Here is a 56,774-nt window from a genome sequence, read left to right as displayed (position 1 = left end):
CGTCGCGCCGAGATCGACGCCCGCATAGTAGTCCATGCTGTCCTAATGGACGGCCGCGCCCGTACTTAACTACACAGATCGTACTCGGCAACGAGTAGTGATTCCGATAGGTCGGAACGGCGGCGAGGAGGGTGACGAACGGGGCTGCGGACGGCCGCCTATTATTCCATGACGTCCAGATCGCGGAAGTAGGTGACCGGACAGGGCGCCTGCAGGATGATCTCCTGGGAGACCGAGCCCAGCACGGCCTTCTCGGCGGGCGAGCGCCGGCGGCCGCCGACGACCATCCGGTCGGCGTCGACGTCGATGGCCATGTCGACGACCTTGGTGGCGACCTCGCCGAGTTCGCCGCGGATCTCGGTCTCGACGCCGGCCTCGGAGAACATCTCCTCCAAGTCGCTGACTGGCGGGCGGCGACGGGCGACCTCGTCGGGATCGACGTCCTCGACGCGGGCGTCGAAGCCGAGGTCCTCGCGGAACTCCTCGTACTCCTCGGCCGTGAAGGCGTGTCCGATCACGACGGTCGCGTCGAGGGGGTCGGCGATTTCGAGGACGGTCTCGGCCAACTCCTCGGCGCGGACGGTATCCATCGGCCCGACAGCAAGCAGTATCGTATCGATCGCCATACCAGCCAGTGATAGTGCCACCCGCTTAAGTATTCGCGTCATCGCAGTATTACGGCAACCGCCGGCCGCGTCGGCCGCAACTGGTCGCCACGGCTCCCGCTCGAGAGCCCAACTGCTGGCGATCGGTCGCCGACGTCCCGCGGGCGATCAGTCGTCGAAGTCGTCGCTCCGGACGAACGTCACCGGACACGGGGCCGAGAGCATGACCTCCTGGGCCGTCGAGCCGAACACCGCCTTCCCGGTCGGCGAGCGCCGGCGGCCGCCGACGACGACGCGGTCGGCGTCGACGCTGGTCGCGAGGTCGACGATCGCCGGGCCGTGTTCGCCGACCGCGCCCCTGATCTCGTAGTCGACGTCGTACTCGTCGAGTTTCGCCTGCACGTCGCGGATCGTCGAGTGGCGTCCCGCGACGTCGTCGGGGTCGACTTCGTCGAGGTCCCGATCGAACTCGAGTCGGGTGAGTACGTCGTCGTACTCGCTCCTGGTGAAGACGTGTGCGAGCACGACGGTCGCGTCGGCGGGTGTCGCCACCTCGAGAACAGTTTCGGCGAGTTTCGCGCTCCGATCGGCGTCGCCGGGTCCGACCGCGAGCAAGACGGTTTTGAGCTCCATACTGGCGACTAACCCCCTCGAGCACCGTAAATCCTCGTTTGGATTCGGGCCCTGGACGTCTCGTCCGGCTTCGATCCCTGAAACCCTCGTCTGGCTCCAGTGCTTACCCTCGTCTGGCTCCGGTTCCGGGCGTTTTTTCCACACTGTCGTCGATGAGGACGGCACCGATGGAGGGACCGGATCTCTCGGACCGGACGGTACTCGTGACGGGCAGCGCGCGCGGCGTCGGTCGCGAACTCCTGCTCGCGACGGCCGACTGCGGCGCGCGGACGGCCGTCCACTACCACACGAGCGCCGACGCGGCCCGCGAGGTGGCTGACCAGGCCGAGTCGCGCGGCGCCGCGGACGCGATGACGGTGCAGGCCGACGTCACCGACCCCGAGAGCGTCGACGGGCTCTTTTCGGCCGTCGAGTCGGAACTCGGGAGCGTCGACGTCCTCGTGAACAACGTCGGCGACTTCGCGCCCGCCCACTGGGCCGACCTCGAGTTCGACGCCTGGAATCGCGTCCTCGAGACCAACCTGAACGGCACCTACCTCTGTTCGAAGCGCGCACTGCCCGCGATGTGCGAGGGCGAGTACGGCCGGATCGTGAATATCGGCTACGCCTCGAGCGAGAAGGGGCTCGTCAGCCCGAAGAACTTCCCCTACTTCGTGGCGAAGGCCGGCGTCCTGATGTTTACCAGAATGCTCGCGAACGACACGCAGGACGATCCCGTCACCGTCAACGCGATCTCGCCGTACGTCGTCGAGAACTCCGACGAGTTCCCCGAGGAACTCCCCCGCGGCCGGGCCGCGAGCTTCGAGGACCTCATCCAGCCGCTGTACTTCTTCCTCGACCCCGAAACGGAGTACGTCAGCGGCGAGAACGTGGAGGTCGACGGCGGCTGGTTGCCCGAGACGGTTTGAATTGCCGTGATAACGTTCGCGAACGGCGTGTTGGCGAGGTGTTTTTAAAACGCGCGGTGTGATACGATGCGTCGAACGCTATGACTCGCGAACCAGACGAACGCGGTCCACCCTCCAGAGCGGAGATCGAAAACCGAATTCAACGGGTCGGCCGGTACTCACGCGCAGTCCGCGCGGGATTGGTGATCATTCTGAGCGCATTTCTGTTAGCCGTCGGTGTCGTCCTTCCCGCGAACCTCGACAGTCCGTCGCAGGCGATCGAGTCGATACTCATGCCGCTCACGTTCGTCGGACTGGGAACCATCCTGTACGGGATCGGAATGCACCTGCATCTGATGCACTTGAATCTCGTCCGCCAGTTACAGCCCGACCCCACGGACGACCGGTCGTCGCCACCCGATCCGGAGGACTGATTTCGACCCCGATGCTGTACTCGGTCCGCTCGGTTCGCACCGCCGTTTCGAACCGAGCGACGGTCTCGAGCGGTCACGAGACGGAGATCCCACGGGAATCGCGAGTACAATTATGGGCGTGCCCGTACTCGGGCGACACATGCGAGTCGCAGTCGCCGGCACGTTCGGCCCGCTACACGACGGTCATCGGAACCTGTTCGAGCACGCCCTCCGGTTCGGCGAGGACGGCGTCGTCGTCGCCCTGACCAGCGACGAGTTGGCGGTCGAGACGCGCCACGAGCCCCGCGAGATCCCGTCGTTCGACGATCGCGTCGCGGCGGTGACCGACGCCGTCGCCGAGATCGATCGGTGGGACCGCGAGGTCGAGATCCGGGAGCTCGCGGGCGAGTACGACATCGCCGAGGACGACCCCTCGATCGACGCGCTGGTCGTCTCGCCCGAGACCGCGCCCGAACTCGAGGCGATCAACGACCGCCGGCGCGACCGCGATCTCGAGCCCATCTCGGGGATCGTCGCCCCCTACGTCCTCGCCGACGACGGCGAGCGCATCTCCTCGACCCGGATCGTGAAGGGGGAGATCGACGACCGCGGGACCGTCCTCGAGTAAGCCGGACGCCCCGCGCGATCGGCCCCAGTCCGCGCCACGGTTCCGACTCGCCGGTCCTCCGTCCCAGTCTGACTTACCCGTCTTGCGCTCAGTCTGGCTCACCCGTCCCGCGTCACGGTCCCGATTCCTCGAGCGACTGCTCGCGCCAGGTCGTCCAGTCGTAGAGGCGCTCGAGTTCGCCGCCCTGCTGGCGGATGGCGACGGCGGTGTCGAAGAGGAAGGCGGCGACCAGCGTCGTGCCGACGATCCAGGCCGCGTCGGCGAGCGCGCCGTAGCCGGCGAGATAGCCCGTCACCAGATCGACGAAGACGACGGCGACGACGCAGACGATCGCCGGCAGCAGGTGTCGCGTCAGCGCGGCCAGCGTCGTTCCCTCGTGGACGCGGACGGTCTGGACGCCGTAGAGCACGGCCCACGCGGAGGTGAGGATCCAGCCGACGGCGATCACCGGCCGGGTCCAGTCGCTCTCGAGGAGGAAGGTGCCCCACCAGGCGCCGACGAAGATCGCGATGACGGCGACGTCGGCCCACGCGGGCAGCAGTTGCGACCGGCCGTCGCCCGGCCCCTCGGCGTGGTACATCGCCCGGATCCCCAGGGCCAGAAAGAGGATAAAGAACAGCACCGCCCCCTCGGCGAACAGCGAGAGCGGGTCGGACTCGAGCACCAGCGCGCCGGTGCCGGCGACGGCGTAGACGACCGCGGCGCCGAGGCCGACGAACAGGTACCACTGGGCTGCGCTGACGTCGGCCACGAGGACGTCGCGGACGTAGATCGAGGTGTAGTACAGCAGGACCACGGCCGCGACGCCGATCGCGAGGGACGCGAACAGCCGGCCGATCGCGACCGTCGTTTCGGGATCGCTGGCGTCGAACGTGATCGACGGTACCGGAACGAACATCATCGGCTGCGTGTTGATCGGCCGACTCGTAAAAGCCCACCCTCCGTTACCGCCGGACGGGAACGCGAGCGGGTCGCGAACGCGACGGTCGATGGCGCCCTCGAGTCGGGACTGATCGGGCGGTCGTGGTCACTCGCGGGAACGGGAGTCGTCAGGGAAGAAGCGGAGGGCTCGAGGGCGGTCGGGGTGGTCCCGTTCCGATTCACGCGTCCTCGTCGTAGAGGTCGCGGGTGGGTTCGCCCTGGACGTCGATCACGGCGAGGGCGCCGCGTCGCGCGGCGCGGGTGAGCGCGTGGTCGACGATTTTGACGGGGCCGGGGACGGGGAACTCCATCTCGCCGACGGTCGTCGTCCCGGGGGCGACGGGGGCGGTCTCGACGTTGCGATCGGGGTCGCTGACGAGGTCGCCGTCGCGGTAGTAGCGGCTGAAGACGTTACCGATGGGGTGGAGCGAGCTCAGCAGGTTGGGGCCGCCGTTGGCGAAGTACACGCGGGCGGTCTCGCCGGTTTTGGCCTGCATGGCGCCGTCTTCGGTGAAGCCGTAGGCCTGGCCGTTGAAGACGACGTAGGTGGGCCGTTCGGCCAGCATCGCGTCGAAGTCGAAGGTGTGGTGGCCTTCCGCGCCGACTTGGCCGTCGGTGTAGATCTCGTGTTGGCCGAGGTAGTACTCGTTGTCGACCTCGGGGAGGCCCTCTTCGGGTTCGACGAGGATCGTGCCGAACATGCCGGCGCTGATGTGGTAGTCCATGTCCGGGATCGCGCAGTGGTAGACGAACGCGCCGGCGTAGTCGGCGGTGAAGCTGATTCGGGCGGCGTCGTCGCCGGGCCCGATCGTCGTCGCTTCGGCGCCGCCGCCGGGGCCGTAGACCGCGTGGAAGTCCATGTTGTGGCTCGCGAAGTTCTCCGCTTCGGGGACCTCGAAGGTGAGGTTGACGCGGTCGCCGCGGCGCACGCGGACCATCGGACCGGGAACCTGCCCCTCGAAGGTCATGTAGGTGAACGTGACGCCGGGTTCGATCTCGGCGGTCACGTCCTGGGCCCGGATCGTGATATCGTGTTCGCGGGGCTCGGTCCAGTCGACCGGCGCGGGGATGTCGGTCGGATCGCGGGCGATCCGGTCGACGTCGACAGCCTTCGCCGCCGGCAGTCCCTGCTCGGCGGCGTCCGTTTCGTTCGCCGCACTGTCCGCCTGGGGCGCGTCGCCGCCGAGACAGCCGGCGACCGCAACGGCGCCGGCCGCACCGATCGTCTGCATGAACCGCCGTCGGTTGGCTGTAGTTAGGGTCATTGTCCTTCTCCATCTGAGTGTACGGGTGGACAAACGGTCAACCCCCTCGACGATTCCTGACCAGTAGTAATCTGAGCGACACGTCCCCCGATATCGTGGGTGTTTAAATACTCCCGAACAATGATCGGCTTCAAATCCACGGCTCGCGGCCGCTCGCTGCGGTTCGCGGTCGACCGCCAGAACGAACACGACGACGACCGAAGGAGTACGCCATGGACCCGCGCGACCTCCGCGAAACGATGCCCGCCCTCGAGTCCAGTACCTACCTGAACTGGGGTGCAGGCGGTCCCAGCCCCCGCCGCGTCGTCGAGGCGGCCGAATCGAGCCTCGAGTACCACGAGTACGAGGCGCCGACCGCCGAGGGCCAGTACCCCGCGGCGTTCGAGGCCTACGACGAGGCGCGAGCGGCCGTCGCCGGCCTGCTCGGCGCCACACCCGAGGAGATCGCACTGACCGAGAGCACGACCGACGGGATCAACCGGGTCGCGGGCGCACTCGAGTGGGACGACGACGACGTCGTCGTCAGGACGGATCTCGAGCACTCCGCGGGGATCCTCCCCTGGCAACGCCTCGAGCGCGAGCGCGGGATCGACGTGCGCGTCCTCGAGACGGAGGACGGCCGGCTGGATCTGGAGGCCGTGAAGGCGGCGGCGAGCGACGCGACGCTCTTCTGCGTGAGTTCGCTCACGTGGACCCACGGCACTCGGCTCCCGATCGCCGAGATCGTCGACATCGCTCACGAGGCCGGCGCGCTCGTCCTCGTCGACGCGGTGCAGGCTCCGGGTCAGGTCCCGGTCGACGTCCGCGAGTGGGGGGCCGACTTCGTGGTCGCCGCGGGCCACAAGTGGCTGCTCGGCCCCTTCGGCTCCGGGTTCCTCTACGCTCGCGAGGGTCTCGAGCGCGAGCGGGACCTCGTCCCCGCCGCGATCGGCTATCGGAGCGTCGTCGACGAGAACGCCGACGAGTACCGGTACGCGCCGGGCGCGCGGCGGTTCGAGGTCGCGACCGCCAGTCCCGCACCCCACGCGGGGCTGACCGAGGCCATCGCGTGTCTCGAGGAAATCGGCATCGAGGCGATCGAAGCGCGGATCGAGACGCTCACGAATCGGCTCAAAGACGGCATCGCGGACGAGCGCCTACTGAGTCCGCGGGCCTTCGAGTCCGGGTTAGTCACGATCGACGTCGACGATCCGGAGGGAACCGTCGAACGCCTCTCCGAGGAGGGGATCGTCGTCAGGTCGCTCCCCGAACCCGAGGCGATCCGGGCGTCCGTCCACGCGTTCAACACCCGCGAGGACGTCGATCGGTTGCTCGAGGCCCTCGAGACCGCGGCCCCGTGACTTCGGTCGCTCCCGGCCGCCGGGAACGGCGCTGTGGGTGTAAGTTCTTGCGGGACGTCGATAGCGTATGTTCGAACGGATCCTCGTGCCGACCGACGGGAGCGGCCCGGCGAACGCGGCCCTCGAGTTCGCCGGCGAAATCGCGGCCAGGGAGCGGCTCACCGTTCACGTCCTGCACGTGATCGATCCGGACGCGGATCCGGACGAGGCCGGCGACCTGCTCGCCGACGGCCGCGAGTGGGCCGGCGACACCGACGCGCCCGTAATCGACGAGATACAGACCGGCGAGCCCCGGGACGCGATCCTCGAGTACGCCGCGGAGTACGGGGTCGACGCGATCGTGATGGGGACCCGCGGGCGACGCGGCGTCGGGCGACTCCTGCTGGGCAGCGTGACCGAATCGGTCGTCCGCGACGCCGACGTCCCAGTTCTCGTCGTGCGGGGCGCGTCCGAGGTCAGGCGCCGCTATCCGTTCGAGACCATTCTGGTGCCGAGCGACGGCAGCGACCACGCCGAGGTCGCCCTCGAGCGCGCGCTGGCGATCGCCCGAGACCTCGACGCGACCGTTCACGTCCTCTCGGTCGTCGACGTGACGCCGGCGGGGATCGACGACCGAACCGATCTCCGACTCGAGCGACTCGAGGACTCCGCGCATCGGGTCGTCGACGAGGCCGTCGCGGCGGCCGAGGAGTCGGGGGTCGACGCGGTGAGCGCGGTCCAGTACGGGTCGACGGACCAGCGGATCCGGGCCTACGTGGACGACGTCGGCGCCGATCTGGTCGTGATGGGGACCCACGGGCGCAGCGGACTCGAGCGGCTGCTGCTGGGCAGCGCGACGGAACGAGTGTTGCGGACGGCGACGACCCCCGTGCTGACGGTTCGCGCGTCGACCGACGACTGAGCGGACCCGGGAGACTCCGGGGTCACTTGGTATCGGCTGTCCCGCTGGTCACTCGCTCTCTTCCGACTCCGAATCCGTGGCCGCCTCGAGCATCGTTCCCCGCTCCTCGAAGTACAGGGGGGCGTCGCGCTCGGCTTCGAACTCGACCACGCGGGACAGGGCCGCCTCGCCGTCGTCGACGTCGGCGTCCAGTTCCTCGGCGAGATCCGTGTAGGCCCCGGCCAGCTTCTGAAAGATCTCCATTCGGGTCTGTTTGGCCTCGAGGAGCTGTTGTTTCTCCTTGACGTCGCGCTCTACGTCCTCGAAGGCCTCGATGTCGATATCGGCGCCGGCGGGGCCGCCGGGCGTCGAGGGCGCTTCGGTCCCCTCCGTCGCCGCCGCGTGATCCTCGAGCTGGCTGCGGAGTTCGGCCATGTCCTCGTCGATCTCGGAGAGCAGGTCGTCGGCTTCCGCGCGCATCGTCTCGACGCGCCCCGAGAGCAGCCCCGCCTGCGTGTGGCAGTAGTCGACGAAGTCCTCGACCACCAGTTCGGGGTCGGTGTCGTCGCTCATGCCAGTCCGTTGGGGCTTGGAGGCGAAGTCACTTTGGACTGGCACGCGCGACGGCCGCGCGGATCTGAAATGCTAGCAGACACCACGCTACCCCGCTTTCAGACCCGTTAAGTCCTTCCGGCCACTGACTCTATCACAGTGAATCGAGCAGTGAGTCGCGAACATATGCAGACACCAGTCACCACCGAGCCATGAGTAAGGACTACATCGAGGTGCGGGGTGCGGAGGAACACAACCTCAAGGACCTCGACGTCACGATTCCCCGCGAGGAGTTCACCGTCGTCACCGGGCTCTCGGGGTCGGGCAAGTCCTCGCTGGCGTTCGAAACGATCTACGCCGAAGGGCAACGGCGGTACATCGAGAGCCTCTCGGCGTACGCCCGGAACTTCCTCGGGCAGATGGACAAGCCGCAGGTCGAGACCGTCGAGGGCCTCTCCCCGGCGATCTCGATCGACCAGAAGAACGCCGCGAACAACCCCCGATCGACGGTGGGGACCGTCACGGAGCTCCACGACTATCTGCGTCTCCTCTACGCCCGCGTCGGCACGCCCCACTGTCCCGAGTGCGGTCGGGAGGTCGGCGAGCAGTCGGCACAGAACATGGTCGAGCGCATCCTCGAGCTCCCCGAGGGGACGAAGGTCAAGCTGGCGGCGCCGGTCGTCCGCGACCAGAAGGGGGCATTCGAGGACCTCTTCGACGAACTCGTCTCGGAGGGGTACGCCCGCGTCGAGGTCGACGGCGAGGAACACGACCTCACGCTCGACAGGCCCGACCTGGACGAGAACTTCGACCACACGATCGACGTGGTCGTCGACCGCGTGAAGGTCGACACCGAGGCGCGCCCGCGGATCATCGACAGCGTCGAGACGGCGCTCGACGAAGCGGAGGGCGTCCTGAAGGTCATCCTGCCGGACGCGCCGCAGGACGTCGCGAGCGACCTGGGCGAGGCGGCCCGCCGGACGGGGGCCCTGGGCGACGAGACCGAGGAGGACGACCGCTTCGTCGTCGAGTTCTCGAAGGACCTCGCCTGCACCCACTGCGGGATCGACGTCCCCGAGATCGAGACCCGCTCGTTCTCCTTCAACTCGCCCCACGGCGCCTGTCCCGAGTGCGAGGGGCTGGGCGAGACCAAGGAGGTCGACGAGGACCTCGTCGTGCAGGACGAGTCAAAGCCGCTCAAACACGTCTTCGAGGCCTGGAGCTACAACCGCTCGTACTACCAGACCCGCCTCGACGCCGTCGCGGAGGACTTCGACGTCTCGCTGACGACGCCCTTCGAGGAACTCGACGACGACGTTCAACGGCAGTTCCTGTACGGAACCGACGAGGAGGTGCTGTTCAAGCGACGCACGAAGAACGGCACCCGCCGCAAACGCAAGCGCTTCGAGGGCGTCATCCCGAACTTAGAGCGCCGGTACCTCGAGACCGACTCGGACTCGACCCGAGAGCACATCGAGGACTACATGTCGGCGACGGAGTGTCCGGCCTGCGACGGCACCCGACTGAAGGCCGCGAGTCGGGCCGTCCTCGTCGACGGCACCGCGATCACCGAGATCAACGCGATGAGCATCGGCGACGCGCTCGAGCACTTCGAGTCGCTCGAGGCGAACTTCACCGAGCGCGAGAAGGTGATCGCCGAGGAGATCTTAAAGGAGATCCGCGCGCGACTGGGCTTCATGTGCGAGGTCGGCCTCGAGTACCTCACGCTCGACCGGGAGGCCGCGACGCTGTCGGGCGGGGAGAGCCAGCGCATTCGCCTCGCCACGCAAATCGGTTCCGGCCTCGTCGGCGTCCTCTACGTCCTCGACGAGCCATCGATCGGGCTCCACCAGCGCGACAACGATCGCCTGCTCGACACCCTCGAGGAACTGCGCGACCTCGGGAACACCCTCATCGTCGTCGAGCACGACGAGGAGACGATGCGCCGGGCGGACCAGGTCATCGATATGGGGCCCGGCCCCGGCAAGCGCGGCGGCGAGGTCGTCGCCAACGGGCCCGTCGAGGAGGTCAAGGCGACCGAAGGCTCCGTGACCGGCGATTACCTCTCCGGTCGAAAGCAGATTCCGGTGCCCGACGAGCGACGCGACCCCGACGGGGCGCTGACGATCCGCGGCGCCCGCCAGCACAACCTCGACGACGTCGACGTCGACATCCCGCTGGGCAACTTCACGGCGATCACGGGCGTCTCGGGCTCGGGCAAGTCGACGCTGATGCACGAGGTGCTCTACAAGGGCCTCGCGCGCGAGATGAACGACAACACGAGCGTGATTCCGGGCGACCACGACGCTCTCGAGGGCCTCGAGGAGATCGAGACCGTGCGCCTGATCGACCAGTCGCCGATCGGTCGGACTCCCCGATCCAATCCGGCGACGTACACCAACGTCTTCGACTACATCCGCGAACTGTTCGCCTCGACGAAGCTGGCGAAACAGCGCGGCTACGAGAAGGGGCGCTTCTCGTTCAACGTCAAGGGCGGCCGCTGCGAGGAGTGTGGCGGGCAGGGCACCGTCAAGATCGAGATGAACTTCCTGAGCGACGTCTACGTCCCCTGCGAGGAGTGCGACGGCGCTCGCTACAACGACGCCACGCTGGACGTCACCTACAAGGGCAAGACCATCGCCGACGTCCTCGACATGGAGGTCGAAGAGGCCTACGAGTTCTTCGAGTCCTCGAGTCAGCTCCGGCGGCGGCTCCAGTTGCTGAAGGACGTCGGGTTGGGCTACATGACGCTCGGCCAGCCCTCGACGACGCTCTCCGGCGGGGAGGCCCAGCGGATCAAACTCGCCGAGGAACTCGGCAAGAAGGACACGGGCGAGACGCTCTACCTGCTCGACGAGCCCACCACCGGGTTGCACAGCGAGGACGAGCGCAAACTCATCGACGTGCTCCACCGGCTGACCGACAACGGCAACACCATCGTCGTCATCGAACACGAACTCGATCTCGTGAAGAACGCCGACCACGTCATCGATCTCGGCCCCGAGGGCGGCGAGAACGGCGGCGAAGTCGTCGCCACCGGGACGCCCGAGGACGTAGCTCGCCTCGAGGACTCCCACACCGGTCGCTACCTGCGTGACCTGCTTCCGAAGGTGGACCTCGAGGGACCCCGCGGCGAGCGCGTCGAACCCGTGTCGGCGCCGCTGGACGACGACTGATACCGCCGCTGCCGCTTCGGGTTCCGTTCTCTCCCGCTTCCGGTTCCGATTCCGCTCTCGGTTCCGATCCCGATCGCCGCGTTTCCAGTACTCGCGATCGGCAGCGACGCGACTCGAGTACGCGGCCGGCGGGCCGAACGGGTATCGACGGCTCGCGTTTCGCCGCCGATCCGAACGGTTAACGATGGCCGCGGCTGAATCGACGCCCGATGAACACCCGAAAGGCCGTCGTCCGCCGCGGACTCGCGGGCGGCGGTGTCGCGACGCTCCTGCTGGCCGTCGCCTTCGTCGCCGCGCTCGGCGTCCCGACGACGCCCTCGAGGCTCGCGATCGTCGCGTGGCTGGTCGCCGTCGGCGGCGGCATGCTCGCCGCCGGCCGCCGAGAGCGCGTTTCGGTCGGCTCGACGACCCTCGAGTGGCCCCGCGTCGCCGCGATCGCGATCGCGACGCTGGCGGTCGGCTGGGGCGGTATCAGCGCCGCGAGCCTCCGTGCGGGCGACGGCATCACGGGTCTCGGCCCGCTCGAGGCCGTCCTCACCGTCGCCATGGTCGGCTACTTCGCGTGGTTCGCCCGCGAGTGCTGGCTCGGCGGCGCCCTGATCGACGCGGAGACGTTCGCCGTCGAATGATCGCTCGAGCGATCGGTACTCGTCCGCGGACTGTCGGCTGTCGGGATGAGTTCGAGTTATCGTCCGGAAACCTGTTCGAAACAATTTAACCGATCAAGGGCCTGCCACGCCCTTTTAGCCGCGGCAGTGGTACGATGTCACGTGACTCGAGACGTCCGCCGGGCGACGACCGACGACGTCTGGGCGATCCAGCAGACGGCCCGCGAGAGCTGGCACGCCGTCTACGACGACGTGCTGGGACCGGCGACGGTCGACGACGTCGTCGACGACTGGTACGCGCTGGGCGACCTCGAGTCGACGATCGGTGACGCTCGCGGCCGCGACGACGTCGCGTTTCTCGTCGCCGAGCCGACCGCCGGCGGCGACGGTCGGGACCGAACTGACGGCGGCCGGGACCCGACCGCGGCGGTACCCGTCGGGTTCGCACACGCCGTTCCGTGGCCGGAGAACACGTCCGTCGCGTACCTGGCCGGCCTCTACGTCAGGCCCGGTCGATGGGGCGAGGGAACCGGAACCGCCCTGCTCGAGTCCCTCGAGGCGTCACTCGACGGCCCCTTCGGCCGCGTCCGCTCGGCCGTACTTGCGGCCAACGACGTCGGAGTCTCGTTCGCCGAGTCGGCCGGCTTCGAACGGATCGGGACGCGAGAGACGGGTCTGGCCGAAGGTCTCGAGGAGCGCGTCTACGAGAAGGGGCTCTGAGCGCGACGCGGCTCCGGTGGATTTTCGTTCGATAGTTCACACGTCGTCCTATGGAGTGGAGCGTTCGTCCGGCCGCGCCGGACGCGGCACCGACCGTTCGCGAGATCGCCCGCGAGAGCTGGCACGCCGCCTACGACGAGTTCCTGAGCCCGGAGACGGTCGACGAGGTCACCGACGAGTGGTACGCGATCGACGCCCTCGAGGACTCGATCGCGGCGGCGCTCGAGCGGAGCGATCGAACGTTCCTCCTCGCCGTTCCGAACGCGGCCGGCGAAACGAACGCGATGGACGCCGACGAATCCAGTGCGACGGGCGGGGACGACGGAGCGAGTGCGATGGGTGCGGACGACGCGGCGAGCGCAACGGACGTCGCCGGGTTCGCTCACGCGGGCGTGCCGAAAGACGCCGACGCCGCCACGCTGTTCCGGCTCTACGTTCGGACGGACCTGTGGGGCGAGGGAGCCGGCACCGCCCTGCTCGAGCGCGTCGAAACCGACCTCCGGCCGGTCTGCGACCGGCTGCGGCTGACCGCCTTCGCGGCCAACGCGGTCGGCGTCTCGTTCTACGAATCCGCCGGGTTCGAGCGCCTCGAGACGCGAGCGTCAGATCTGGGTGACGGGCTCGAGGAACGCGTCTACGAGAAGGGACTCTGACCGATTCGCGTCGGGACCGCGATCCGATCGGTTCACTAACCGAACCGTTACGGGGGTTCGGACGGTCTGTGGTAGCATGCCGACCGGACAGACGTTCGACGCCGACGGCGTTCGGATCGCGTACGACGATATCGACCCCGAGGAGGCCCCCGACGCGCCGTCGATCGTCCTCGTTCACGGGTTCGCCTCGAGTCGCGCAAATAACTGGCGCGACCTCGGCTGGGACGAGACGCTGCTCGAGGCGGGGCGGCGCGTGATCGCCTTCGATTGTCGGGGCCACGGCGAGAGCGGGAAACCCCACGACCCGGCGGCCTACGAGACCGACGTGATGGCGGCGGACGTGGTCCGCCTGCTGGATCACCTCGAGATCGAGCGGGCCGACTTCCTGGGCTACTCGATGGGCGGTCGAATCGGCACGGAGGCGCTGTACCGCCACCCGGAGCGGTTCAACGCCGCCGTGTTGGCCGGTATCGGCGCGGCGACGCTCGAGCCGAGCGACGCCGGCGACCGGATCGCCGACGGACTCCTGGCCGACGATCCGGCGGACGTGACGGATCCCCTCGGCGAGCGGTTTCGAACCTTCGCCGAACTGAACGACAACGACCTCGAGGCGCTGGCGGCCTGCGCTCGAACGCGAACGGCGCCCGCCGGTTGGGAAGAGATCGCGCAGGTCGAGCACCCGGTGTTGATCGTGGCCGGCGAACACGACGACATCACCGGCGATCCGCGGGAACTCGCGGACGGCTTCCCCGACGGCGAGGCCGTCGTCGTCGACGACGCCGACCACCTGACGACGGTTCCCGACGAGCAGTTTACGGACGTCGTGCTCGAGTTTCTCGAACGAGAGGGAGTGTAGATCGAACTCGGTACCGTTTGCACACTCACGTAACGGCTGTACGGGCCCGTCTGTACAGCGGGGGTTGACGACTCGAGTACGCTGCTCTCGTGGCAACGGGGAATCGCCACGCCCTCCCCAACCGATTCGCTCGCTCCTTTCAGTCGCTCACTCATCCCTCGCACGGAGTTCTCGTCCGCCCTCACTCTCGTTCGGACGGACGAAAGCGCGCGCCACCGCACGTGGTTCGATCGAGTAGCGGGAAAATAGGTCGAATACCGACTGCTACAGCGTCTTCTCCGCTTCGTCCTCGTCTACGATTTCGATTCCACGGTTGTTGACCGCCATCGGATCGAGACCGACCTCCTGGAGGAAGTTCTTGTACTCGCGCTCGCACTGCTCGGCGTCCTTCTGCTTGTCGCTGGCGCGGTCGCAGAGTTCGATCAGGTTCTCGGGGACGTCGTTCTGGTAGACGATCCAGTGGTTGATCAGGTCCGAGAGCCGGCGGATGGGGCTGGTGAAGTGGCCGTAGATCTCGAAGTTCAGCGCGTGGTGGCCGCCGAACGGGTCGTTCATGTACTTCGCGCGGGGCATCACCTTCATCACGGCCCACTGGATCTTGTCGAGTTGCCGGCCGGGCGCGTCCTCGAGCGTCGCGTTGACGGCCTTCCGGGGGTCGTCCCAGGTGTCACCGGGGATCGAGACGCCGTCCAGATCCTGGATCTCCCGGAGGGCCTCGGACCACTCGTCGGGGCTGGGCTGGGGGTGGACGCGGTACATCGCCTCGACGCCGCGATTCCACATGAGTTCGTGCGTGACGGCCTTGTTGGCCTTCAGCATGCACTCCTCGATGATGGTGTGGGCGCGGTCGCGGGCGGGGTTGAGGACCAGCGACCCGTCCTCCTTGCGCTGCTCGTGCATGCGGTTCGCGACCTCGTAGACCAGTTTGTTCTCCTCGTGGAGGTCAGCATCGGGGTCCTCGAGGCGGTTCTCCGCCTGCGAGTAGGTCAGCCGTTCGTCGGACTCGATGACCGACTTGTAGATGTCGATGGTCTCGTAGCCCAGGTTCTCCTTGTCGAGGTGCATCTCGACGGTGTGGGCCAGTCGATCCTCGTTGGGAACCAGTGAACAGACCGTCTCGGCCAGCACCGGCGGGAGCATGTGGATGGTGTAGCCCGGCAGGTAGACCGTGTTCCCGCGCTCGACGGCCTCGTCCCACATCGCCGTGTCGGGATTGACGTAGTGGGTGACGTCGGCGATGTGGACCCAGAGGACGTACTCGTCCTCGCGCTCCTCGATCGAGAGCGCGTCGTCGAAGTCCTGGGCGTCGATCGGGTCCGTCGTCCACGTCGTCAGATCGCGCAGGTCCGTTCGCTCGTCGATCTCCTCCTCGATCTCGGCCATCACGCCCTCGGTTCGGGCCTCGGCCTCCTCGAGGACGGCGGTCGGAAACTCGTCGCGGATCTCGAACTTCTCGAAGAGGTCCTCGCGCTTGTTCTCGAGGTGGCGTGCGAGGTCTTCCGAGATCTCGACGGGGCCCTGGCCTTCGGCCGTCCCGGCGTCGGCCTGTGCGTCGTTACTCATAGGGAGGGGTACGGACGAAAGAGTGAAAGTCGTGTCGGGACGGGACCGGGAATCAGGACTCCTCCTCGAGCGTCCCGTATCGCTCCTCGACGGTCTGTAGATAGCCCGCGAGGAAGGCCTCCCGGTCGACGTCGCCGGCCTCGAGTTCGACGAGGAGGGCCTCGAGTTCGTCCCGCGGGTGGTGACAGAGGTCGCCGTGGCAGGATTTGCAGAGGTACTCGAAGGCCTTGTCCTCGCGGTTCCAGCGATCGCCGTGTTTGTCGTACTCGCGGGCCGTCGATCGGGTGATCCGATCGCCACACGCGAGACACGTCACCGTCTCAGCGCGGTTCCGGGAGGGCCACATGCGTACGACGACGCCGTGCTAGCACTTAGCGATTACCACACTCGTCGTTCCGGCCGACTCTCAGGCCGTCCGATCGGTCGCCGGAACGGGCCTTTTATCTCCGGACCACCCGTTGGCCCGGGTATGCAGGTCAAGTCTCGACACCACCTCCGGAGCGACGCCGTCTCGGACGTCGAAGCCGCGCTCGAGGACCAGCTCGGCGTGTCGCCGGCGGGCGACGCCTACGAACGCGTGGAGTTCGAGGAGACCGACTGGGAGGTCGTCCTCATCGACGGCGAACCGCAGGTCGCGTACTTCGACGACGAGCCGTTCGTGACGGTCAGAGGGGCCAACGCCTACGAACCCGAGAAGCGGCTGGTGACCGTCGACGCCGGCGCGGTCTCGTTCGTCAGCGACGGCGCGGACGTGATGCGGCCCGGGATCACCGAGGCGACCGCGGACATCTCGCCGGACGACCTGGTGGTCATCGCCGAGGAGTCCCACGGGAAGGTGCTGGCCGTCGGCCGCGCCCGCGTCGACGGCGACGACATGACCGGAAGCGAGGGGAAAGTCGTCGACTCGCTGCACCACGTCGGCGACGATCTCTACGAGTTCTCTGGATAAGTCGTCGCGACCGGCCTCGTTTTACAGACGGTATCGCCGCGATCGAACGACAGATCGGTACTCCGTGTCTCGCCGCTCGAGCCGTCAGGCTTCCGAACGGTGGCGCGCGCTGTCGACCGGCCGAGAGGATTCGAGGGCGGTCGACGATCTCGTGCGAGGGATGAGTGAGCGACCGTTGGGAGCGAACGAATCGGTTGGGGAGGGTGTGGCAATTCCGTGCTGCCACGGTGTGCAGGGTTCTCCTTTCCATTACGATCTCGCTCGAGGACGGCGTTCAATCCGGCTCCGAATTCTCTGTGAAGTCAGCGTCTCTCGTGAAGTGTCGATTTCCCGATCGTTTACCGATCTGCCCGATACCGCTCCCGCACCACTTGCTGTCGTGGCAGCGGGGATTTCCACGACCTCCCCAACCGATTCGCTCACTCACTGTCGTTCGAAAGACGCTTCGCGTCTTCCACGCAGTCGCTCGTGTTCCTCGCGACGACCTCGCGCAGTGTCATACGATCGACCCTCGCTTCGCTCGGGTCGATCGATAGCGCGCGCCACAGCACAACCGACGCCGCGGCGCTGGCGCACTGCGATTCGAGTTCGCGCGTCCGGAACCCGTCTCGCTCGAGCGGCTACTCGTCGAGGTCCTCGAGCGAGTCGTCCTCGAAGGCATCTCCGTAGCGCGCGAGCGTGTCGACGTACCCTCGCCTCGCGAGGGCGTACGTCTCCCGCAGGTCGTCGACGGGGGTCTCGGTCGCGTCGACGCGGAGGTCGTTGTACGGCGGCACGACGTCGCGGTGTTCGGTCGTCGCGACCGCGACCGCAGCGCTCTGGATCGGGAGCTCCTCGCGCTTGTCGCCGCCCTCGAGGTAACCCGCGGCGAGGGCGTCGATCAGGCGCTTCGCGAGCGGGTCGGTTTCGGCCTCGTCGGTGACGCTCTCCGGGCCCGTCCACGGGTCGGTCGTCTCGTGGACGGCGTTTTCCGCGTAGTTCGCGGCGGTCGCCTCGAGGACGGCCTCGCCGGTCAGCATGTTGCCGGCGACGGTGAAGTGCTCGCGCTCCTCGTGGCCGAACCAGTCGACGCACTCCGCGCCGGAGAAGGCGAAGGTTCCCTCGCGGCCGACGCCGTGGAGCTGTCGCTGCGGCGCGGCGTCGTCGGCGTTGAGCAGCGCCTCGAGCGCGTCGTCGACCGCGAGGCCGTCCTCGAGGTACGCGAGGCCGCGCTCGCCGAGGTCGACGTTGACGAGGCTCTGGGTCGCGACGGCGCCGTCCTCGCCGACGAACGGGCAGAGGGTACCGACGCCGGGCAGGCGGGTCGTGACGGCGACCCCGAAGCGGTGGTGAGAGTCGCCCTCAGTCGTCTCGTAGGCTTCGCGAACGCAGATGCTGAAGGTCACGGGTTCTCCGTCGTGCTTCGAGACCAAAAATACGGGGACGGTGATCGGTACAACGGGAACATACCGATCAGTGCGCGGGCGCGTCACCGCGACCGTCGCCCGTGTCGGCACTGGTACGAATCGGGACGGACGATCACTGCGTCCTGACAGTGCGTCTGACGTAAGAACTATACTGGCGGCCCCGGTGGGTTACGCCAATGGGACTCATGAGCAAAATCCTCGGTGGGGGGCAATCCCGCACGGCCGAGGACTACGTCGAACTGGATCTCGACGATACCTCCGCGGACTCGGCCGAGGCGGCCATGCAGGTGCACATCGCCGAGATCAGCGACCAGACCGACGCGATCGACATCAAAGACGCCGTCTACGACGGCGACATCGTCATCGCGGACATCACCCGCCTGCGAACCGCGGACAGCACCGTCGAGCACATCGTCGACGAACTCCGCCAGGTCGCCCAGGAGGTCGACGGCGACATCGTCCGGAAGGGCGACGACCAGATGATCATCACGCCGACCGGCGTCCACATCAGCCGCGAAAAACTCGGGCAGCGGGCCTGACCGAACTGCGACCGTTCTTCTTCGATTCGCCGACCGTCGGGGTCGGCGGTTCTCGTCTCCTCCGAACGCGAACGCATTCGGCGCACGCGCCGGCGTTCCTCGTAGAATCCAGCGCCAGCGACGATTCGTGTCGAGCAGTCCGGAGGCGTTCGGTGTTTCCACTCGCCGGGAATTCCGGTGGCGGGTTATTACGATCGGGATGTAACGCACTTGCATGACCGGGTTTCGAGCAACAGTCGTCGTTCAGGATCCCGCGAACTGCCCGATCGCCGACGCGTCGACGGCGACGGACGAGCCGATCACCTCCGTCACGCGTTCGCGCGCCTCGAGCGACGGGACGGTCGTCGAGGAGTTCGGCGTCGCCGCCGGATCCGCCGAGGCGGCCGACGCCGGCACGGCGACCGAGCTAACGCCCGTCCAGGCCAACGAGCGGGAGGCCGTCTACCGGTTCGAGCGCGAGGCCGACGCCGACTGCGCGTGCGAGGTCGTCGAACTGACCGGGACGCCGGTCTCCTCCGTCAGCGCGGAGGACGGCGCCCTGCAACTGACCTTCCGGACGCTCGAGCTGAGCGAGATCGCCGAGATCGTCGACGATCTCCGGGAGTGGTTCGACGGCGTCCTCGTCGAGGAACTGACCCAGGACCACGACGAGGAGACGACGGATCCGATCCTCGTCGATCGGGACGTGTTGACGGCGCGACAGCGGGAGATCCTCGAGACGGCCCACGAGATGGGCTACTTCGAGTATCCCAAGGGGGCGAACGCGACCGACGTCGCCGAGGAACTCGACATCGCCCGGTCGACGTTTACCGAGCATCTCGCCGCGGCGCAGACGAAGCTCCTGAACGCGTTACTCGAAAAATAGTGGAAACTAATTCGGTAATAGATAATTCGGTACACGTTCGTCTACTTCGAAACCCGTCTTCCGCGTTCAGTTGTTCGTGTGCCCGGAACGAAACGGCGACTTCGCACGCGTTCGGCCGTGACGGCGAACAAACGACAATACTTTTCCAGTGGGATGCGAAACTCCCACTATGGCTGACGATCTCAAGAAAGGGCTGGAGGGAGTCCTTGTCGCAGAGTCCGGACTCAGTACGATCGACGGTGACGAAGGTCGGCTGATCTATCGAGGGTACCCGATCGAGGATCTCGCTCGCGGCGCGAGCTACGAGGAGGTCGTCTACCTGCTCTGGCACGGGGAGCTACCGACCGCGGACGAACTCGAGGCGTTTATCGCCTCGATCAACGAGGAGCGCGAGGTCTCCGAGGACGTCCTCGACACCATGGAACGGCTCGCCGCAGCCGACGAGCAGCCGATGGCCGCACTCCGGACTGCGGTCTCGATGTTCTCGGCGACCGAACCCGAGGACGAGGCCGAACCCGAGGACCTCGAGGCGACGCTGCGGAAGGGACGCCGGATCACCGCCAAGATCCCGACCGCGCTGGCGGCCTTCGAGCGCTACCGACTCGGCGAGGAGCCGGTCGACCCCCACCCTGACCTGGGGCTCGCGGCCAATTTCCTCTACATGATGACCGACGAGGAGCCCAGCGACGTCCACGCCGAGACGTTCGATCAGGCGCTCATCCTGCACGCGGATCACGGCCTGAACGCCTCGACCTTCACGTCGATGGTGATCGGCTCGACGATGGCCGACATCTACAGCGCCGTCACCGGCGGCGTCAGCGCCCTCTCGGGGCCGCTCCACGGCGGCGCGAACCAGGACGTCATGGAGGTCCTCTTCGAGATCGACGAGAGCGACCTCGACCACCGCGAGTGGGTCAAGCAGGCCAACGAGGAGGGGCGGCGCATCCCCGGCTTCGGCCACCGCGTCTACAACGTCAAGGACCCGCGGGCGAAGATCCTGCAGGAACGCAGCAAGGAACTCGCCGAGGAGGGCGACGACAAGTGGTACAACTACACCACGACGATCGAGCAGTACCTCACCGAGGAGCAGGGGCTCGGCGAGAAGGGGATCGCCCCGAACGTCGACTTCTACTCCGGCTCGGTCTACTATCAGCTCGGCATCCCGATCGACATGTACACGCCCATCTTCGCGATGAGCCGCGCCGGCGGCTGGATCGCCCACGTCCTCGAGTACCAGGAGGACAACCGACTCATCCGGCCGCTCTCGCGGTACACCGGCCCCGAGGATCAGGAGTTCGTCCCGCTCGAAGAGCGGTAACGCGCGGTTCGATCGCTTCGATTTTTACTGGCGTCACAGCCGACAGCGGCGCCGCGACGCGGGTCTCGCCTCGAGTGGACGGCGCGTGAGAAAAACGATCGACTCGAGAATCGCGCTGCGACGCTACTCGACTACTCGACCGTCAGTTCAGTTCTCGAACCACCAGCGAGACGCCGATCAGCGACGCCAGCAGGACCGCGAGGTTGAACGCGGCGCCCATCAGCGGCTGGTACTTGGGAGCGACCCAGAGGTCGATCGCGGCGGTCACGCTCCCGTAGAACTGGATCAGGGCGAAGACGGCCAGTATCGAGCAGATCCCGAGCGCGGCCCACGCGAGGTACCGTCGCACCGTCTCCGACTGCGGGTCGAGGCCGCCGCCGGAATCGGTCGTCGTGCCGGCCGTAGCCGACGGATCCGTACCGTCGGTCGCCGAATCGGGGTCGGCAGCCGCTGACTCGGATTCGTCGGTCGCCGGATCGGACACCGCGTCCGTCGTCTCCGGGTCGTCGATCGGTCGTTCGGTCTCCGCGTCGGTCTGCGCCGTGGTCGGTGTCTCAGTCATGTGTTCCTCCGTGCGAGTGCGATGGTTGCGAGCAGTGCGACGGCGGCCGCGGCGACGCCGAAGCCCGGAGTCCCGTCCTCGGACGAGTCCTCATCGGCTCCGTCGTCGGTGCGAGCGCCATCGTCCGCCGCGGACTCGCGGTCGGCGCCGTCAGCGCCGGAGAAGTCGCCCACCTCGAGGCCGCCCTCGTCGCTCGTCTCCTCGAGCGACAGCGCGCCCGGGCCGAGGTTGGCGACCGCGCGGTCGGTCGCGACGATCGTCCCGTCGCGCCAGAGGACCGCGTCGAGGTAGTAGTCGTACTCCTGAGGGACCTCGAGGTCGACGGACGGCGAGGCGGTCGTCCCGGGTTCGAGCGTCGACAGGTCGGCGGTCGCAGTGTCGGCGACGATGTTCGACTCGGATTGGCGGGCCTTCACCTCGAGTTCGAGCCCGGATTCCGGTTCGTCGCCGGTGTTCGTAAGGTAGGTCGAGACGTCGAGGGTCGCCCGGTCGTCGGTCGTCGACGCGACCGAGTACTCGATCGCGGGGACGTCCGCGAGGGGGCCGCTCCCGAACCGGTGGAACTCGACGTCGGTATCGGCGTAGGCGGGCGTCAGCGCGTCGACGCCGTCGATAGTCTGCCTGGCCGACTCGATTCGGCTCCCGTCCCGGTAGACGAACGTCTCGATCTCGTAGCTGCTCTCTCGAGGGACCGCGACCGTACTCGAGACGACGCGTTCGGACTCGTCCTCGAGGGTCTCGACCGGTCGCTCGGTGGTGTCCTCGACGAGACCGGTCTTCGTGTCCGTCACCCGGTGGACGACGGTCACGTTCTCGACGGGGGCGCCCCGGTGCTCGAGGTGGGTGTCGACGGCCAGCGAGGCGGTGCCGCCGGTGATCTCGTCCGCGCTGATCGTGATCTCGGTCAGCGACACCTCGCCACCGGATTCGACGGCGGCGTCCGTCTCCGGCTCGTCGGGACTGGACACCGCGCCGGTGAGCGCGAGGGTCGACAGCGCCCCGACCACGACCACCAGCGCGGCGATGGCCAGGACGTACTCTCGATTCATATCAATTCGATTTGATCAGTTGTATAAGTGCTTTGTGTGCTGAGACGTTACCGCGATCGTGTATGGGCTCCCGCGTCGAGAGTCGGAACGGCACTGGCAAGACGGAGGGGCTCGAACGATGACGCGTGCTGGTTTTCGTCTACGGGACGCTGACCGACCCGGACCAGGTCGCCGCGCTGCTCGAGAGCGGTCCCGGCGAGTACGCGTTCGCCGGCCCGGCGACGCTCGAGGGACTCCACCGCGTCGAGGGTGAGTACCCGACGCTCGCGCCCGGCGGCAGCGTCGAGGGTCGACTGCTCGCGGTCGACGACGCCGCGCTCGAGCGACTCGATCGGTACGAGGGGGTCGATCGCGGCCTGTACGTCCGGGTGGCCGTCCCGCGGGTCGACGGCGCGTCGGTTCAGACCTACGTCGGTGACCCGGCCCGACTCGGGGCGGAGGTCAGTCGGGGGTGGCCGGATGCGGGGTCGTTTCGCAACGCCGTCCGCGACTATATTGTGGGTCACTCTGTCACGGTACGAACTCTCGAATGACGGTCGGCAGACGACCGTCAGACACCCCACTATCGGCGTCACGTCTTGCGGTTTCACTTTCGCTTCCCACCCATGAGATTTATATGCAACGCGTTCCCTTCTCCACTCGCACGTCACACGCCGTGCATTCCCTGTATTCCCTGTCGTGTTGCCCACCGGGCAGCACGTTCCGGTCGGGGTCGCCGCGAGGGCTGGAACGACCGGCCCGCCCGGCCCCCGACACTCTTACAACAACCGCCGAGTAGTCGGGCGTATGCTCGAACTCGAAGCTATTCGCGAGGCGCGCGAGCGTGTCCGGGAGACTTCCCGACACACGCCGCTCGAGCACTCGCACACCTACTCGTCGATGACCGGCGCGGACGTCCGCCTGAAACTGGAGAACTTCCAGCGCACGGGCGCGTTCAAGATCCGCGGCGCGACGAACCGGATCGCGACGCTCTCCGAGGAGCAGAAGGACGCGGGCGTCGTCACCGCTAGTGCGGGCAACCACGCGCAGGGCGTCGCGCTCGCGGCTACCCGGTCGGGCGTCGACTCGAAGATCGTCATGCCCGAGCACGCGCCGATCTCGAAGGTCAAGGCCACGAAGAACTACGGCGCCGAGGTCGTCCTCTCGGGCCGGGACTACGACGCGGCCGCCGAGCGCGCCCACGAGATCGAACGCGAGGAGGGCCGGACCTACGTCCACGCCTTCGACGACGAGTACGTCATGGCCGGCCAGGGAACGATCGGCCTCGAGATCCTCGAGGACTGCCCCGAGGTCGAGACCGTCGTCGTCCCGATCGGTGGCGGGGGCCTCATCAGCGGCATCGCGACCGCGATCAAGGAGCAGAAACCCGACGTCCGCGTCATCGGCGTCCAGGCCGCGGGCGCCTCGAGCGCCGCCGCCTCGCTCGAGAAGGGCGAACGCGTCTCGATCGACGAGGTCGACACCATCGCGGACGGCATCGCCACCCGCAGCATCGGCGAAGAGACCTTTCCGTATATCAAAGAGTACGTCGACGAGATCGTCACCGTCTCCGACCCCGAGATCGCCGTCGCGCTGGTTTACCTGCTCGAGCGCTCGAAGACCCTCGTGGAGGGCGCCGGCGCCGTCCCCCTCGCGGCCGTGCTCTTCGAGACGTTCGACTACGACGACGGCGAGGTCATCGTCCCCGCGCTCTGCGGGGGCAACATCGACCTCAACACCCTCACCAACGTCATCGTCCGCGGCCTCGTCGAGACCGGGCGCTACCTGAAGATCAGGACCGTGTTGAAGGATCGTCCGGGTGCGCTCGAAGACCTCCTCGACATCTTCACCGCCCACCGCGCGAACATCTACGCCATCCACCACGATCGGACCTCCCGCGAGGTCGAGATGAGCGACACCGAGGTCGAGATCGAACTCGAGATGCGCGGCCCCGACCACGTCGACGCCTTCCTCGCGGACCTCCGGGATGCGGGGTACGCGGTCGAGGTGCTGGCCTGACCCGCGGCGGGCGACCGCCGCTCGCGGTCCATCGACCGACCCGGCCCGCATCCCGTTCGAGTCGACTCACATCGGGTTGATCGAGTGCTTCTTCGGCGGCCACGACTCCTCGTGCTCGGGGCCGCTGCGCTCGAGCGCCCGTCGAATCCGATCGCGCGTCTCCCGCGGGTCGATCACGCCGTCGATTCCGACCGCCTCGGCGGCCCGGACGGGGCCCGTGCGATCGATGAACTCGTCGATCAGTTCCTGCCGCTTGGCCTCGGGGTCCTCGGCGTTCTCGTAGACGCGGCTGTAGGCGACGTCGACGGCGCCCTCGATCCCCATGGCGGCGATCTCGGCGGTCGGCCACGCGACGGCGAGATCGTTCTCGAGCGAACGGCCGCCGCCCATGGCGACGTAGCCGTAGCCGTACCCCCGGCGGAGGACGACGCTGCAGGTGGGCACCGTCGCCCGGTTGAGTTCGTACGGAAGCTTCGCCGAGTGGCGGGCGACGCCGTCGCGCTCGGAGTCGGGGCCCGGCAGGATGCCGGGGACGTCGGCCAGCAGGACGATCGGCAGGCCGAACGCGTCGCAGACGCTCGCGAAGTGCGAGGCCTTGTCCGAGGCCGCAGTATCGATCGTTCCGGCCTTGACTCGCGGATTGTTCGCGACGACGCTGACGGGTCGACCGTCGATCCGCGCGAGGCCGGTGACGATGTTCTGTGCGTAGGTCGGCCGTATCTCGAAGAACGACTCGCGATCGACGACGCCGTCGACGATCGTATAGATATCGTACCCTTTCTTCGGGTCAGCCGGCATCTCCTCGAGCAGTCGCTCTCGCATCTCGTCGGTCGGCGGCGTCGGGTCGTCCTCGACGGGCGGGTCTGCCTGCGCGTTCCGCGGGAGGTAAGAGAGGTACCGCCGGATCGCGTCGAGGCAGGCCTCGTCGTCCGCGCAGGCGAGCGAGGCCACTCCCGTCTCGGCGGTCTGGAAGTCGGCGCCGCCGAGTTCCTGCTTCGAGAGGTCGGTCCCGAGCGCCGCGTTCACGAGCGAGGGGCCGGCGACCCCCATCGTTCCCGTTCCCCGAACGATCGGGACGAAGTCCGACATCGCCGCCCAGTTGGTCGACGCGGCGAAGCCGGGGCCCATCATCGCCGAGACGGTCGGCACCCAGCCCGAGAGTTTCGTCTGCAGCGTCGTCAGGCCGCCGTCGCCCTGCGCGGTCGGGCGAGCATCGAGTCCCTCCTGAATGCGGTGGCCGCCGCCGTCGTGGAGCAGGATGACGGGGTAGCCCTGCTCTAAGCCCAGTCGCATCACCCGCCGGAGCTTCGAGCCACCGGTGTGGCCGATCGAGCCGCCCTTGACGGTGAAGTCTGTGGCCGCGACGGCGATCGGGCGACCGTCGATCTCGCCGATCCCCGAGATAATGCCGTCTGCGGGAGCGTCCTCGCGCCCCCAGTCGGCCGTCTCGGGCGTGGTCGGCGCCGGCGCCGCGAGCGTCCCGATCTCGTCGAAGCTGTCGGAGTCACAGAGGTAGTCGACTCGTTCGCGGGCGGTCAGCTTCCCGTGCTCGTGTTGGCTCGCGATGTCGTCCTCGCGGCCCGCGTCCGAGACGGCCGCCTTCTCGGACTCGACGTACTCGATCAGGTCCTCGACGGCGGCGTCGTGCCTATCGGTCATCGGGACCCCTCTCGAGGCTCGTGATGGAACCGGAGCGTCTCGCCTTGCCGTGTCATGTCACGCCAGTACAGAGGATCGGAAAATAAAACCCGTCATCGAGTCCGGGTCGCGGCGGACCCGCTCGTCACTCGCTCGCGACGACCTCGCCGAGTCGCTCCCGATCGAGTTTCCCGAGGTCCGTAACGGGCAGTTCCTCAAGCACGACGACCGCCCGCGGCCGCTTGTAGGCTGCGAGCTGGTCTTCGGCCCACTCGAGCACGTCGTCCGGCGTCAGCGACTCGTCTGCGAGGGTGACGGCGGCGACGACCTCCTCGCCCTTCCGGTCGTGGTCGCGGCCGCCGACGGCGGCGTTCGCGATGCCGGGATGGGACTTCAGCACCGTTTCGACTTCCGCGGGAGCGATGGAGAAGCCGCTGGACTTGATCATGTACTTGCGCCGGCCGAGGAAGTAGAGGCAGCCGTCCTCGGTCATTCGCCCGATGTCGCCCGTGAGCACGTAGCCGTCGTACATCGCTTCTTCCGTCTCCTCGGGTTTGTTCAGGTAGCCCTCGAACAGCGAGGGGGTTTTCACGCTGATCTCGCCCGTCTCGCCGCGGGGTACCTCCTCGTGGCTCTCCCAGTCTCTGATCACGATGTCGGTCTCGTAGACCGGTTTCCCGACGAACCCCTCCTCGACGATCCCGAGTTCGTCGGTGAACGTGTCTCGAGTGTGGGTCTCGGTCAGCCCGTAGGACGCCTCGGACATCTCCGCGCCGGTCGCCGCCTCCCAGCGCTCGCAGAGTTCCTCGGTCAGCGCCTGCCCGAAACTCGTCACCGGCATCGACTCGAGCGAGTCGACCTCGCGGTCGCCCTCCTCGAGCAGCGGGAGGACCTCCCGGACCATCGGGGTGGTGATCCAGCCGTTGGTGGGGTCGTGGGCCTCGAGCGCCTCGAGGTAGGCCTCGGCCTCGTAGCGCGTCAGGAGGATCGTCGTGCTCCCCTGGATCATCGGCGAGTCGACGGCGTTGAGCTTGCCGGCGACGTGGAAGACCGGCATCACCGCGAGGTGGCGCGTCTCCGCGTCCTGCTCGATCAGCGTCGACGAGGTCGACGCGGCGAACAGCACGTTCGCGTAGCTGTGTTTGCAGCCCTTCGGCAGCCCCGTGGTTCCCGAGGTGTACTGCAGCAGGCAGATATCGTCCATCGCGACCTCGACGTCCGGCGGATCCGCGGCCGTCTCGGCGAGAATCGTGTCGAGGTAGCGCTCCGTCTCCGTCTCGGCCCGGCGCTCCGTCTCGAGGGCGGCCTCCATGTCGGGATGGATCGCGGGCACCGGTTCGTCGGGCAGATAGGTGTCGAATCGGGCGTAGACGACCTCCTCGAGGGGCGTCTCCTCGCGGACGCTCTCGAGCAGGCCGGCGTGGGTGTCGTGCGCGACGGCGATTCGCGCGTCGCCGTCCTCGAGCTGGTACGACAGACGGTGTTCCTTCGCCATCGGACTGCACGGACTCACCCGCATTCTCAGCCGCTGGGCGCCGTAGTAAGCGATCACGTACTGCGGGCAGTTCTGGAGAGCGAGCAGGAGGGTGTCTCCGTGGCCGTATCCCCGCTCGTCGAGCCAGGTCGCGAACGACTCGATCGCGCGCTCGAGGTCGCCGTAGGTGAGTTCGGCCCCGTAGTAGTCGATCGCGACCCGATCCGGCGCCTCGCGGGCGTAGTGGGCGACGTACTCGTGGAGCGGCCGTTGCCCCAGCGGGAACGCGGGCTCCGGCGGAACTCCCTCCGGGAACTCGTCGTGCTCGGTGGTAACCATGGCCACGATAACCGGCGGCGAACACATAGTAATTGTGCCGCGTCCGCTCGGACGAATTCGATGCGTCTCGAGGAGGGTCGGCTCTCGGCGGCGAGTATCGGCTCTCGGAGGAGAGGGTCGGCTCTCGAGCGCTAGAGTTCGCCGCGGAGTCGGATCTCGTCGCCGACCCAGTCGAGCATGTCCTCCGTGACGACGTAGTCCTCCTCGTCCTCGCCCTCGACGCCGATCGAGGCGAGCACGCTCTCCGCGATCGACGGGTTCGGATCGACGTGGGCGCGCCCGCCGTCGACTTTCGCGACGATGCCGAGTTCCTTCCCTTCCGCGTCGACCACCGTCTTGCCGACCTCGTCGTCGGTCAGTGTCGCTGTCATATCGCCCGATAGCACGACGAGCCGGTTAACTGTCGGCCCGTCCCGTGCCTGCCGGGGACGGGGCTTCGGTCGCCGCCCGACCGCGGGCGAGTCCCGGACACGATGGCTGCAAGCGCGGCCCCGGACTATTTGACCACGGACGACGAGAGTACGACCGACGGTCCGTTCTTGCACCAATGACCCACACCATCGAGATCAGCGACGACATGAAGGATCGACTCGACAACCACTGCGAGGAGGGCGAATCCTACGAGGAGTTCCTCGAGGAACTGCTCACGATCTACGAGACGGAGGGCGCGTTTCTGCAGGAAGGCTACTCCGAGTGACCGCGGCCGCATGGCACTCGAGTCCCCCTCCGTCCTCGCCAATTTTGAAACGGACGACGGAACGGCCAGTGAGCACGCCCTCTCGAGACGCGCGGACCGTCGAGCGCGTCGGGGCAGAAACCGGGACGCGGTTCGCCGACGTGCTGCGGCCGGTCGACCGCCGGGGCCCGGGCCGTTCCGGCCGGGCTCGCTCGAGTGAGAATCGTCGATACCTGTCGTCAGTCGTCGTGAGTCACCGTATCGTCGTGGCTCTGCTCCTCCTGGAGGTGTTCGATGGCGTGGAGTTCGACGACCGGGAAGACCTTGGTGACCGTGAGGAAGAACAGCGTCACCATCCCGATCGTTCCGGTGATCGACGAGAGTTCGATGAGGCTCGGGAAGTACTCGCCGGGGGTCGCCGCGTAGATGTCGAATGTGGGGTGGAGCAGCCCCTCGGCGACGAAGAGGATCTTCTCCATCAGCGTCCCGGAGAGCACCGCGAGTCCGGCGACGACGGCCCGCTTCTTGGTGAACAGCGTCGGACGGATCGTCTGCGCGAAGATGAACGCGAGCGTGGAGAAGACCAGCCCCATCGAGAGGATGTAGACGGGGTGGTGAATTCGGGCCTCGGCCGCGTGGGTCACGTCGACGGGCGCCACGAACAGTCCGGTGGTGAGCTGTTGCAGCTGCAGCCAGAGGAAGAGCAGGCAGAAGAAGCCGAGCCACAGTAACAGGCCCCGAAAGACGTCGTCGGTGATGATGTGATCCCAGTCGTAGGCCCAGCGGAAGGCGTAGGAGAGGAGGATCACGCCGCTGATCGCCGAAGTGAGCGCGATGGTGAGGAACTGCGGCCCCTGGACCGCGCCGAACCACGTCGGCATCGAGGGGATCAGGGCGAACAGCCACGGAATGACGCCGCCGTGGAGCAGGAGCGGCGCCATGATGATGATGGCCAGCGCGAGCCACCAGACCATCCGCTGGACGATGGCGTCCTCCCGTTCGCTGTACCCGATCGTCATGAACCGGTAGAGCGGATCGAACGTATCCGGCAGGTCGTCCCGGAGTCGGCTCACGTCGTAGCGAAGCGTCAGGGCGAGATAGGTCGCGGTCAGCACGAAGTAGGCCGTGATGACGGTCACGTCCCACACCAGCGGCGATCCGTGGATCGTGATGTGATAGTGGGTGATGATGCTGGTGACCATGCGGTCGGGCCGTCCGAGGTGGACGATGATGTAGAAGCCGGCCGCCGAGAGGCCGGCGATCGTCAGCAGTTCCGCGAGGCGAGCGACCGGCATGTACCGATCCATTCCGAGCAACCGGACGGCGGCCGAGAGGATGATCCCGCCGTGGGCGATGCCGACCCACCAGATGAACGCGCCGATGTAGACGCCCCAGGTGACCCCGCCGCCGCTCCCCCAGTCCGACAGCCCGGTCACGACCATCCCCTCGTACAGCTGGTACCCCCACCCGATGAGGAAGATAAGGAACGCCAACCCCGCGACGGCGCTCAGCACGAAGTACTTCGACGACGTGTTCTGTATCGGCCGCAGGATGTCGGCCTTTCGTGGTCTCTTTGTGCTCATCGTGCTAGAGTTTCACAACCGTATTCTCCCCACCCCCGTTATAGCATCCGTTGGCTGTGCAAGCACGACCGTCGCGGAAACGAGCGCCGCCTCTCGAGGCGAACGAACCGCGGATCGCCGTCCCTCGACGCGAACGAACCGCGTCGGGTTCGCCGTCGCTCGCCTCGAGTCCCGATCCGGTGCTCATCGACTCGCTCCGTCTCCCCGACCGCTCGGGGTCCAATCCCGGCTTGTCCGCCAACGAGTCCCCGACGTCGGGCGGGAAACGCCGGACTGATCGTCCGTACTCCCCGGATAACGAACGGGGCCGAGCGGGTACGGACGCTATCGCGTTTCGAACACTCCACCAGCGGCGACCGTCACGCCGTCGCCGCTCGAGATGACGGGGACGCTCGCCTGCACGCTCGCGGGGGGCCGCTCGGACGAATCGGGTTTCGACGGATCGATCGCACATCGAGTCGGCGGCGCCCGCGCGAGCGACGGGTGCGACGGAATCACTCAAGTGGTCCCCGTTCCAACAGATTCACATGACGCTGCTCGTCGCCCTCGACGACTCGGATCCGGGCTGGGCCGCCCTCGAGTTCGCGCTCGCGGAGCGGCCCGAGTCGGGGATCGTCGTCGCCCACGTCGTGGATCCCAACCGAAGCGGGTACGGCGAGGTCGCTCACCTCGGCGCGGACGGGGTTCAGGAACGCCACCGGGAGCAGGCGGCCGACCTGTTCGAGACGGCCCGCGAGCGCGCGGCCGAGCACGACTGCGAGGTCGAGACGGCGTTGCTGGTCGGGGAACCGGCGAATGCCGTCGTCGACCACGCCGCCGACCGCGTGATCGACCGGATCGTCGTCGGCAGTCACGGCCGGACGGGCGTCTCGCGGGTCCTGCTCGGGAGCGTCGCGGAGCGGATCGCCCGCCGCTCGCCGGTTCCCGTAACGATCGTCCGCTGAGGCCACTCGCCGACGGACGAGGCCGCCTCGAGTCGAATCGCCCGCCCGATCGAATCGATGCGTCAACGCCGACAGTATCTCTTCACTGTCGTTCGCTCGAGAACGGAAACTCAACCGCGACTGAATAAACTAATGAGGCTCCGAAATAGTCACGCCAGTATGAACAACCGCTACGATGTGGTCATCGCCGGCGCCGGCCCGGCCGGCGGCCAGTGTACACGCGATCTCGCCGCGCGGGGCTACGACGTCGTGGTCCTCGAGACCGAGTCGGAAGACGAGTTCCCGCGCCAGAGTAACAAGTCCACCGCGGGGACGTTCCCGTCGATGATGGCCTCGTTCGGGATTCCGGACGACGTCGTCATGCAGTACACCGACAAGGTCGTCCTCGAGTCGCCACACGACCACTACGTCCGCGAGCAGGCCGGGGCGGTCCTCGAGTTCGCCGATTTCAAGCGGTTCCTCGTCGCCGACAGCCGCGAGGAGGGCGCGGAGTACCGCTTCGACGCGCGCGTCACCGCCCCGATCATGGAGAACGGACAGATCGCCGGCGTCAGGTACAACGGCGACGAGGAGGTCTACGGCGACATTGTCATCGACGCGACGGGACCGTCCGCGCCGCTGGCGAAGAAACTCGACGTCGTCGATCTCAAACGCGAGAACCACGCGATCGGGATCGAGTACGAGTTCGAGGGGATCGACATCGACCGCCCCGGGTTCGCCGACCTCCGCGACGCGATGATGCTCCGACTCGACCACGATATCGCCCCCGGCGGCTACTCGTGGATCTTCCACACGGGCGAGGACACCGCCAAGGTCGGTCTCTGTTACATCCAGAACGGCAGCCACAAGCAGTACGCGCGCGACGATTTCGGGATCGACGACTACCTCGAGCACTGGCTCGAGACGGACCCGCGATTCGCCGACGCGACGGCCCTCGAGGGGAAACAACACCGGGGCTCGGCGCACATCCAGTTGCCCGAGCGGATGCACACCGACCGGTTCATGGCCATCGGCGACACCGTCCCGACGGTCGACCCGCTCTGGGGCGAAGGGATCAACAAGTGCATGCAGTCCGGTCGCATGGCCGCCGCCGCGGTCGATAGCTGTCTCAAACACGACATCGAGCCGACCGCGGAGAACCTCGAGGTGTACGACACCCTCTGGCACCGCGACGTCGCGCCCAACCAGCGCAAGCGACTGCTGATGACCCAGCTGCTCTACCTCGCGCCGAACGATCGCTACGACCAGTTCATGCGCGACCTTCAGCGCCTCGACGACGACACGCTGGCGAAGGCCAACCGCGGCGACGTCCGCTCCATTCTGCGACTGTTCGAACTCGACGACCTGCCGATGCTCGCCGAGTTCGCGAAACAACGCCTCGGTTTCGACGACCTGCTGTAGCGTTCGTCCGCGCCGTCGTCGTTCATTCGAGCCGAACTGTTAATGTTACTCGCTTCCGAGAGGTGCCGTATGTCGACTCCCCCGCCAGATCACACCGTCGACGGCCCGCGCCTCTCGAGGCGGACTGCGCTCGCCGGCGGCGCCGCCCTCGTTTCCGCGATGGCCGGCTGTACCGGCCACGGCAACGGCCACAGCGACGACGGCCGCGTACTCGCGGCCGACGCGCCGGCCGACGCGACCGTGCTCGCACACCTCGAGACGGAATCGATCGCGGCCGCGGACGACCCGGACCGGGTGCTCGAGGGTCTCGCGGCCGTCGAACCGATCGCTGCGGCCGCCGCGACGCTCGCAGCCCGAACCGGACTGGACCCGCTCGACGCGATCGAGACGCTCTCGTTCGCAGTTCCCGGGAGCGACGGGGCCGCCACCGCCGTCGTCGCCGAGGGCGATTGGACGACCGACGCGGCCGTCGCCTCGCTCGAGGAGGCGACCGGCCTCGAATACGAGGCGGAGTCGTTCGAGGACGAGTCGGTCCTGTATCGCCCGACCGACGCGCCGGCCGCGGACGCGGCGGATTCGACCGAATCGACCACACCGGACCCGAACGAGTCGGATGAACGGACCAGCGAGCCGGCCGGCTCGACGACCGCCCCCGTCGTTCTCGGCTCCCTCACCGACGGTCGGTTCGTCGCCGGCGACGGGGCGGCGGTCGAGGCCGCGCTCGCCGTCCGGCACGGGGGCGCCGGCCCCGTCGACGGCCGACTTCGCGACGCCCACGACGACGCCCGCGGCGCGCAGTTGACCGTCGCGTCGCTGCCGTCCGGATCGTTCCTCCCGGAGTCGGTGCAGTCGCACCCGCTGGTGAACGGCGACCCCTTCGAGGCGATCGAAGCGGTCGGACGGAGCTACGCCGCGACCGACCAGGGGACCGCGCTCGACGCCGCGCTGCACGTCAGCGACGAGGACGCCGCCGCGGAACTGGAGTCGGTCCTCGAGGGGCTGCTCCCGCTGCTCACCGATCCGGAAATCGTCACGAACCTCGAGGGCGTCGATCTCGAGGCGAGCGATCTCGACGGACTCGAGCCCGGCGACATCGACCTCGGGCGGGACGGCGCGGTCGTCAGGTTGCAGTACGAGGGCAGCGTCGACGTGTTCGCCCTCCTCGACGAGGTGTGAGGGGACGTGGATCTGCTCGCACTGCTGCGAAAGGAGACGATCACCGTCCGACGGAACCTGGGCCTGATCGTCGTCCTGCTACTCTTGTTGCCCGGCGGGCTGGTCGTCGGCACCGCGGTCTTCGAGCAGACGATTCCGCGCGACGTGCCGGTCGGCATCGTCCCCGAGGCGAACGCGACCGACACCGACGTCGCCGTCGCCGAGGCCGGACTGGCCGGGTTCGCGACGCCGATCGAGTACGAGTCGTCGGCCGAGGCCCGCGAGGCCCTCCAGCGCGAGGAGATCTATCTGATCGTACGGGTACCGACCGACGTGATGAACCCGGAGACCGACGCGAACCTGACCGTCGTCTCCGATCACGCCTTCGTCCCCTTCGAGGAACCGGTCGAGCAGAGCATCGGCGTCGCCGAATCCCAACTCGACGCGAGCGTCGCGGCGGACGTGAGCGTCGCCCACGACCGCGTCGGCGAGCCGCGAACCCTCTCCGAGTTCCTCGTGCCGACCGGCGTCTTCGCGTTCGTGACGCTCTACGGGCTGGTCTACCTGCCCTATCAGGTGCGCTCCGAACGGCTCGTGCTCGATCGGCTGCAGACGGAGTCGAGCCTCGAGACGGTCGTCGCGAGCAAACTCTGTTTCTACGGGGCCGTCCTCGCCGTTCCGGCGGTAGTCATCGCCGCGACGGCGGCGTGGCTCGGCTACGACGTGGCCGTCCTCGCTCCCGCGACGCTGCTCGTACTGGGGCTCACCTTCTGCTATCTGGCGGCGATCGGGCTGGCCGTCTGCTTCGCGCTCGGTCTCCGGCAGACGGCGCTGTTCGTCAATCTCGGGCTGTCGCTGGCCGTCCTCGGCCTCTCGAGTATCGTCTACCCGGTCGGCTTCTTCTCGACGACCCAGCAGACGATCGCCCGGGCGCTGCCGACCCACTACTCGGCGATCACGCTCCGGAGCACGATGTTGCGCGACGCTCCGGCCGCGCTGTACGCCGACTACCTGCTGTGGCTCGCCGCGACGGCGCTGGCGTCGCTCGTCGCCCTGCAACTGGCGCTGGTCGTCTACCGACGGAGGCGATAACGATGACTGATACCGATCCGACAACGAAGACTGGTACCGATCCGACTCACGGCGAAACGCGCGCCGCGACCGATTCCGAAACCCACGACGCCACTGCCGAACTCGCGCTCGTCGACGTGACGAAACGCTACGGTGAGACGACCGCCCTCGAGGACATCTCCCTCGCGTTCCGTCCGGGGGAGTTCCACGGACTGATCGGCCCGAACGGGTCGGGGAAGACGACGCTGTTCGCGCTGCTGGCCGGACTCGTCCGGCCCTCGAGCGGCCGGATCGAGCGCTCGACGGCGACCGTCGGCTACAGCTTTCAGGAACCGCGCTTCTACCCGTCGCTGACCGTCCGCGAGAACCTCGAAGTCTTCCGGGGGTTCGTCGACGACCCGCCGCCGGCGTCGTGGCTCGAGACGTTGCTCGAGGAACTGCGCCTCGCGCCCGCCGCGGACCGGCGCGCGGACCAACTCTCGGGCGGGTTCCGCAAGAAACTCGACCTGGGGATCGCGCTGATCAAGCGCCCCCAGTACCTCCTGCTCGACGAACCGCTGGCCGACGTCGATGACTACTCGCGGCGGCGAATCGGGCGCTTCCTCGACGACTACCGGGAGAACGATCGGACGGTCGTCGTCTCGACGCACAACGTCGCGGCCTTCGCCGACTCGCTGGACCGCCTCTCCGTCGTCGTCGACGGCCGCCTCCGGTTCGACGGGGCGCCCGGCGACGACGTCGTCGGCCAGTACCGGTCGTTGCTGGAGTGACGGCGCCTCGAGCGGAGACGCCGCCAGGCGGTGCCCGTATCGTATTCGAGCGACGGCACGGGCTCCGGTGGCGATTTACGTGCACGGGCTAATATCGGGACGACGATGGCGCTCCTCGAGAACCTCGTGCTGGTGTTCGTCGCCGGCCTCGTGACGGCGCTGGCGACGGGCCTCGGCGCCGTCCCCTTCTTCTTCTTCGAGACGATCAGCGACCGACGGAACGTCGTCCTCTGGGGACTGGCCTCGGGGATCATGATCTCCGCGTCGACGTTCGGCCTCGTCGAGGAGGGGCTGGCCGAGGGGACGCCGTTCGAAATCGCCGTGGGGATGGCCGCCGGCGTCGCGCTCGTGGTCGTCGCCCACGACGTGCTGATGGACGCCGAGATCGATCCCCGCGCGTACGAGGAGGCCGACTTCAAGAAACTCGTGCTCATTCTCGGCGTGTTGACCGTCCACAGCTTTCCCGAGGGCGTGGCGATCGGGGTCTCCTTCGCCGACCTCGGCCTCGAGGGCGGCATCGCCGTCCTCGGCTTCACGGTGCCGGTGCTCGCGATCTTCATGACGATCGCCATCTCGATTCACAACGTCCCCGAGGGGACCGCCATCTCGATCCCCCTGACCTCGATGGGCGTCGCCAACTGGAAACTCGTCTGGTGGGCGGTCTTCTCGAGTCTCCCCCAGCCGATCGGGGCCGTCCTCGCGTTCGGCTTCGTCCGCTACGCCCGCGAGTTCCTCCCCTACGGTTTCGGCTTCGCGGCCGGCGCGATGATCTACCTCGTCCTCACGGAGTTCATCCCGGAGGCGCTCGACGTCGGCCGCGACCTCCCGCGGGGCGGGAAACCGGAACTGGTCGCCGGCCTCGTCGTCGGCGTCGCCGTGATGGTTCCGCTGGCGTTCGTCTGAGTCGCGCCTCCCACCGAGCAGGACGCAACCTCGGACGGGAATCTATCCGACGGACGATCCTCCACAGTGGCGCGCGCTGAGCCGTGGTGAACGGCTAGTGAACCACGGCACGAAGCCGTGCGAGGGATGAGCGAGTGACCGAAGGGAACGAGCGAATCGGTTGGGGAGGGTGTGGAAATCAGTGTTGCCAGCGCGAGTAGTGTACGTTCCGTTCGACTAGTGGTAGATGTCGGTTACGAGTAGCTCTCTGCCAGAGGGGGACGTGGGTTCGATTCGGACGGAGAGAGGGAGTATGTTGCTTCCACTGGAGACAGGGATCGCCACGCCCTCCCCAGCCGACTCACTCGGTCGCTGCGCTCCCCGTTCGCTCTTCCGAGGCCCTCGCTCCGTTCAGGCCTCGCGTCCCTCATCGCGGCCCAGCGCGCGCCACCGTATGCCAGCCGCCAAGTCGGATGCTGGCGCAACTCGAGCGACCGCTTCGCCCGTTTTATGCCCACGGGCCTCGAGTCGACCACTATGAAACGGATCATCGAAACCGACGACGCGCCGGCCGCGGTCGGCGCGTACAGTCAGGCGACCAGCAACGGCTCGCTGCTGTTCACTGCGGGACAGATCCCCCTGACGGCCGACGGCGACCCGCTCGACGACGAGTCCATCGCGGCCCAGACCGAACAGGCCCTCTACAACCTCGACGCGGTCCTCGACGAGGCCGGCGCGACCTCCGCGGACGTGCTCAAGGTGACCGTCTACCTCGAGGACATCGACGACTTCGACGAGATGAACGAGACCTACGCCGACTACTTCGACCACGAACCGCCGGCCCGCAGCGCCGTCGAGGTCGCCGCGCTGCCGAAGGGCGTCGGCGTCGAAATCGAGGCCGTCGCCTCCCTCGAGTGATGGCGCCGCCGATGCCGTCGGCGGTCGACGCCCACCCGCGCGTCGTCTCGGCCCTGCTGTGGGGCGCCGTCGGCTGTCTGGCCTTCCTGGCGCTCGTCCAGGGCTACGCCCTGCTCCGGGACCCGCTGCTGTCGATCGGGCGAGCGGTCGTCGTCGCCCTGCTCGTGGGATCGGTTACGGCGGGGTCGGCCTACGCCCTCGAGCACCGCGTCGCCGTCTGGGCGGCGCGCCGCGCGGGGCCTGAAACCGAGTCACACGGCGGCGACGGTAAAAGTAAGAGTTAAACGACGGTCCCCGTTAGGTTGACCCGAGCCAGGATGGCCGAACGGTAAGGCGCACGCCTGGAAAGCGTGTTCCCTTTGGGATTCAGGGTTCAAATCCCTGTCCTGGCGTTTTCATGATTTTGCTTGCTACGAGCGACGCGTAGCGGCGCGAGTAATCCAAAATCATGAAACGGTATCACAGGATTTGAATCAGAGAGGTCGCGCACAGCGAGCGGAGCGAGCGAGCACGTCCGACCGTGGTTCAAATCCCTGTCCTGGCGTTTTCTTCGAAAAACAACACTTTTAGACGAATGTATTGGATATACGTTGGGTGTACGTGGGGACACTGCGCGCTCGAGAGCAACCAGTTTCCGCCGCGAAAAATGATGAGCGGTACCGCGAAATCGTGGAGGCGAGACGGGTTACCGCGTCACTTCGGCTGGCGAGTCGGTCGTCAGCCAGCAGCCGGGGTCCTCCGGATCGCGAAGTTCGAGTTTGCCACTTTGACACACCACCATTTCGTATCGATCCGTCATCGCGACCCCGTCGTGACCTGCAGGGGGATCGGATATCGTAACGTGGCACTTACCGACCGATTCGGCGGCAGTATGGACTCCATACCGCCCCGATCGGGGACCGTCCGACGGCGAACGATCGTCGATTTGTCGGGCCGCCTCGAGCGCCCTATCGGCGGTAGTCGTCAGTCGAGCGCCTCCCGCGCTCGAGGCCCGCGAGGGAACGACGAACCGGACAACGGCGCGAACGACGAACCGGACAACGATTTATCCCAAGCGCCCGTCCGTCCGGTATGTGCGGTCGCTACACGCTGCTGGTCGAGCAGGCGGCGCTCGAGGAGCGGTTCGACGCCCGATTTCCTGACCAGAACGGCTTCGAACCGCGGTACAACGCGGCACCGGGACAGCGCCTGCCGGTGATCACCAACGAGGAACCGGACGCGATCCGACGCCTCGAGTGGGGGCTGGTGCCGTCGTGGGCCGACGACGAGAGCGGCGGGCTCATCAACGCGCGGGCGGAGACGGTCGCCGAGAAGCCGACGTTCCGGGCGGCCTACGAGCGACGCCGATGTCTCGTCCCGGCCGACGGCTTCTACGAGTGGGTCGAGACCGAGAACGGTACACAGCCCTACCGGGTCACCTTCGCGGACGATCGGGTGTTCGCGATGGCGGGGCTGTGGGAGCGCTGGGAGCCCGACGACGCGACGACCCAGGCCGGTCTCGACGCCTTCGGCGGCGGTGTCGAGGACGAGGGCGACGACGGCCCGCTCGAGACCTTCTCTATCGTTACGACCGAGCCGAACGACCTCGTCGCGGACCTCCACCACCGCATGGCGGTCGTCCTCGAGCCCGGCACCGAGGGGGAGTGGCTGACGGCCGACGATCCGAGCGACCTCCTCGAGCCCCACCCCGCCGACGAGATGCGCGCGTATCCGGTCTCCCGGGCGGTCAACGATCCGTCGGTCGACGAGCCGGCGCTGGTCGAGCCGCTGGAGCAGTCCTGACTCGCTTTGGCTTCCGTTCGTCGACGATCGCCGATCGGTGCCCGTCACGTTCCAACGGGTATTTGTTTTAGGTTCACCTAATTCGCTCACATGGAGCTGACCAGACGGGACGCGGTCGCCGCGCTGGGGGCGCTCGGCGTCGGCGGGACGCTGTCGGGCTGTGTGGCCCCGCCCGGGGCCGAACCGCTCGACGTCGATCGGATCCGCGAGGTGTTGGTCGCAGCCGCCGAAGTCGTCTACCCGAGCGAGGTCACCGGCACGGCGACGTTCGTCGAGTCGTTTCTCGAGGGCCGACTCGAGGACCCGACGCACGCGGCTGGGCTGGACGAGGCCGTCGCGGATCTGGACGAGCACGCGGCGGTGTGGTTCGACGAGTCGTTCGCGGCGCTGTCGATCGAGGACCGGGATCGCGCCCTGCGGGGTATCGGCGCGGCCGACGCCGACGAAAATCCCGACGGGACGACCGCCGAACGGGTCCGCTACTACGTGGTGAACGACCTGCTGCTGGCGCTGTACGCCTCGCCGGCGGGCGGCGAACTGGTCGGCATCGAGAACCCGCAGGGCCACGCGGGCGGCCTCGACAGCTACCAGCGGGGGCCGGGAGCGTGAGCTGGGATCGGCCGCCCGCGCAGTCGGCGGGGTCGAGGACCGATGGGGACGCCGAACGCAGCGCTGATGCGGACGTCGATCGAACGCCCGTCGCGGACGCCGACGTCTGCGTGATCGGCGCCGGGCCCGCGGGCGGAATCGTGGCGGATCGACTCGCCGACGCCGGTCTCGAAGTCGTCGTCCTCGAGGCCGGCCCCCGATTCGATCCGTCGGACCGCCACGCGCGACAGGAACGGGCGATCAGACCGGCCTACGACCGGCCGGCCGTCTGGGACGGCCACCCCGAGCGGGACGCCTACGAGAGTTCGGGCGCGCGCCACTACCCGCTGAACTACACCCGTGCCAAGGGCGTCGGCGGCTCGACGCTGCACTGGCAGGGGATGGTGATGCGGCTCCACGAGGACGACTTCAACTCCGCCAGCGCTCGCGGCGTCGGGCCCGACTGGCCGATCGACTACGAGGACCTGCGGCCCTACTACGCCGAGGCCGAGCGGGAACTCGGCATCGCCGGGGCCGACGACAACCCCTTCGCGCCGCCCCGAGAGGAACCCCATCCGATGCCGGCGTTTCCGCCCTCCTACAGCGACTCGCTGTTCGCCGAGGCCTGCGAGGAACTCGAGATCGCGATGCACTCCGTGCCCAACGCCCGCAACTCGGAACGCTACGACGGCCGGAGCGCCTGCGTCGGCTACGGCACCTGCGAACCGGTCTGTCCGTCCGGCGCGAAGTACGACGCGACGGTCCACGTCGAGCGCGCCGAGACAAAGGGCGCGACGGTGATCGACCGCGTCCCCGTCCAGCGCTTAGCACACGGCCCCGACGCGATCGACGCCGCCGTCTACGCCGCGCCCGACGGCGAGGAGCACCGCCAGCACGCGGACGCGTTCGTGGTCGCCTGCGGCGGCGTCGAGACGCCCCGCTTGCTGTTGCTCTCCGAATCGAGCCACTATCCCGACGGCCTCGCTAACTCGAGCGGGACGGTCGGCAAGTTCTTCATGGAGCACCTGTTCGCGGGGACGGGCGGGATCCTCGACGAGCGGACCCGACTGAACCACGTCGGCTTCCTCACCAGCGAGTCCCACCAGTTCTACGACGACGCCGACGCTGAGTACGCGCCGTTCAAACTCGAGTTCCTGAACTACGGCGGCCCGGCAGCGCTCGAGATGGCGCCGCCGGCGATGGCCCTCGAGGGCGAGGACTGGGGCGACGACCTGCTCGAGCGCCTCCGAACGGAGTACGGCAACCAGATCGGCGTGGGCGCGCTGGTTGAGCAACTCCCCCGCGAAGACAGCTACATCGGACTCGATCCCGACCGCACGGACGACCGCGGCAACCCCGTTCCGGACGTCCACTGGACGATCGACGATCGGGCGCTGCGAACCCTCGATCGGGCGAACGAGATCCAGGAGCGAGTGCTGGGGGAACTCGGCGCAGAGATCACCTGGCAGGTCGGTCCGGAGAACGCCGGCCCGGCCTTCCACCACATGGGGACGACCCGGATGAGCGACGATCCGGCCGAGAGCGTCGTCGGCCCAGATCTGCGGACCCACGACCTCGAGAACTGCTGGATCGCCTCGAGCAGCGTCTTCCCGACCGGCGGCGCGACGAACCCGACGCTGACGATCGCGGCGCTGGCGCTGAAGGCGGCGGATCACGTGCTCGAAGTGCTGTAACCCCACCGCCACATTTTAGGCGAACCTAAAAATATAAGTGCGGCCCGCAGGGAGTGCTGATAATGAGTAGCGCCGAGGCTCCCGACGGAAACGAACGCGGGACGGACGGAACGGACGACGGTATCGACACCGTGAGCGGCGACGAGGCTGGCGAGTACACCTTCGAAGACGTCAGCGTCGTCATGGGAACCTACAACGAGGCGGAAGCGATCGGCAAAGTGCTCTCGGACGTCGAGGAAATCACCGACGGGAAGGCCGAGGTCGTCTGCGTCGACGGCTCCTCGGACCGCACGCCCGAAATCGCCCGCGAGCACGGCGCGACGGTGATCGAACAGGAGCCACAGGGGTACGGCGTCGCGGTCCGCGCGGCCGTTCTCGAGCCCGACCGCCCCATCGTGGTCACGACCGACTGCGACGACACCTACCCGATGGAGCAACTCCCCGAGTTCCTCGAGTTGATCAACGAGGGGTACGACGTCGTCAGCGGCGACCGGCTCTACCACGGCGCCGACGCGATGCCGGCGTTCAACCGCTTCGGGAACCACGCCTTCGCGGCCATCGCCAGCGTGCTGATGGGCACCCGCGTTCACGACACGACGACCGGCATGCGGGCCTACCGACGCGACGTTGTCGAATCGATCGAGTGGACCGAGAACACCGGCCTCTCCGCGGAACTCCTGATTCGACCGCTGATGCGAGGGTACGATATCCGCGAGCACCCCATCGAGTACCGCGAGCGCGCCGGCGAAACGAAACTCGACCCGCTCCGGGGTGGCGCCGAGATCGCGAAGTCGATCGTCAAGGTCTGTCTCGAGGAGCGGTTGCGGGAACTGCCACACGAACCGACGCGATAGGAACGGCGCTTCCGATCGATCCGCAGCCGGCGACGCTCAGTAGTGGACGCTCCTGGTCAGGACGAACACCAGCAGCGCCATCAGCAGCGATCCGAGCAGGGTTTCGATCCCGGCGATCGCGCGGGCCCACCCCTCGACCGGCTGGATGTCGCCGTAGCCGAGCGTCGCGAAGGTGATGACGCTGAAGTAGAGGCTCTTGAGGAACGCCCGGACGAGGACGGGGCCGGGCGTCTCTGTCGGATCGTCGATATCGTACGTGACCGCGGTCTCGGTTCCGACCTCCTGAATGCCTCCGGTCAGCGGGTACAGCGCCGCGCAGACGAAGATCAACAGGAGCGACGTCGCCACGACGCGCCACGGACTCGTCCCGTAGTGCATGATCCAGCGCGAGCCGGCGAGTTTGATCGCCTGCAGGTAGTTCCCGACCCGCCAGGCGTGTCGCCGTCGGAAGTTCATCTCGCGCAGGTAGTAGTCGTTGACCCGTTCCGGAAACGCGTTCTCGTCGTAGAGGCGCTGTAGCTCGCGGTAGACCCACTGCGCGGAGTCGGCGGACGCCGTAGTCCTCTCGTCCGACGGCTCGCCGGCAAACTCCTCCTCGTAGACCGACCGCTCGCCGAACGACGTCTCGAGGTTGATCCGAACGTCGGTCAGCCCCGCGCGGTAGAGTCGCGCGCCTCGAAAGTCCGCGCCGCGGAGGTCGGCGAAGACGAACGCCGCGTCGTGGAGGTTCGCGTCCCGGAACGACGCGGCGTGGGCGTCGACGTCCCGGAACGTGGCTCGGCGGAGATCCGCACCCGAGAGGTCGGTATCGTCGAGGACCGCGTCCGCGAAGTCGGCCCCGACGAGCGACCGCCCGGCGAGAAACGACGTTCCGCTCAGCGTGGCTCCCCGGAAGTTCGCCCCGTCGAGTCGTTCGCCCGGTTCCGGCGGGTTTCGCTCGTAGGCCGTCGTCGGAACGGCGGCCTCGGCGTGCCAGTGACAGCGCTCGGCGTCCTCCCACGTGGGCCGTCAACAACAGACCGCGCCGGCGTCCTCCCACGTGGGCCGTCAACAACAGACCGCGCCGGCGTCCTCGACTCCGCTGGTGCTCGTGACGTGACCGCACCGCTGCTCGGTCATAGGCGCTCTGACACGAGCCGGATCCTAACGCTGGTGCCTGATATTCCTCGGTGCAGGTTCGCCCGAGCGCTGCCGGTCGGTGGCTCCCGACCGAACCCACCAACCTGCCCGAACTGCTCGAACCACGCCGAACGAGGGCCGGTCGATCGGGTCCCTACTCGCTCCCGTCCAGCGCCGCGAGTTCCGTGCGGACGAAGATGCCGTCCGGCGACCGATCGGGAATGTACGCCGCGTCGCCCCCGCAGTCGCGGACCGCGCTACACCGTTCGATTCTGGGCGTCAGCGCGCGGACGGCCTCGCCCTCCGCGCGGATCGGGAGCTCGAGGCGGTAGCTGAAGCTGCCCCCCGGTCCGCGGTCGACGAACACCGTCAGGGTGACGTCCTCCCGGTCGTCGACGGAGAGCGGTTCGTCGGCGTCCCAGTTCGCCCCGCGCAGGCGCACGGCGCCGTCGGTGACGGTGAGTCGAACCCGCGTCCGCTCGGAGACGTTCTCGGCGACGTAGGTGGCGCTGGTCCCGTTCGCCGTGACGGTGGCGGAGAGGCTCTCCGCCGCGGGCGGGACGCCGAGGGTCGCGTTCAACTCGACCGCGGACCCCGCGACGTGGTCGACCCGCTGGAGCCGGGCCGCTCGGGGCGAGTCGGCGGTGGGATCCCACTGGCCGCGGTAGGCGAAGCGGTACAGCGACCGGTCGGGATACGCGTCCGCGACGGCGAACGGCCGCTCGTCGAGGGCGTACACCCGCTGCCCGTCGAAGCCCGGCTCGTTGCGAAGCGGCTGGAACGGGTGGGCGAGCCAGTCGCCGTACGTCGTCGGGAGGAACACGACCGAGGGGTCGGACGTCCCCTCCTCGAGCGGGGCGTAGACGCGCTCGTAGGTGTCCGTCGCCGCGGCGTTTCGATCGATCTTCTCGTCGAAATTCGCCGCCGTCACGCCACCCAGCGCGAGCGCGCTCGCGAGCACCACCGCGACGAACGCCACGCGGGCGGTTTGGGGCCGCAAATTCCGGTCGGCCGCCCGCCGGACGGCGGCGACCGCTGCCAGCGCGCCGACGGCGGCGAACGCCGCGAACGGCAACAGGAGATCGAAGTGGTAGTACGGACCGTGGACGGCGATCAGCCCGTCACCGGCGCGCTCGAGGTCGCCGAGGACGTTGAAGTTCCCCCAGAAGTAGACGTTGCCGACGGCGATAGAGACCGCCTGTCCGGCGAGGATGGCCTCGCGGGGCGAGAGCCCGCGCCGGACGGCGACGCCGAACCCGCCCACGGCCACCGCCGCGCCGAGGATCCCGCCCGCGATCCACTCGGCGACGAACGTTCGCATCACCAGCGCGTTCGCCCGCAGGGCCAGCCCGACGGTGTACTCGATCTCGTGATGGAGCATCCGCCGGTGGCCGAATCCGAGACCGTCCCGCGGGGCGAACGCCTCGTAGGGAAACAGCAGCGGCGACCCGGTCACGACGGTGTTGTAGGTTAGCGCCAAACCGACGCCGGCCAGCCCGAACGCCGCCGTCGCGCTCTGTCGGGGGAGCGCCGCTCGCGGGTCCCGATAGAGGGTCCAGCAGGCGTGGGCGAGGAACGGCGCGGCGAACAGGACGGCGGTGTAGGGCCGCGCGAAGAAGGCCAGCCCGATCGCCGCGCCGGCCGCGCCGGCCCAGCGTCGGTCGTCCGTCCGGTCGGCCCGGAGGTAGCAGTAGGCGAAGGCCAGGTTCAACATCGCCGTCGGCGCGTACGGCAGGAAGAGGGACGCGTCGATCAGGAACAGCGGCGAACACAGCACGGCCACGGCGGCCGCGACGCCGGTTCGGCGGTCGAACACCTCGCGGACCACGAGGGCGACGAGCGCGAGGATGGCGGCGGCGATTCCGGGGAGGGCGAGCCGGTAGCTCCCCACCAGTTCGCCGAGCGCGAAGATCACCGCGGGGACGGGCGCGTACTTCGGGTAGAGTCGTCCGCCGTCCTCGACGAAGAACCAGGGGCGGAGGGACTCCTCGACGGGCGGCCGGACGAAGAGCTGGCCCTCGAGAAGCATCGCCGCCTGCTGGAGGTAGACGCCCTCGTCGTGGTTGATCGAGTGGTAGGGAAACGTTCGCGTCGAGAGTAGCCAGACGATGACGGCGCCGACGAGGGCGACGACGACGACCGCCGACCGCCACGTTCGGCGTTTCATCGGTCGATCGTCACCGCCCCTCCTGGGCGAGCATGACGGCCATCGAGAGGCCGGAGATACCGATCAGGACCAGCGCCGGGACCGCCGCCTGCCCGTAGAGGCCGGCCTCTTCGACGCGCCAGATGTACGTCACCAGCGTGTCGAACCCAAGCGGGCGCAACATCAGCGTCGCGGGCAACTCCTTCATCGTCGTGAGGAAGACCAGCGCGGCGCCGGCCGCCACCCCCGGCAGGATCAGCGGGAGCGTCACCGTCCGGAAGGCGTTCAATCGCGACCGGCCCAGCGTCCGGGCCGCCTCGACGAGTTGCCGGTCGACCTGCAGCGTCGAGGTCCGGATCGACCCGATCGCCTGGGGCATGAACCGGACGACGTAGGCGAACACCAGCAGCGGCACCGTCTTGTAGACCGACGGCAGCACGTCGAGGCTGAAACTGAGCAACGCGATCGCCAGTACGATCCCCGGCGTCGCGTACCCGACGTAGGGCGCGCGGTCGGCCAGCGCCGCCAGCCGCGAGTCGGAGGTCGCCGCACTGATCGCGATCGGCAGCGCCACGAGGATGGAGACGGCGGCGGCCAGCACCGCGACGTAGGCCGAGTTGAAGCCGTACTCCCAGTCGAACGAGAGCCGACCGACCTGGTAGCCGGGGCCGCCCGTCGACAGCCACATCCCGAAGATGGCGATCGGCAGGACGATCGCCAGCAGGCCGATCGCGGCCGGCAGCAACAGGGCCGGGTACCGCCAGGCGCCGAGGTCGAGTTCGGCGGTTCCGCGGTGGCCGCTGCTCTCGTAGGCGCCCGACTCGTCGACGCCGATGCGCGACTCGAGCGCGAGGATGACCGCCGTCACGGTCAGCAACTGCAGCGACAGCAACGCGGCGTAGTCGCGGGCGTGGGCGTGGAACCGGGCGTAGATGGCCTGCGTGAACACCTCGACCCGCATGATGTTCGGCGTGCCGAAGTCGGCGAGCGCGTACAGCGCGACGAGTAACGCGCCGGCGGTTATTCCCGGCAGGATCTGGGGTAGCGTGACCCGACGAAACGCCTCCCAGCGGCCGGCGTTGAGCGTCCGCGCCGCTTCGACGAGCGACCCGTCGAAGGAGAGCAGCGACGCGCGCGTCGTCAGAAACACGTACGGGTAGGTGTACAGCGTCAGCACGAACGCGGCGCCGGCGAAGCCGTAGATCGACGGGATCGACTCGATTCCCAGCGGCGCCAGGAGGTCGGCGAGTTCGCCCTGCGGCCCGAACGCCGAAACGAAGGCGAACGCCCCGAGGTAGCTCGGAACCGCGAGCGGCAGGGCGGCGAGTATCGTCCAGAATCGGGGAAACGGGATATCGCCCTGGACCGTCAACAGCGCGAGCGGGACGCCGAGGAGGACGCTCGCGCCGGTGACGACGGCGACGAGGGCGACGCTTCTGACCAGCACCTCGAGGGTTCGGGGTGCGACGGCGAGTTCGAACGCCCGGTCGCCGAGCGCGGCGGCGTCCACGAACAGCCAAGTCAGCGGAAGGACGAGCGCAGCGGCGATGGCCGCGGCGAGCAGGGTGAGGCCGACGTCGACGGCGCCGTCTCCGTCGCCCCTTCGACCGACCGCACTCGCGATGCGCTCGCGTGCGCTCATCCCGAGACGCCGGCCTCGTCCATCAGATCGAGGGTCGGTTCGATGTCCGCCAGCTCAGCGAGGTCGATATCCGGCGGACTCAGTTCGTCGATCGAGGGGAGTCCGCCGACCGGCTCGACGCCGCCGATCATCGGGTAGGCGAAACTGACCGTCGCGAAGTACTCCTGGGCCTCCGCGGACAGCAGGTGGCGGACGAAGTCGTCGACCAGGTCGCCCCGCTGCGTTCCCTGGATCTTCAGCGCGCCGGCGACGTTGATCAACGCGCCCGCGTCGCCTTCGGTGAACGCGAGGTCGATCGGGGCGTCGGGTTGCTGGTTCTTGACGCGCATCGCGTAGTAGTGGTTGGCGAACCCGGCGGCCAGCGACCCCTCGGCGACCGACTGCGAGACGGCGTACTCGTTACCGTGTCGCTCGGTGCCGGCCTCCCGCATGGCGACCAGCCACTCGCGGGTCGCGTCCTCGCCGTTGATCAGCCGCATGGCGGTGACGAACGACTTGAACGCGCCGTAGGTCGGCGCCCAGCCCACCGTCCCCTGAAGGGCGTCGGTCGACGGGAAGTCCTGTACGGTGTTCGGGATGTCCGACTCGCTCAGTTCGTCGGTGTTGTACGGCACGGCGCGGGCCCGTCCGGCGACGCCGGCCCATGCCTTGTCGTCGCCGACGAACTGCCCGTTTGCAACCATGTCGACCACCTCGTCCGATAGCGGTTCGTAGGCGTCGTTTGCCGCGACGAACCCCAGCGAACTGGCGTCGATCGACCAGAAGACGTCGGCCCGGGACGCGCCGGCGTCGACCTCCTCGACGATGGTCTCGGCCAGCGACGACGAAGCGTTGTCGGTGGTATGGACCTCGAAGTCGGAGTAGATGTTCTGGAGCATCTCCACGAATTCGTAGTAGATGCCGCCCTCGCCGCCGCCGATGTAGAGCGCGAGGTCCCCGGAGAGGTCGGGGAGGTCCTCGATGGACGTCCCGCCCGGCGCGGGGCGACCCTCGACCAGCGAACCGGACCCCCGGAACTCCGAGAGCGCCGGAATCTCGACGTTCTGATCGTCCCCGAACAGGCCCAGACACCCCGCGAGCGAGGTGACACCCAGTCCGGCGCCGACTCGCAGCGCGTTCCTGCGTGAAACCCCACGTTCCTCACTTCCTTCGTTCATACTCGGTTTAGGCCAACCTAAAAACTTATAGCTGACGATTCCTCGCCCGAAACCGAGCGGGCCGCGGACGGTCGTCAGCTGTCGGCGACGACGCGATCACGTTCGGTCTCGAGCCCCGGCGCCGGTCGGAGTTCGGACAGACACTCGAGCCAGTCGAGCATGTGCTCGCCGACGTAGTTGAAGAAGGCGCCGTTGTTGTACGTCTCCCAGTCGCCGTCGGCGAGTTCGCGGCCCATCGCCTCGAAGACCGCGGCGTAGGAGTCGGCGTCCTCTCCAACGTCGTCGATCATCCGCCAGAGGTGTTCGTTCAACTCGAGCCCCGGTACCTCGTTGTTCAGGTCGTCGAAGGTGCTGCGCGGGGCCTTGTTGTGCTCGCAGAGCGGCGCGCCGTTGTAGATGCGCTTGCCCAGAACGTCGCAGGCGCGCTTGAGGAAGACGCCCGACCAGATGTCGTCGAAGCGGCCGACGTCCCACTCGTTGTCGTCCATCGGGAGCTGGTAGAACGCGGGGATCACCTCGCGACGGAAGGCGAGGTTCATCGAGCAGACGGTGAGGTAGTTGCCCCGCTCGGCGACGAAGTCGTCGCCGAAGTCGTCGCTGCTCGTTCGGGTCTGGGCCTGGCCCTCGAGGTCGCCGTCCATGAGGATGCGGACGGCGTCGAGGTCGGGCACGTTCGTCCAGAGGCCCTGCGAGGCGACGACCTCGCCGGCGCCGATTTCGGTCGTCCCGGTCTCGACGGTCTCTCCCATCGCGGAGTACGGATATCCGCGCGGGTAGAGTCCGTGTTCGTCGGCGTTCTGGTAGAGCACGTTGACCCACTGCTCGTCCGAGGAGACCGCCTCGATTTCGCCCTCGAACGCGAGGTTCTCCATGTGGGTACCGAAGAAGTCCTGATCCTCGTGGGGAAGGGTGTCGTCGTCGATGAAGAAGCCGTAGTCGAACTCGTCGTGGGCCCACATGTAGAGCAGGCCGAAACTCGTCTCGGCGTGGCTCGCCGCCGGCACGACGTGGTCGTAGTCGGCGACGCCGTAGGCCTCGTACCACTCCTCGCGGCGGCTGCCGTCGAACACCTCGCCGGAGACGCCCTCCTCCTCGAGCAGCCGTTCCATGGCGTCGGTCTCGCAGAAGTCCTCGGTGACGAGCACGACGTGGAGCCTCGAGAGGTCGAAGCCGTGGGCGCGGGCGTTCCCGAAGTACGAGCGCAGACACTCGTACTCCCGGATCGTCGGGACGATCACGCAGATATCCTGACTCATTGCCCCGCTATCTTTTAGGCTCACCTAAAAAACTGCCGGTTTCTCGCGTCTTCGAGTCGGGTTCGGTCGACGCCTTCGACAGGGAAATGCCAAGCCCGGCGACCGCGCCGGCGCCGCCGACCAGCGTCACGCCGTTTTTCAGCGCGTGGTCGACGATGGCGGCCGCCAGCGCCGTGCTGGCACCGACGGGGGTCAGCCCGACCACGAGCGCCGTGAACGCGGCCTCGTAGAGCCCGACGCCGCCCTGCGAGAGCGGGAGCACCTTCGCGAGATTCCCCACGCTGACCGCCAGCGTCCCGACCGCCAGCAGCGTTCCGGTCGAGAGGCCGCTGCCCAGCGCCGCGAGGACGAGCACCGCGGTGAGGACGTCCAGCGACCACACGATCAGGCTCGTCGCGCCGATCGCCGCCAGCGCCCGCGGCTGTCGCGCGACGACCTGCACGTCGGTCGCGAACCGGAGCGCGGTCTCGAGCGGTCCTTCGATCCGCGACCGGCCTCGAACGCGTGTGCGGAGCCGCGCGGCCAGCCCCTGCCCGTAGTCTACCCGGGCAGACGTAACGACGACGACCGTCGCCGCGCTCACCGCCGCCGCGGCCAGCAGGGCCGTCCGCGCGCCGCCGGCTTCCGCGACGATCTCGAGCGGGCCGGCCCGCCCGCCCAGCGCGAGCCACGCGGTCGCGAGTCCGGCGAGCGCGGCGATCGCGGCCAGATCGAAGACGCGTTCGACCGCCAGCGACGCGAACCCCGCGGTGTAGGGGACGTCCCGCTGCGTATTGACGACGTACGCACGCACCGTATCGCCCGCCCGCGCGGGAATCGCGAGGTTGGCCGTCTGGCTGAGGAAGACCGCCAGCGTGAGAACGCCAGTTCCGCAGCGGTGACCCATCGCCGCCAGCACGTCCGCGTACCGGCGCCCGCGGAGCGGCCACGAGAGCGCGTAGACGGCGACCGCGGCCGCGAGCAGCCGCGGGTCGGCGCTCGAGACCTCCGCGGCGACGGTCCGGAGGTCGATCTCGCGGACGGCGACGAGCAGCCCCAGGACGACGAGCACCGTTCCGGCGATCGTCACTCGACGGCGGGTCAGGACGTCGACGACTCCGCGGTCCCCGGATTCCTCGTCGGCGTTCGGCGACGCTGATTCGTCGTCGCCTTCGCGAGCCGTTTCTTCGCCGCCGCCGTTCATGGACGTCTCTCCCGCACCCAGATATTTAAGCCCACCTAAAACTCGGTCGCGCGGGGTCGACGGCGGCTCTCGAGTCCGATTCCTTCGCTGTTAGCCGATCACACCCAGTCCGACGGTCAATCCATCTCCGCGATGATCTCGCGGGTCGCTCGTCGAACGGCTTCGTCGCTCGAGAGCGTCGGCTCCCACCCCAGCGCCGAGAGCTTCTCGATGGAGAGGCGCATCTTCGGGACGTCGCCGGTCCAGCCCCGTTCGCCGCCGGTGTACTCGAAGTCTGGATCGAGTTCCAGTTCGTCGGCGACGATCGCGGCGATCCGATCGACCGAGGTCGTCGTTCGCGTCCCGAGGTTGTAGGTGTTCATCGCGTCGTCGGCGTGCTCGACGACGTGGAGCATCGCGTCGAGGCAGTCCTCGATGTGGAGGTAGGACTTCTCCTGTCGGCCGTCGCCGAGGATCGTGAGCGTCTCGGGGTCGTCTCGCAGTTTCTCGATGAAATCGGGAATGACGGCCCCGCGCAGGCGCGGCCCGACGACGTTCGCGAACCGGACGTTCCAGACCGTCAGGTCGTGGCTGTGCGCCCGCGCGGAGAGCAGTCCCTCGTCGGCCAGTTTGCTCGCCCCGTAGGCGCTGATCGGCTCGAGGGGCGCGTAGTCCTCCGGCGTCGGCCGCGGGGCCTCGCCGTAGACCGTCGAGGTCGAGGTGTACAGAATCTCGGTCACGTCCGCGTCGGCCATCGCCTCGAGGATGTTCCGGGTCATCCGCGTGTTGTCGTCGAACTGACCGTGGGGACGGTCCGTATCGACGTGTTTCGACGCCGCGAGGTGGAAGACGCGGTCGATACCGTCGAGGAGCCCCTCGAGTGCGTCGGGGTTCGTCAGGTCCGCCTCGACGAACGTCGCGCGGTCGGGAACGCGGTCGGGATCGCCGTTCGAGCAGTCGTCGACGACCGTTACGTCGATACCGTCCGCGAGCAGGCGTTCCGTGAGGTGCGAACCGATGAAGCCGGCACCGCCCGTCACGAGAGCGCGTCCGTTCGAGTCCGTCATACGAGACGATTCACGGACGCCGGGTTAATCCTGTTGTCTTCGGCCACGAGTGTGCCGGTTCGGGCTCGAAACGACCCGCATTTCGGCTCGCTGACGATCGTCTCGAGGCGGACTTCCCCCGTCGTGCAAATCGAAATGACTTAAATATGGCGGATATCCCCACCTTCTGCGCCGCCTTTAGAAGTGGTAACACACCTCGATGTTGTGCGCCGAACACCGCGCACTACGGCGGTTTTGAGATACTTTGTGCGTTCGCAGCCGATCATCACGAGAGTTGAATAGCGAAGTATTTATATAGAATCACAATCAATGACTCAGTTGACTATGAGCCAGCGAATGCAGCAGGGACAGCCGATGATCGTGATGAGCGAGGACTCCCAGCGCGTCAAGGACAAGGACGCGCAGGATTACAACATCAGCGCCGCCCGTGCGGTCGCTGAAGCCGTTCGGTCCACGCTCGGCCCGAAAGGGATGGACAAGATGCTCGTCGACTCCATGGGATCGGTAACGATCACCAACGACGGCGTCACCATCCTTCAGGAGATGGACATCGACAACCCGACGGCCGAGATGATCATCGAGGTCGCCGAAACCCAGGAGGACGAGGCCGGTGACGGTACCACGACGGCCGTCGCCATCGCGGGCGAACTCCTCAAGAACGCCGAGGACCTCCTCGAGCAGGACATCCACCCGACGGCGATCATCAAGGGCTTCCACATGGCGAGCGAGCAGGCTCGCGAGGAGATCGACGACATCGCCCAGGACGTCGACACCGAGGACGAGGACCTCCTGCGCTCGGTCGCCGAGACCTCGATGACCGGCAAGGGTACCGAGGTCAACAAGGAGCACCTCTCGGCGCTCATCGTCGAGGCCATCCGGCAGGTCACCGTCGAGAGCGAGGACGGCGACAACGTCGTCGACCTCGAGTTCCTCAACATCGAGACCCAGACCGGCCGCTCGGCCGGCGAGTCCGACCTGCTCGAGGGCGGCATCGTGGACAAGGACCCCGTCCACGACAACATGCCCACGTCGGCCACCGACGCCGACATCCTGCTGCTCAACGAGGCCATCGAAGTCGAGGAGACCGACGTCGACACCGAAGTCTCCGTCACGGACCCCGACCAGCTCCAGAAGTTCCTCGACCGCGAGGAGAAACAGCTCAAGGACAAGGTCCAGCACATCGTCGACACCGGCGCCGACGTCGTCTTCTGCCAGAAGGGCATCGACGACCTCGCCCAGCACTACCTCGCCAAGGAGGGCATCCTCGCCGTCCGCCGCGCGAAGAAGAGCGATCTGGAATTCCTCTCGGAAGTCGTCGGCGCGAACGTCGTCTCCGACCTCGAGAGCGCGACCGCCGACGACCTCGGCTTCGGTGACGTCACCCGCGACGAGGAGGACGAACTGTTCTACGTCGAGGGCGACGACGCCCACGGCGTCACCCTCCTGCTGCGCGGCTCGACCGACCACGTGGTCGACGAACTCGAGCGCGGCGTCAACGACGCGCTCGACGTCGTCGCCCAGACCGTCTCCGACGGCCGCGTCCTCGCCGGCGGCGGCGCCATCGAGGTCGAACTCGCCAGCCGCCTCCGCGACTACGCTGACTCCGTCTCCGGCCGCGAGCAGCTGGCCGTCGAGGCCTTCGCCGACTCGCTCGAGCTCGTCCCGCGCGTCCTCGCCGGGAACGCGGGTCTGGACTCCATCGACACGCTCGTCGACCTTCGCGCGGCTCACGACGACGGCCAGATCACGGCCGGCCTGAACGTCTTCTCGGGCGACGTCGAGGACACCTTCGAGTCCGGCGTCGTCGAACCGGCCCACGCCAAGGAGCAGGCGGTTACCTCCGCCGCCGAGGCCGCGAACCTCGTCCTCAAGATCGACGACATCATCTCCGCCGGCGACCTGTCGACCGACAAGGGCGGCGACGAGGAAGGCGGCCCCGGTGGTGCCCCCGGCGGAATGGGCGGCATGGGCGGCGGCATGGGCGGCATGATGTAGGAGCGATTCGGAGCGAACGCAGTGATCGAGAATCGCTGAAAGCGAGCGGGGAACGGAGTGACCCGCGAGCTAAACTAAATTTTGCTCTGCGGGCCGCCGAAGGCGGCCCTCGGCAAAATTTAGTATAAAAGCACTCCTCGCTCCCGGGCTCACGGCTAGCGCCGTTCGCCATCCCGCGGCGCTTCGCGCCGCGCCTTGGTCGCTCGTCGGCCCGAGCGCGGCGAAGCCGCGCTCGGTGAACGGCGTCGTTCACGGGTCACTCCGTTCCCCGTCCGCTCACGGGCACGAAGTGCCCGTTCGCACGGTTCGCGGGATCTTCGATCCCGCGCTATTCACGTTTTCGCGGTTCTCGCTCGCTTTGCTCGCTCCGAACCGCGCACCGCTCGGGTTCTCCGAACCGCTCACTCGCCGATGCTCGGCTCGAGGCAAATTCGTCGAGTATCGATTTGTATCTGTAACCATCCGATTTCCCGAGCAGGTGTTTCTGTCCGACTGCCGACTCCTGAATCCCATCCGTTTCGTGGCAGGCCGGTGATCTTTTGCGCTGGGGCCGGTACGATGCCTATGTCCTCCCAGACAACATTCGGCTGGTCGCTGTTCACCTCCGGTATCGTCACGCTGGTCCTGAAGGCCCTGCCCGGCGATTCGCTGTGGTGGGGAATCGGGCTCCTCGCGCTCGGTCTGGTGTTGCTGTACTACCGGTAGCGAGGACGTGGGCGGCGGCAGTTGGAGACGCGGAACCAGACACGCCTCGAGGGGACTCGAGCGGAACCGAGCCCGGTTTATATTTCGCACCGAAACGATCGTCCAGTGAGTACGCACGAGGAGGAGACGCCGTTCGACGCCTACCGCGAGGACGTCGAGCGCCCGCTCTCGAGACTCTTCCGCGAGTACGGCCCCGACCGGCTGGGCTGGTTCACCGCCGGGATGGTCGCGAACTTCGTCGCGCGGATGGCGAGTCTCGTCCCGCCGCTCCTGCTGGGGGTCGCCATCGACGCCATCTTCGCCAACGACGGGTCGTTCGAACTGCCGCTGGTGCCCGACGCGTGGCTGCCGACCGCACAGATGGCGCAGTTCTGGTTCACCATCGGCGCCGTCGCCGTCTCCTTTCTCGTCGTCGCCGTCTTCACCTGGATCTACGGCGTCACCGCGAACCTGTTCGCCCACGGCGTGATGCACGCGGTGCGGGTCGACTGCTTCGAGAAGATGCAGCGCCTGGACATGACCTTCTTCGACGACAAGGAGACCGGCGAGGTCATGGCGGTGTTGAACAACGACACGCAGAACCTCGAGATGTTCCTCGACAACGCGCTGATGAACTCCGCGCGACTGCTGGTGATGGTCGGGGGGATCGCCGCCGTCCTCTTCTACCTCAACTGGCAACTGGCGATCGTGACGCTGGTCGCCGTCCCGGCGATGGTCGCCTTCACGATCTGGTTCATGCGCGCGGTCGAACCGCGCTACGCCCGCCAGCGCTCCGCGGTCGGAGCGCTGAACACCCGCCTCGAGAACAGCATCTCCGGCGTCACCCTGACGAAGACGACCGACAGCGAGGCCCACGAGATCGACCGCGTCCGCGGGGCCTCGCGGCGCCTCTACGAGGACACGATGGCCGTCCTCCGACTCTCGTACTTCTACCGGCCCGGCATGGAACTGCTCGCCGGACTGGCCTTCGCCGGCACCTTCCTCGTCGGCGGCTACTGGCTCGCGACGGGGACGGCGCCCGGCCCCCTGACCGGGACGCTTTCGGTCGGCGACTTCGTCGTCTTCCTCTTCCTGACCCAGCGGATCGTCGACCCGCTGGCCGAGGTCTCGAACATCGTCGACCAGTACGAGAACGCGAAGGCCTCGAGCGAGCGCGTCTTCGGGCTGATGGACGTCCCCGTCCACGTCGCCGACCCCGACGATCCGGTCGCGCTCGAGTCGGTCGAGGGCCGCGTCGCGTACGAGAACGTCACGTTCAGCTACGACGCCAGCGAGGCCCACGTCGGCGAGGAGACGGCGTTCGACGAGGCCGTGATTCGAGACGTCTCCTTCGCGGCCGAACCCGGCGAGACGGTCGCGTTCGTCGGCCCGACCGGCGCCGGGAAGTCGACGCTCGTCAAACTCCTGCTCCGCCTGTACGACGTGCAGTCGGGATCGATCCGAATCGACGACCACGACGTCCGCGAGCTCTCGCTGGCCGACCTGCGATCGAGCGTCGGCTACGTCAGTCAGGAGACGGTCCTCTTCGACGGCACCGTCGCGGACAACATCCGGTACGGTCGGTTCGACGCCGACGAGGAAGCGGTCCGCGAGGCCGCGAAAGCGGCGCAGGCCCACGCGTTCGTCACCGACCTGTCCGAGGGCTACGAGACGCGAGTCGGCGAGAACGGCGTCAAGCTCTCCGGGGGACAGCGCCAGCGGATCGCGCTCGCCCGCGCCGTTCTCGCGGATCCCGAGATCCTCGTGCTGGACGAGGCGACCAGCGCCGTCGACACGTGGACGGAGTTGCAGATCCAGCGGTCGATCGATCGACTCACCGCGGACCGCACGACGCTGGCGATCGCCCACCGTCTCTCGACGGTCACGGACGCGGACACGATCCTCGTCGTCGAGGACGGCGAAATCGTCGAACGGGGGAGCCACGAGGAGCTACTGGACGCGGACGGGCAGTACGCGACGCTGTGGGCGGCACAGGCGGGTGACCGCGAGACGGCCGCCGAAGCGCTGCTCGAGGGAGACGACTGAGAGGGTCGGCGTCGCCGTTCGCGGCGGCCGCGGCTGGACGGGCGCGTCTCTCGGGGTCGGAAAACGGTCGATACGTCGGCTCTCGCTCGAATCAGTCGTCTTCGACGTCGAGTTCGAACTGTTCGTTCTCGCAGACCGCGTTGAGAACGACGCTCGTGTTCGAGGCCTTGATGTCGGGGTCGGTCAGCAACTGCTTGATCTGCTCGTTCATGCCGTCGGTGTCTTCGAACTTCCCGATGGCGATGACGTCGTAGTCGCCGGTGACCTCGTAAACCGAGATCATCTGCCGGTGGTCGCGGAGCGTGTCGGTGACCTCGGGGAGGGCGTTCCCCTCGACCTGCAACT

At 67.7% G+C, this 56,774-nt stretch carries 55 protein-coding genes, 1 tRNA gene and 1 pseudogene (2 of these 57 running past the window's edge); 33 read left to right on the top strand and 24 right to left on the bottom strand.

The window, feature by feature from the left end; genetic code table 11:
• The 3 genes from J0X25_RS21865 to J0X25_RS21855 all read right to left on the bottom strand — a co-directional run.
• Positions 1-36: the beginning of an ROK family protein gene (locus J0X25_RS21865; protein WP_207289558.1), read on the bottom strand. 936 nt of this gene lie to the left of the window's left edge; only the first 36 of its 972 coding nucleotides appear in the window; its start codon is at positions 34-36; its stop codon lies beyond the left edge, outside the window.
• Between the two features lie 125 nt (positions 37-161).
• Positions 162-626, bottom strand: a complete 465-nt coding sequence (locus J0X25_RS21860; RefSeq protein WP_207289557.1) for a universal stress protein — start codon at positions 624-626, stop codon at positions 162-164.
• Positions 627-773: 147 nt separating this feature from the next.
• The gene (locus J0X25_RS21855; RefSeq protein WP_207289556.1) at positions 774-1,238 is read right to left on the bottom strand and encodes a universal stress protein; all 465 of its coding nucleotides are present in this window, start codon (positions 1,236-1,238) and stop codon (positions 774-776) included.
• Positions 1,239-1,405: 167 nt separating this feature from the next.
• On the opposite strand from J0X25_RS21855, the gene J0X25_RS21850 reads away from it, so the two are divergent.
• The 3 genes from J0X25_RS21850 (at position 1,406) to J0X25_RS21840 (ending at position 3,166) form a co-directional block, all read left to right on the top strand.
• Entirely contained in the window at positions 1,406-2,146 is a 741-nt protein-coding gene (locus tag J0X25_RS21850) for an SDR family NAD(P)-dependent oxidoreductase (RefSeq protein ID WP_207289555.1), read from the top strand.
• 182 nt (positions 2,147-2,328) lie between these two features.
• Complete coding sequence (locus J0X25_RS21845) at positions 2,329-2,559, top strand: hypothetical protein (protein ID WP_226776987.1); 231 nt, start codon at positions 2,329-2,331, stop codon at positions 2,557-2,559.
• Positions 2,560-2,698: 139 nt separating this feature from the next.
• Entirely contained in the window at positions 2,699-3,166 is a 468-nt protein-coding gene (locus tag J0X25_RS21840) for a phosphopantetheine adenylyltransferase (protein WP_207289553.1), read from the top strand.
• A gap of 112 nt (positions 3,167-3,278) precedes the next feature.
• Here J0X25_RS21840 and J0X25_RS21835 read toward each other — a convergent pair whose 3' ends face one another.
• Positions 3,279-4,067 carry a hypothetical protein gene (locus J0X25_RS21835; protein ID WP_207289552.1) on the bottom strand — a complete coding sequence of 263 codons (789 nt, stop codon included), beginning with the start codon at positions 4,065-4,067 and terminating at the stop codon, positions 3,279-3,281.
• 199 nt (positions 4,068-4,266) lie between these two features.
• Positions 4,267-5,319: a copper-containing nitrite reductase gene (gene nirK, locus J0X25_RS21830; RefSeq protein ID WP_207290843.1), complete on the bottom strand. Its 1,053-nt coding sequence runs from the start codon at positions 5,317-5,319 to the stop codon at positions 4,267-4,269.
• Positions 5,320-5,564: 245 nt separating this feature from the next.
• On the opposite strand from nirK, the gene J0X25_RS21825 reads away from it, so the two are divergent.
• On the top strand, positions 5,565-6,692 hold the full coding sequence (locus tag J0X25_RS21825; protein WP_207289551.1) for an aminotransferase class V-fold PLP-dependent enzyme: 1,128 nt from the start codon (positions 5,565-5,567) through the stop codon (positions 6,690-6,692).
• Between the two features lie 67 nt (positions 6,693-6,759).
• Complete coding sequence (locus J0X25_RS21820) at positions 6,760-7,593, top strand: universal stress protein (protein ID WP_207289550.1); 834 nt, start codon at positions 6,760-6,762, stop codon at positions 7,591-7,593.
• 48 nt (positions 7,594-7,641) lie between these two features.
• Here J0X25_RS21820 and J0X25_RS21815 read toward each other — a convergent pair whose 3' ends face one another.
• Positions 7,642-8,145 carry a hypothetical protein gene (locus J0X25_RS21815; RefSeq protein ID WP_207289549.1) on the bottom strand — a complete coding sequence of 168 codons (504 nt, stop codon included), beginning with the start codon at positions 8,143-8,145 and terminating at the stop codon, positions 7,642-7,644.
• 191 nt (positions 8,146-8,336) lie between these two features.
• Between J0X25_RS21815 and uvrA the strand changes: the two genes are divergently transcribed.
• From uvrA to J0X25_RS21790, 5 genes are all read left to right on the top strand, one after another.
• Positions 8,337-11,300: an excinuclease ABC subunit UvrA gene (uvrA, locus tag J0X25_RS21810; protein WP_207289548.1), complete on the top strand. Its 2,964-nt coding sequence runs from the start codon at positions 8,337-8,339 to the stop codon at positions 11,298-11,300.
• A gap of 209 nt (positions 11,301-11,509) precedes the next feature.
• On the top strand, positions 11,510-11,929 hold the full coding sequence (locus J0X25_RS21805; RefSeq protein WP_207289547.1) for a DUF7994 family protein: 420 nt from the start codon (positions 11,510-11,512) through the stop codon (positions 11,927-11,929).
• 141 nt (positions 11,930-12,070) lie between these two features.
• Complete coding sequence (locus J0X25_RS21800; RefSeq protein WP_207289546.1) at positions 12,071-12,628, top strand: GNAT family N-acetyltransferase; 558 nt, start codon at positions 12,071-12,073, stop codon at positions 12,626-12,628.
• Positions 12,629-12,678: 50 nt separating this feature from the next.
• On the top strand, positions 12,679-13,281 hold the full coding sequence (locus J0X25_RS21795; protein ID WP_207289545.1) for a GNAT family N-acetyltransferase: 603 nt from the start codon (positions 12,679-12,681) through the stop codon (positions 13,279-13,281).
• A gap of 76 nt (positions 13,282-13,357) precedes the next feature.
• Positions 13,358-14,137 carry an alpha/beta fold hydrolase gene (locus tag J0X25_RS21790; protein WP_207289544.1) on the top strand — a complete coding sequence of 260 codons (780 nt, stop codon included), beginning with the start codon at positions 13,358-13,360 and terminating at the stop codon, positions 14,135-14,137.
• Between the two features lie 264 nt (positions 14,138-14,401).
• On the opposite strand, the gene J0X25_RS21785 is transcribed toward J0X25_RS21790, so the two are convergent.
• Entirely contained in the window at positions 14,402-15,700 is a 1,299-nt protein-coding gene (locus J0X25_RS21785; RefSeq protein ID WP_207289543.1) for an RNB domain-containing ribonuclease, read from the bottom strand.
• 52 nt (positions 15,701-15,752) lie between these two features.
• Entirely contained in the window at positions 15,753-16,046 is a 294-nt protein-coding gene (locus tag J0X25_RS21780; protein ID WP_207289542.1) for a DUF7562 family protein, read from the bottom strand.
• Between the two features lie 123 nt (positions 16,047-16,169).
• On the opposite strand from J0X25_RS21780, the gene J0X25_RS21775 reads away from it, so the two are divergent.
• Positions 16,170-16,649, top strand: coding sequence for an RNA-binding protein (locus J0X25_RS21775; protein WP_207289541.1), 480 nt, complete (start codon positions 16,170-16,172; stop codon positions 16,647-16,649).
• A gap of 620 nt (positions 16,650-17,269) precedes the next feature.
• Here the strand turns inward: J0X25_RS21775 and J0X25_RS21770 are convergent.
• A complete protein-coding gene (locus J0X25_RS21770) occupies positions 17,270-18,034 on the bottom strand; it encodes a DUF1028 domain-containing protein (protein ID WP_207289540.1) in 765 nt (254 codons plus the stop codon).
• Between the two features lie 197 nt (positions 18,035-18,231).
• Here J0X25_RS21770 and J0X25_RS21765 point away from each other — a divergent pair, with 197 nt between their 5' ends.
• The 3 genes from J0X25_RS21765 to citZ all read left to right on the top strand — a co-directional run bounded on the left by J0X25_RS21765 (position 18,232) and on the right by citZ (position 20,777).
• A complete protein-coding gene (locus J0X25_RS21765; protein WP_207289539.1) occupies positions 18,232-18,594 on the top strand; it encodes a cell division protein SepF in 363 nt (120 codons plus the stop codon).
• Between the two features lie 214 nt (positions 18,595-18,808).
• Positions 18,809-19,459, top strand: coding sequence for a helix-turn-helix domain-containing protein (locus tag J0X25_RS21760; RefSeq protein WP_207289538.1), 651 nt, complete (start codon positions 18,809-18,811; stop codon positions 19,457-19,459).
• 169 nt (positions 19,460-19,628) lie between these two features.
• Complete coding sequence (gene citZ, locus J0X25_RS21755) at positions 19,629-20,777, top strand: citrate synthase (RefSeq protein WP_207289537.1); 1,149 nt, start codon at positions 19,629-19,631, stop codon at positions 20,775-20,777.
• A gap of 142 nt (positions 20,778-20,919) precedes the next feature.
• Here citZ and J0X25_RS21750 read toward each other — a convergent pair whose 3' ends face one another.
• Together J0X25_RS21750 and J0X25_RS21745 are read right to left on the bottom strand one after the other, a co-directional pair.
• On the bottom strand, positions 20,920-21,339 hold the full coding sequence (locus tag J0X25_RS21750; RefSeq protein WP_207289536.1) for a DUF8060 family membrane protein: 420 nt from the start codon (positions 21,337-21,339) through the stop codon (positions 20,920-20,922).
• Entirely contained in the window at positions 21,336-22,388 is a 1,053-nt protein-coding gene (locus tag J0X25_RS21745) for a DUF7490 domain-containing protein (protein ID WP_207289535.1), read from the bottom strand. The genes J0X25_RS21750 and J0X25_RS21745 overlap by 4 nt, the downstream gene beginning before the upstream one ends.
• Before the next feature lie 125 nt (positions 22,389-22,513).
• Here J0X25_RS21745 and J0X25_RS21740 point away from each other — a divergent pair, with 125 nt between their 5' ends.
• Complete coding sequence (locus J0X25_RS21740; RefSeq protein WP_207289534.1) at positions 22,514-22,921, top strand: gamma-glutamylcyclotransferase family protein; 408 nt, start codon at positions 22,514-22,516, stop codon at positions 22,919-22,921.
• 253 nt (positions 22,922-23,174) lie between these two features.
• Positions 23,175-24,386 (top strand): threonine ammonia-lyase, encoded by a 1,212-nt coding sequence (gene ilvA / locus J0X25_RS21735; protein ID WP_207289533.1) that lies wholly within the window; start codon positions 23,175-23,177, stop codon positions 24,384-24,386.
• Positions 24,387-24,452: 66 nt separating this feature from the next.
• Here the strand turns inward: ilvA and J0X25_RS21730 are convergent, their stop codons facing one another.
• The 3 genes from J0X25_RS21730 to J0X25_RS21720 all read right to left on the bottom strand — a co-directional run bounded on the left by J0X25_RS21730 (position 24,453) and on the right by J0X25_RS21720 (position 28,208).
• Positions 24,453-26,045: an acyl-CoA carboxylase subunit beta gene (locus J0X25_RS21730; protein WP_207289532.1), complete on the bottom strand. Its 1,593-nt coding sequence runs from the start codon at positions 26,043-26,045 to the stop codon at positions 24,453-24,455.
• A gap of 124 nt (positions 26,046-26,169) precedes the next feature.
• Entirely contained in the window at positions 26,170-27,837 is a 1,668-nt protein-coding gene (locus J0X25_RS21725) for an AMP-binding protein (protein WP_207289531.1), read from the bottom strand.
• Positions 27,838-27,968: 131 nt separating this feature from the next.
• On the bottom strand, positions 27,969-28,208 hold the full coding sequence (locus J0X25_RS21720; protein WP_207289530.1) for a hypothetical protein: 240 nt from the start codon (positions 28,206-28,208) through the stop codon (positions 27,969-27,971).
• A gap of 176 nt (positions 28,209-28,384) precedes the next feature.
• On the opposite strand from J0X25_RS21720, the gene J0X25_RS21715 reads away from it, so the two are divergent.
• Complete coding sequence (locus J0X25_RS21715) at positions 28,385-28,534, top strand: DUF7557 family protein (RefSeq protein ID WP_207289529.1); 150 nt, start codon at positions 28,385-28,387, stop codon at positions 28,532-28,534.
• A gap of 218 nt (positions 28,535-28,752) precedes the next feature.
• Here J0X25_RS21715 and nrfD read toward each other — a convergent pair whose 3' ends face one another.
• Positions 28,753-30,096, bottom strand: a complete 1,344-nt coding sequence (gene nrfD / locus J0X25_RS21710; RefSeq protein ID WP_207289528.1) for an NrfD/PsrC family molybdoenzyme membrane anchor subunit — start codon at positions 30,094-30,096, stop codon at positions 28,753-28,755.
• Between the two features lie 527 nt (positions 30,097-30,623).
• Here nrfD and J0X25_RS21705 point away from each other — a divergent pair.
• The 13 genes from J0X25_RS21705 (at position 30,624) to J0X25_RS21645 (ending at position 42,155) form a co-directional block, all read left to right on the top strand.
• Positions 30,624-31,040 carry a universal stress protein gene (locus J0X25_RS21705; protein WP_207289527.1) on the top strand — a complete coding sequence of 139 codons (417 nt, stop codon included), beginning with the start codon at positions 30,624-30,626 and terminating at the stop codon, positions 31,038-31,040.
• Between the two features lie 159 nt (positions 31,041-31,199).
• The gene (locus J0X25_RS21700) at positions 31,200-32,441 is read left to right on the top strand and encodes a digeranylgeranylglycerophospholipid reductase (protein WP_207289526.1); all 1,242 of its coding nucleotides are present in this window, start codon (positions 31,200-31,202) and stop codon (positions 32,439-32,441) included.
• Positions 32,442-32,510: 69 nt separating this feature from the next.
• Complete coding sequence (locus J0X25_RS21695) at positions 32,511-33,617, top strand: hypothetical protein (RefSeq protein ID WP_207289525.1); 1,107 nt, start codon at positions 32,511-32,513, stop codon at positions 33,615-33,617.
• A gap of 6 nt (positions 33,618-33,623) precedes the next feature.
• A complete protein-coding gene (locus J0X25_RS21690; RefSeq protein WP_207289524.1) occupies positions 33,624-34,688 on the top strand; it encodes an ABC transporter permease in 1,065 nt (354 codons plus the stop codon).
• A gap of 2 nt (positions 34,689-34,690) precedes the next feature.
• Positions 34,691-35,437, top strand: coding sequence for an ABC transporter ATP-binding protein (locus J0X25_RS21685; RefSeq protein ID WP_207289523.1), 747 nt, complete (start codon positions 34,691-34,693; stop codon positions 35,435-35,437).
• A 105-nt stretch (positions 35,438-35,542) separates the two neighbouring features.
• Positions 35,543-36,340 (top strand): ZIP family metal transporter, encoded by a 798-nt coding sequence (locus tag J0X25_RS21680; protein ID WP_207289522.1) that lies wholly within the window; start codon positions 35,543-35,545, stop codon positions 36,338-36,340.
• Between the two features lie 516 nt (positions 36,341-36,856).
• A complete protein-coding gene (locus J0X25_RS21675) occupies positions 36,857-37,237 on the top strand; it encodes a Rid family detoxifying hydrolase (RefSeq protein ID WP_207289521.1) in 381 nt (126 codons plus the stop codon).
• Positions 37,237-37,521 (top strand): DUF7981 family protein, encoded by a 285-nt coding sequence (locus tag J0X25_RS21670; protein WP_207289520.1) that lies wholly within the window; start codon positions 37,237-37,239, stop codon positions 37,519-37,521. The genes J0X25_RS21675 and J0X25_RS21670 overlap by 1 nt, the downstream gene beginning before the upstream one ends.
• Positions 37,522-37,548: 27 nt before the next feature.
• Positions 37,549-37,629: transfer RNA gene (locus tag J0X25_RS21665), tRNA-Ser, on the top strand.
• 679 nt (positions 37,630-38,308) lie between these two features.
• Positions 38,309-39,019 carry an SOS response-associated peptidase gene (locus J0X25_RS21660; RefSeq protein WP_207289519.1) on the top strand — a complete coding sequence of 237 codons (711 nt, stop codon included), beginning with the start codon at positions 38,309-38,311 and terminating at the stop codon, positions 39,017-39,019.
• A gap of 90 nt (positions 39,020-39,109) precedes the next feature.
• Entirely contained in the window at positions 39,110-39,628 is a 519-nt protein-coding gene (locus J0X25_RS21655) for a gluconate 2-dehydrogenase subunit 3 family protein (RefSeq protein WP_207289518.1), read from the top strand.
• Positions 39,625-41,301: a GMC family oxidoreductase gene (locus J0X25_RS21650; protein ID WP_207289517.1), complete on the top strand. Its 1,677-nt coding sequence runs from the start codon at positions 39,625-39,627 to the stop codon at positions 41,299-41,301. Before J0X25_RS21655 ends, J0X25_RS21650 begins: the two co-directional genes overlap by 4 nt.
• A gap of 182 nt (positions 41,302-41,483) precedes the next feature.
• Positions 41,484-42,155, top strand: coding sequence for a dolichyl-phosphate hexose transferase (locus tag J0X25_RS21645; protein WP_225896755.1), 672 nt, complete (start codon positions 41,484-41,486; stop codon positions 42,153-42,155).
• Between the two features lie 36 nt (positions 42,156-42,191).
• Here the strand turns inward: J0X25_RS21645 and J0X25_RS21640 are convergent, their stop codons facing one another.
• From J0X25_RS21640 to J0X25_RS21605, 8 genes and pseudogenes are all read right to left on the bottom strand, one after another.
• Positions 42,192-42,611, bottom strand: coding sequence for a potassium channel family protein (locus tag J0X25_RS21640; RefSeq protein ID WP_225896714.1), 420 nt, complete (start codon positions 42,609-42,611; stop codon positions 42,192-42,194).
• 195 nt (positions 42,612-42,806) lie between these two features.
• Positions 42,807-43,034: pseudogene (locus tag J0X25_RS21635) on the bottom strand (pentapeptide repeat-containing protein); the annotation flags it as partial.
• A gap of 394 nt (positions 43,035-43,428) precedes the next feature.
• Positions 43,429-45,441, bottom strand: coding sequence for a DUF7846 domain-containing protein (locus J0X25_RS21630; RefSeq protein ID WP_207289516.1), 2,013 nt, complete (start codon positions 45,439-45,441; stop codon positions 43,429-43,431).
• Positions 45,442-45,451: 10 nt separating this feature from the next.
• Complete coding sequence (locus J0X25_RS21625; RefSeq protein ID WP_207289515.1) at positions 45,452-47,062, bottom strand: ABC transporter permease; 1,611 nt, start codon at positions 47,060-47,062, stop codon at positions 45,452-45,454.
• Positions 47,059-48,219: an extracellular solute-binding protein gene (locus J0X25_RS21620; protein WP_207289514.1), complete on the bottom strand. Its 1,161-nt coding sequence runs from the start codon at positions 48,217-48,219 to the stop codon at positions 47,059-47,061. Before J0X25_RS21620 ends, J0X25_RS21625 begins: the two co-directional genes overlap by 4 nt.
• A gap of 74 nt (positions 48,220-48,293) precedes the next feature.
• Positions 48,294-49,475, bottom strand: a complete 1,182-nt coding sequence (locus tag J0X25_RS21615; protein ID WP_207289513.1) for an alpha-1 4-glucan-protein synthase — start codon at positions 49,473-49,475, stop codon at positions 48,294-48,296.
• Positions 49,476-49,482: 7 nt separating this feature from the next.
• The gene (locus J0X25_RS21610) at positions 49,483-50,658 is read right to left on the bottom strand and encodes a lysylphosphatidylglycerol synthase transmembrane domain-containing protein (protein ID WP_207289512.1); all 1,176 of its coding nucleotides are present in this window, start codon (positions 50,656-50,658) and stop codon (positions 49,483-49,485) included.
• A 116-nt stretch (positions 50,659-50,774) separates the two neighbouring features.
• Positions 50,775-51,704: an NAD-dependent epimerase/dehydratase family protein gene (locus tag J0X25_RS21605; protein WP_207289511.1), complete on the bottom strand. Its 930-nt coding sequence runs from the start codon at positions 51,702-51,704 to the stop codon at positions 50,775-50,777.
• 324 nt (positions 51,705-52,028) lie between these two features.
• Between J0X25_RS21605 and thsB the strand changes: the two genes are divergently transcribed.
• The 3 genes from thsB (at position 52,029) to J0X25_RS21590 (ending at position 56,429) form a co-directional block, all read left to right on the top strand.
• On the top strand, positions 52,029-53,699 hold the full coding sequence (gene thsB / locus J0X25_RS21600) for a thermosome subunit beta (RefSeq protein WP_207289510.1): 1,671 nt from the start codon (positions 52,029-52,031) through the stop codon (positions 53,697-53,699).
• Between the two features lie 564 nt (positions 53,700-54,263).
• Positions 54,264-54,404, top strand: a complete 141-nt coding sequence (locus J0X25_RS21595; RefSeq protein WP_207289509.1) for a hypothetical protein — start codon at positions 54,264-54,266, stop codon at positions 54,402-54,404.
• 105 nt (positions 54,405-54,509) lie between these two features.
• Positions 54,510-56,429 (top strand): ABC transporter ATP-binding protein, encoded by a 1,920-nt coding sequence (locus J0X25_RS21590; protein ID WP_207289508.1) that lies wholly within the window; start codon positions 54,510-54,512, stop codon positions 56,427-56,429.
• A 91-nt stretch (positions 56,430-56,520) separates the two neighbouring features.
• On the opposite strand, the gene lrp is transcribed toward J0X25_RS21590, so the two are convergent.
• Positions 56,521-56,774: the 3' portion of an HTH-type transcriptional regulator Lrp gene (gene lrp, locus J0X25_RS21585; RefSeq protein ID WP_207289507.1), read on the bottom strand. It continues 208 nt past the right edge of the window; 254 of the gene's 462 nt are visible here — the last part of the coding sequence; its start codon lies off the right edge, out of view; the stop codon is at positions 56,521-56,523.

It is taken from the genome of Haloterrigena alkaliphila, assembly GCF_017352155.2.
In the GTDB taxonomy this organism is placed as follows: domain Archaea; phylum Halobacteriota; class Halobacteria; order Halobacteriales; family Natrialbaceae; genus Haloterrigena; species Haloterrigena alkaliphila.
This window is presented reverse-complemented; position numbering and strand designations above follow the sequence as displayed.

Coding starts and splice junctions, on each gene's coding strand:
- J0X25_RS21860 (WP_207289557.1), bottom strand. CDS start 626: ATGGCGATCGATACGATACTGCTTGCTGTCGGGCCGATGGATACCGTC.
- J0X25_RS21855 (WP_207289556.1), bottom strand. CDS start 1,238: ATGGAGCTCAAAACCGTCTTGCTCGCGGTCGGACCCGGCGACGCCGAT.
- J0X25_RS21850 (WP_207289555.1), top strand. CDS start 1,406: ATGGAGGGACCGGATCTCTCGGACCGGACGGTACTCGTGACGGGCAGC.
- J0X25_RS21840 (WP_207289553.1), top strand. CDS start 2,699: ATGCGAGTCGCAGTCGCCGGCACGTTCGGCCCGCTACACGACGGTCAT.
- J0X25_RS21835 (WP_207289552.1), bottom strand. CDS start 4,067: ATGATGTTCGTTCCGGTACCGTCGATCACGTTCGACGCCAGCGATCCC.
- nirK (WP_207290843.1), bottom strand. CDS start 5,319: ATGCAGACGATCGGTGCGGCCGGCGCCGTTGCGGTCGCCGGCTGTCTC.
- J0X25_RS21825 (WP_207289551.1), top strand. CDS start 5,565: ATGGACCCGCGCGACCTCCGCGAAACGATGCCCGCCCTCGAGTCCAGT.
- J0X25_RS21820 (WP_207289550.1), top strand. CDS start 6,760: ATGTTCGAACGGATCCTCGTGCCGACCGACGGGAGCGGCCCGGCGAAC.
- J0X25_RS21815 (WP_207289549.1), bottom strand. CDS start 8,145: ATGAGCGACGACACCGACCCCGAACTGGTGGTCGAGGACTTCGTCGAC.
- uvrA (WP_207289548.1), top strand. CDS start 8,337: ATGAGTAAGGACTACATCGAGGTGCGGGGTGCGGAGGAACACAACCTC.
- J0X25_RS21805 (WP_207289547.1), top strand. CDS start 11,510: ATGAACACCCGAAAGGCCGTCGTCCGCCGCGGACTCGCGGGCGGCGGT.
- J0X25_RS21795 (WP_207289545.1), top strand. CDS start 12,679: ATGGAGTGGAGCGTTCGTCCGGCCGCGCCGGACGCGGCACCGACCGTT.
- J0X25_RS21790 (WP_207289544.1), top strand. CDS start 13,358: ATGCCGACCGGACAGACGTTCGACGCCGACGGCGTTCGGATCGCGTAC.
- J0X25_RS21785 (WP_207289543.1), bottom strand. CDS start 15,700: ATGAGTAACGACGCACAGGCCGACGCCGGGACGGCCGAAGGCCAGGGC.
- J0X25_RS21780 (WP_207289542.1), bottom strand. CDS start 16,046: ATGTGGCCCTCCCGGAACCGCGCTGAGACGGTGACGTGTCTCGCGTGT.
- J0X25_RS21775 (WP_207289541.1), top strand. CDS start 16,170: ATGCAGGTCAAGTCTCGACACCACCTCCGGAGCGACGCCGTCTCGGAC.
- J0X25_RS21765 (WP_207289539.1), top strand. CDS start 18,232: ATGGGACTCATGAGCAAAATCCTCGGTGGGGGGCAATCCCGCACGGCC.
- J0X25_RS21760 (WP_207289538.1), top strand. CDS start 18,809: ATGACCGGGTTTCGAGCAACAGTCGTCGTTCAGGATCCCGCGAACTGC.
- citZ (WP_207289537.1), top strand. CDS start 19,629: ATGGCTGACGATCTCAAGAAAGGGCTGGAGGGAGTCCTTGTCGCAGAG.
- J0X25_RS21750 (WP_207289536.1), bottom strand. CDS start 21,339: ATGACTGAGACACCGACCACGGCGCAGACCGACGCGGAGACCGAACGA.
- J0X25_RS21745 (WP_207289535.1), bottom strand. CDS start 22,388: ATGAATCGAGAGTACGTCCTGGCCATCGCCGCGCTGGTGGTCGTGGTC.
- ilvA (WP_207289533.1), top strand. CDS start 23,175: ATGCTCGAACTCGAAGCTATTCGCGAGGCGCGCGAGCGTGTCCGGGAG.
- J0X25_RS21730 (WP_207289532.1), bottom strand. CDS start 26,045: ATGACCGATAGGCACGACGCCGCCGTCGAGGACCTGATCGAGTACGTC.
- J0X25_RS21725 (WP_207289531.1), bottom strand. CDS start 27,837: ATGGTTACCACCGAGCACGACGAGTTCCCGGAGGGAGTTCCGCCGGAG.
- J0X25_RS21720 (WP_207289530.1), bottom strand. CDS start 28,208: ATGACAGCGACACTGACCGACGACGAGGTCGGCAAGACGGTGGTCGAC.
- J0X25_RS21715 (WP_207289529.1), top strand. CDS start 28,385: ATGACCCACACCATCGAGATCAGCGACGACATGAAGGATCGACTCGAC.
- nrfD (WP_207289528.1), bottom strand. CDS start 30,096: ATGAGCACAAAGAGACCACGAAAGGCCGACATCCTGCGGCCGATACAG.
- J0X25_RS21705 (WP_207289527.1), top strand. CDS start 30,624: ATGACGCTGCTCGTCGCCCTCGACGACTCGGATCCGGGCTGGGCCGCC.
- J0X25_RS21700 (WP_207289526.1), top strand. CDS start 31,200: ATGAACAACCGCTACGATGTGGTCATCGCCGGCGCCGGCCCGGCCGGC.
- J0X25_RS21695 (WP_207289525.1), top strand. CDS start 32,511: ATGTCGACTCCCCCGCCAGATCACACCGTCGACGGCCCGCGCCTCTCG.
- J0X25_RS21685 (WP_207289523.1), top strand. CDS start 34,691: ATGACTGATACCGATCCGACAACGAAGACTGGTACCGATCCGACTCAC.
- J0X25_RS21680 (WP_207289522.1), top strand. CDS start 35,543: ATGGCGCTCCTCGAGAACCTCGTGCTGGTGTTCGTCGCCGGCCTCGTG.
- J0X25_RS21675 (WP_207289521.1), top strand. CDS start 36,857: ATGAAACGGATCATCGAAACCGACGACGCGCCGGCCGCGGTCGGCGCG.
- J0X25_RS21670 (WP_207289520.1), top strand. CDS start 37,237: ATGGCGCCGCCGATGCCGTCGGCGGTCGACGCCCACCCGCGCGTCGTC.
- J0X25_RS21660 (WP_207289519.1), top strand. CDS start 38,309: ATGTGCGGTCGCTACACGCTGCTGGTCGAGCAGGCGGCGCTCGAGGAG.
- J0X25_RS21655 (WP_207289518.1), top strand. CDS start 39,110: ATGGAGCTGACCAGACGGGACGCGGTCGCCGCGCTGGGGGCGCTCGGC.
- J0X25_RS21645 (WP_225896755.1), top strand. CDS start 41,484: ATGGGAACCTACAACGAGGCGGAAGCGATCGGCAAAGTGCTCTCGGAC.
- J0X25_RS21640 (WP_225896714.1), bottom strand. CDS start 42,611: ATGAACTTCCGACGGCGACACGCCTGGCGGGTCGGGAACTACCTGCAG.
- J0X25_RS21630 (WP_207289516.1), bottom strand. CDS start 45,441: ATGAAACGCCGAACGTGGCGGTCGGCGGTCGTCGTCGTCGCCCTCGTC.
- J0X25_RS21625 (WP_207289515.1), bottom strand. CDS start 47,062: ATGAGCGCACGCGAGCGCATCGCGAGTGCGGTCGGTCGAAGGGGCGAC.
- J0X25_RS21620 (WP_207289514.1), bottom strand. CDS start 48,219: ATGAACGAAGGAAGTGAGGAACGTGGGGTTTCACGCAGGAACGCGCTG.
- J0X25_RS21615 (WP_207289513.1), bottom strand. CDS start 49,475: ATGAGTCAGGATATCTGCGTGATCGTCCCGACGATCCGGGAGTACGAG.
- J0X25_RS21610 (WP_207289512.1), bottom strand. CDS start 50,658: ATGAACGGCGGCGGCGAAGAAACGGCTCGCGAAGGCGACGACGAATCA.
- J0X25_RS21605 (WP_207289511.1), bottom strand. CDS start 51,704: ATGACGGACTCGAACGGACGCGCTCTCGTGACGGGCGGTGCCGGCTTC.
- thsB (WP_207289510.1), top strand. CDS start 52,029: ATGAGCCAGCGAATGCAGCAGGGACAGCCGATGATCGTGATGAGCGAG.
- J0X25_RS21595 (WP_207289509.1), top strand. CDS start 54,264: ATGTCCTCCCAGACAACATTCGGCTGGTCGCTGTTCACCTCCGGTATC.